This is a genomic window from Pseudomonas sp. FBCC-B545 (assembly GCF_059134095.1).
In genome coordinates this window covers 512,268-569,938 of sequence record NZ_CP101441.1, presented here as the reverse complement: position 1 = coordinate 569,938, position 57,671 = coordinate 512,268, and the positions used below count along the sequence as shown (strand labels likewise).

At 60.6% G+C, this 57,671-nt stretch carries 53 protein-coding genes and 1 tRNA gene (2 of these 54 cut by a window edge); 30 read left to right on the top strand and 24 right to left on the bottom strand.

All coding sequences use genetic code 11. From position 1 onward, the window contains the following. From rpoD to pqqE, 12 genes are all read left to right on the top strand, one after another. Positions 1–466, top strand: partial view of an RNA polymerase sigma factor RpoD gene (gene rpoD, locus NMB39_RS02615; protein WP_367236743.1) — the 3' end only. It extends 1,385 nt beyond the left edge of the window; 466 of the gene's 1,851 nt are visible here — the last part of the coding sequence; its start codon lies off the left edge, out of view; the stop codon is at positions 464–466. A gap of 121 nt (positions 467–587) precedes the next feature. Beyond that, the gene (locus tag NMB39_RS02610; protein WP_367236742.1) at positions 588–4,331 is read left to right on the top strand and encodes an EAL domain-containing protein; all 3,744 of its coding nucleotides are present in this window, start codon (positions 588–590) and stop codon (positions 4,329–4,331) included. A gap of 15 nt (positions 4,332–4,346) precedes the next feature. After that, positions 4,347–4,423: transfer RNA gene (locus NMB39_RS02605), tRNA-Ile, on the top strand. Positions 4,424–4,535: 112 nt separating this feature from the next. Beyond that, positions 4,536–4,982, top strand: a complete 447-nt coding sequence (locus NMB39_RS02600) for an Lrp/AsnC family transcriptional regulator (protein ID WP_046069804.1) — start codon at positions 4,536–4,538, stop codon at positions 4,980–4,982. A gap of 167 nt (positions 4,983–5,149) precedes the next feature. Beyond that, positions 5,150–6,832: a flavin monoamine oxidase family protein gene (locus tag NMB39_RS02595; protein ID WP_367236756.1), complete on the top strand. Its 1,683-nt coding sequence runs from the start codon at positions 5,150–5,152 to the stop codon at positions 6,830–6,832. 10 nt (positions 6,833–6,842) lie between these two features. Further along, positions 6,843–7,637 carry a carbon-nitrogen hydrolase family protein gene (locus tag NMB39_RS02590; protein ID WP_367236741.1) on the top strand — a complete coding sequence of 265 codons (795 nt, stop codon included), beginning with the start codon at positions 6,843–6,845 and terminating at the stop codon, positions 7,635–7,637. Between the two features lie 48 nt (positions 7,638–7,685). Next, a complete protein-coding gene (pqqF, locus tag NMB39_RS02585) occupies positions 7,686–10,061 on the top strand; it encodes a pyrroloquinoline quinone biosynthesis protein PqqF (protein ID WP_494339641.1) in 2,376 nt (791 codons plus the stop codon). A 158-nt stretch (positions 10,062–10,219) separates the two neighbouring features. After that, on the top strand, positions 10,220–10,294 hold the full coding sequence (gene pqqA, locus NMB39_RS02580) for a pyrroloquinoline quinone precursor peptide PqqA (RefSeq protein WP_003194766.1): 75 nt from the start codon (positions 10,220–10,222) through the stop codon (positions 10,292–10,294). A 71-nt stretch (positions 10,295–10,365) separates the two neighbouring features. Continuing rightward, positions 10,366–11,277, top strand: a complete 912-nt coding sequence (gene pqqB, locus NMB39_RS02575) for a pyrroloquinoline quinone biosynthesis protein PqqB (protein WP_059396598.1) — start codon at positions 10,366–10,368, stop codon at positions 11,275–11,277. A gap of 11 nt (positions 11,278–11,288) precedes the next feature. Then, positions 11,289–12,041, top strand: a complete 753-nt coding sequence (gene pqqC / locus NMB39_RS02570; protein ID WP_046069807.1) for a pyrroloquinoline-quinone synthase PqqC — start codon at positions 11,289–11,291, stop codon at positions 12,039–12,041. Continuing rightward, a complete protein-coding gene (gene pqqD, locus NMB39_RS02565; protein ID WP_046069808.1) occupies positions 12,038–12,313 on the top strand; it encodes a pyrroloquinoline quinone biosynthesis peptide chaperone PqqD in 276 nt (91 codons plus the stop codon). The genes pqqC and pqqD overlap by 4 nt, the downstream gene beginning before the upstream one ends. Further along, complete coding sequence (gene pqqE / locus NMB39_RS02560; RefSeq protein WP_494339642.1) at positions 12,306–13,436, top strand: pyrroloquinoline quinone biosynthesis protein PqqE; 1,131 nt, start codon at positions 12,306–12,308, stop codon at positions 13,434–13,436. The genes pqqD and pqqE overlap by 8 nt, the downstream gene beginning before the upstream one ends. Positions 13,437–13,441: 5 nt before the next feature. Here the strand turns inward: pqqE and NMB39_RS02555 are convergent, their stop codons facing one another. Beyond that, positions 13,442–13,600: a YqaE/Pmp3 family membrane protein gene (locus tag NMB39_RS02555; RefSeq protein WP_003194776.1), complete on the bottom strand. Its 159-nt coding sequence runs from the start codon at positions 13,598–13,600 to the stop codon at positions 13,442–13,444. 183 nt (positions 13,601–13,783) lie between these two features. Continuing rightward, positions 13,784–15,052, bottom strand: a complete 1,269-nt coding sequence (locus NMB39_RS02550; protein ID WP_057022936.1) for an aspartate aminotransferase family protein — start codon at positions 15,050–15,052, stop codon at positions 13,784–13,786. 209 nt (positions 15,053–15,261) lie between these two features. Between NMB39_RS02550 and NMB39_RS02545 the strand changes: the two genes are divergently transcribed. After that, entirely contained in the window at positions 15,262–16,161 is a 900-nt protein-coding gene (locus NMB39_RS02545; protein WP_057022935.1) for a LysR family transcriptional regulator, read from the top strand. 226 nt (positions 16,162–16,387) lie between these two features. Here NMB39_RS02545 and NMB39_RS02540 read toward each other — a convergent pair whose 3' ends face one another. The 4 genes from NMB39_RS02540 to NMB39_RS02525 all read right to left on the bottom strand — a co-directional run bounded on the left by NMB39_RS02540 (position 16,388) and on the right by NMB39_RS02525 (position 23,450). Next, a complete protein-coding gene (locus NMB39_RS02540; protein ID WP_057022934.1) occupies positions 16,388–18,166 on the bottom strand; it encodes an acyl-CoA dehydrogenase C-terminal domain-containing protein in 1,779 nt (592 codons plus the stop codon). A gap of 119 nt (positions 18,167–18,285) precedes the next feature. Continuing rightward, on the bottom strand, positions 18,286–20,058 hold the full coding sequence (locus NMB39_RS02535) for an acyl-CoA dehydrogenase C-terminal domain-containing protein (RefSeq protein WP_057022933.1): 1,773 nt from the start codon (positions 20,056–20,058) through the stop codon (positions 18,286–18,288). A 90-nt stretch (positions 20,059–20,148) separates the two neighbouring features. Then, positions 20,149–21,438 (bottom strand): GGDEF domain-containing protein, encoded by a 1,290-nt coding sequence (locus NMB39_RS02530; RefSeq protein WP_057022932.1) that lies wholly within the window; start codon positions 21,436–21,438, stop codon positions 20,149–20,151. 206 nt (positions 21,439–21,644) lie between these two features. Next, positions 21,645–23,450, bottom strand: a complete 1,806-nt coding sequence (locus NMB39_RS02525; RefSeq protein WP_464006650.1) for a phenylacyl-CoA dehydrogenase — start codon at positions 23,448–23,450, stop codon at positions 21,645–21,647. A gap of 52 nt (positions 23,451–23,502) precedes the next feature. On the opposite strand from NMB39_RS02525, the gene NMB39_RS02520 reads away from it, so the two are divergent. Next, positions 23,503–23,631: a hypothetical protein gene (locus NMB39_RS02520; protein ID WP_269819877.1), complete on the top strand. Its 129-nt coding sequence runs from the start codon at positions 23,503–23,505 to the stop codon at positions 23,629–23,631. A 155-nt stretch (positions 23,632–23,786) separates the two neighbouring features. Here the strand turns inward: NMB39_RS02520 and NMB39_RS02515 are convergent, their stop codons facing one another. From NMB39_RS02515 to bioB, 6 genes are all read right to left on the bottom strand, one after another. Further along, positions 23,787–24,068, bottom strand: coding sequence for a hypothetical protein (locus tag NMB39_RS02515; protein ID WP_046069815.1), 282 nt, complete (start codon positions 24,066–24,068; stop codon positions 23,787–23,789). Between the two features lie 106 nt (positions 24,069–24,174). Beyond that, positions 24,175–24,855: a dethiobiotin synthase gene (gene bioD, locus NMB39_RS02510; protein ID WP_057022930.1), complete on the bottom strand. Its 681-nt coding sequence runs from the start codon at positions 24,853–24,855 to the stop codon at positions 24,175–24,177. After that, the gene (gene bioC / locus NMB39_RS02505) at positions 24,852–25,664 is read right to left on the bottom strand and encodes a malonyl-ACP O-methyltransferase BioC (protein WP_367235725.1); all 813 of its coding nucleotides are present in this window, start codon (positions 25,662–25,664) and stop codon (positions 24,852–24,854) included. The genes bioD and bioC overlap by 4 nt, the downstream gene beginning before the upstream one ends. Continuing rightward, positions 25,657–26,388 (bottom strand): alpha/beta fold hydrolase, encoded by a 732-nt coding sequence (locus NMB39_RS02500; protein WP_494339643.1) that lies wholly within the window; start codon positions 26,386–26,388, stop codon positions 25,657–25,659. Before NMB39_RS02500 ends, bioC begins: the two co-directional genes overlap by 8 nt. Continuing rightward, positions 26,381–27,562: an 8-amino-7-oxononanoate synthase gene (gene bioF, locus NMB39_RS02495; protein ID WP_494339644.1), complete on the bottom strand. Its 1,182-nt coding sequence runs from the start codon at positions 27,560–27,562 to the stop codon at positions 26,381–26,383. The genes NMB39_RS02500 and bioF overlap by 8 nt, the downstream gene beginning before the upstream one ends. A gap of 82 nt (positions 27,563–27,644) precedes the next feature. Then, the gene (gene bioB, locus NMB39_RS02490; protein WP_043049742.1) at positions 27,645–28,700 is read right to left on the bottom strand and encodes a biotin synthase BioB; all 1,056 of its coding nucleotides are present in this window, start codon (positions 28,698–28,700) and stop codon (positions 27,645–27,647) included. Positions 28,701–28,791: 91 nt separating this feature from the next. On the opposite strand from bioB, the gene NMB39_RS02485 reads away from it, so the two are divergent. The 5 genes from NMB39_RS02485 (at position 28,792) to rarD (ending at position 34,541) form a co-directional block, all read left to right on the top strand. Continuing rightward, positions 28,792–29,529, top strand: coding sequence for a ComFC family protein (locus tag NMB39_RS02485; RefSeq protein WP_494339645.1), 738 nt, complete (start codon positions 28,792–28,794; stop codon positions 29,527–29,529). Positions 29,530–29,586: 57 nt separating this feature from the next. Then, positions 29,587–30,351, top strand: a complete 765-nt coding sequence (locus NMB39_RS02480) for a TOBE domain-containing protein (protein WP_057022970.1) — start codon at positions 29,587–29,589, stop codon at positions 30,349–30,351. Positions 30,352–30,430: 79 nt separating this feature from the next. After that, positions 30,431–32,329 (top strand): PhoX family protein, encoded by a 1,899-nt coding sequence (locus NMB39_RS02475; RefSeq protein WP_057022925.1) that lies wholly within the window; start codon positions 30,431–30,433, stop codon positions 32,327–32,329. A 169-nt stretch (positions 32,330–32,498) separates the two neighbouring features. Next, the gene (locus NMB39_RS02470) at positions 32,499–33,473 is read left to right on the top strand and encodes a serine/threonine protein kinase (protein WP_034116112.1); all 975 of its coding nucleotides are present in this window, start codon (positions 32,499–32,501) and stop codon (positions 33,471–33,473) included. A 183-nt stretch (positions 33,474–33,656) separates the two neighbouring features. Then, positions 33,657–34,541: an EamA family transporter RarD gene (gene rarD / locus NMB39_RS02465; RefSeq protein WP_046069823.1), complete on the top strand. Its 885-nt coding sequence runs from the start codon at positions 33,657–33,659 to the stop codon at positions 34,539–34,541. A gap of 222 nt (positions 34,542–34,763) precedes the next feature. Here the strand turns inward: rarD and NMB39_RS02460 are convergent, their stop codons facing one another. Beyond that, entirely contained in the window at positions 34,764–35,276 is a 513-nt protein-coding gene (locus tag NMB39_RS02460; RefSeq protein WP_306956565.1) for a glycine cleavage system transcriptional repressor, read from the bottom strand. Positions 35,277–35,543: 267 nt separating this feature from the next. On the opposite strand from NMB39_RS02460, the gene NMB39_RS02455 reads away from it, so the two are divergent. After that, complete coding sequence (locus tag NMB39_RS02455) at positions 35,544–37,721, top strand: malate synthase G (RefSeq protein WP_274356601.1); 2,178 nt, start codon at positions 35,544–35,546, stop codon at positions 37,719–37,721. A 65-nt stretch (positions 37,722–37,786) separates the two neighbouring features. Here the strand turns inward: NMB39_RS02455 and NMB39_RS02450 are convergent, their stop codons facing one another. Then, entirely contained in the window at positions 37,787–38,215 is a 429-nt protein-coding gene (locus tag NMB39_RS02450; RefSeq protein ID WP_494339646.1) for a hypothetical protein, read from the bottom strand. 128 nt (positions 38,216–38,343) lie between these two features. Then, on the bottom strand, positions 38,344–38,790 hold the full coding sequence (locus NMB39_RS02445) for a response regulator (protein WP_057013953.1): 447 nt from the start codon (positions 38,788–38,790) through the stop codon (positions 38,344–38,346). Positions 38,791–39,034: 244 nt separating this feature from the next. Here NMB39_RS02445 and NMB39_RS02440 point away from each other — a divergent pair, with 244 nt between their 5' ends. From NMB39_RS02440 to NMB39_RS02405, 8 genes are all read left to right on the top strand, one after another. After that, positions 39,035–40,957, top strand: coding sequence for a putative nucleotidyltransferase substrate binding domain-containing protein (locus NMB39_RS02440; RefSeq protein ID WP_057022921.1), 1,923 nt, complete (start codon positions 39,035–39,037; stop codon positions 40,955–40,957). Next, a complete protein-coding gene (locus tag NMB39_RS02435; protein WP_057022920.1) occupies positions 40,954–41,661 on the top strand; it encodes a 3'-5' exonuclease in 708 nt (235 codons plus the stop codon). Before NMB39_RS02440 ends, NMB39_RS02435 begins: the two co-directional genes overlap by 4 nt. A gap of 98 nt (positions 41,662–41,759) precedes the next feature. After that, positions 41,760–42,278, top strand: coding sequence for an RNA polymerase sigma factor (locus NMB39_RS02430; protein WP_043049751.1), 519 nt, complete (start codon positions 41,760–41,762; stop codon positions 42,276–42,278). Continuing rightward, complete coding sequence (locus tag NMB39_RS02425; RefSeq protein ID WP_494339647.1) at positions 42,275–43,243, top strand: FecR domain-containing protein; 969 nt, start codon at positions 42,275–42,277, stop codon at positions 43,241–43,243. The genes NMB39_RS02430 and NMB39_RS02425 overlap by 4 nt, the downstream gene beginning before the upstream one ends. 217 nt (positions 43,244–43,460) lie before the next feature. Beyond that, positions 43,461–45,890: a TonB-dependent siderophore receptor gene (locus NMB39_RS02420; protein ID WP_494339648.1), complete on the top strand. Its 2,430-nt coding sequence runs from the start codon at positions 43,461–43,463 to the stop codon at positions 45,888–45,890. A 61-nt stretch (positions 45,891–45,951) separates the two neighbouring features. Next, the gene (locus tag NMB39_RS02415) at positions 45,952–47,055 is read left to right on the top strand and encodes a PepSY-associated TM helix domain-containing protein (RefSeq protein WP_198721148.1); all 1,104 of its coding nucleotides are present in this window, start codon (positions 45,952–45,954) and stop codon (positions 47,053–47,055) included. After that, a complete protein-coding gene (locus NMB39_RS02410; protein WP_057022916.1) occupies positions 47,052–47,234 on the top strand; it encodes a hypothetical protein in 183 nt (60 codons plus the stop codon). Before NMB39_RS02415 ends, NMB39_RS02410 begins: the two co-directional genes overlap by 4 nt. A 162-nt stretch (positions 47,235–47,396) precedes the next feature. After that, on the top strand, positions 47,397–48,026 hold the full coding sequence (locus NMB39_RS02405; RefSeq protein ID WP_494339649.1) for a glutathione S-transferase: 630 nt from the start codon (positions 47,397–47,399) through the stop codon (positions 48,024–48,026). 174 nt (positions 48,027–48,200) lie between these two features. On the opposite strand, the gene creD is transcribed toward NMB39_RS02405, so the two are convergent. Genes creD through rloA2 form a run of 4 tightly spaced genes read right to left on the bottom strand, consistent with a single transcriptional unit; the run spans position 48,201 to position 52,219 of the window. Further along, positions 48,201–49,550, bottom strand: coding sequence for a cell envelope integrity protein CreD (gene creD, locus NMB39_RS02400; RefSeq protein WP_367235717.1), 1,350 nt, complete (start codon positions 49,548–49,550; stop codon positions 48,201–48,203). A gap of 52 nt (positions 49,551–49,602) precedes the next feature. Further along, positions 49,603–51,042, bottom strand: coding sequence for a two-component system sensor histidine kinase CreC (gene creC / locus NMB39_RS02395; RefSeq protein WP_367235716.1), 1,440 nt, complete (start codon positions 51,040–51,042; stop codon positions 49,603–49,605). Further along, positions 51,042–51,710, bottom strand: a complete 669-nt coding sequence (gene creB, locus NMB39_RS02390) for a two-component system response regulator CreB (RefSeq protein WP_046069836.1) — start codon at positions 51,708–51,710, stop codon at positions 51,042–51,044. Before creB ends, creC begins: the two co-directional genes overlap by 1 nt. Positions 51,711–51,718: 8 nt before the next feature. After that, complete coding sequence (gene rloA2, locus NMB39_RS02385; RefSeq protein WP_494339650.1) at positions 51,719–52,219, bottom strand: retropepsin-like aspartic peptidase RloA2; 501 nt, start codon at positions 52,217–52,219, stop codon at positions 51,719–51,721. A gap of 173 nt (positions 52,220–52,392) precedes the next feature. Here rloA2 and yihG point away from each other — a divergent pair, with 173 nt between their 5' ends. Continuing rightward, entirely contained in the window at positions 52,393–53,280 is an 888-nt protein-coding gene (gene yihG, locus NMB39_RS02380) for a 1-acylglycerol-3-phosphate O-acyltransferase, YihG family (RefSeq protein WP_494339651.1), read from the top strand. Here the strand turns inward: yihG and NMB39_RS02375 are convergent. Beyond that, positions 53,277–53,849 carry a DUF2780 domain-containing protein gene (locus tag NMB39_RS02375; protein WP_046069839.1) on the bottom strand — a complete coding sequence of 191 codons (573 nt, stop codon included), beginning with the start codon at positions 53,847–53,849 and terminating at the stop codon, positions 53,277–53,279. The two genes, yihG and NMB39_RS02375, sit on opposite strands and share 4 nt — an antisense overlap. A 136-nt stretch (positions 53,850–53,985) precedes the next feature. Between NMB39_RS02375 and NMB39_RS02370 the strand changes: the two genes are divergently transcribed. Continuing rightward, on the top strand, positions 53,986–54,444 hold the full coding sequence (locus NMB39_RS02370) for an anti-sigma factor domain-containing protein (protein ID WP_057022908.1): 459 nt from the start codon (positions 53,986–53,988) through the stop codon (positions 54,442–54,444). 110 nt (positions 54,445–54,554) lie between these two features. Here the strand turns inward: NMB39_RS02370 and fdhA are convergent, their stop codons facing one another. The 4 genes from fdhA to NMB39_RS02350 all read right to left on the bottom strand — a co-directional run. Then, positions 54,555–55,754: a formaldehyde dehydrogenase, glutathione-independent gene (fdhA, locus tag NMB39_RS02365; RefSeq protein WP_005792122.1), complete on the bottom strand. Its 1,200-nt coding sequence runs from the start codon at positions 55,752–55,754 to the stop codon at positions 54,555–54,557. Between the two features lie 184 nt (positions 55,755–55,938). Beyond that, positions 55,939–56,796 carry a formyltetrahydrofolate deformylase gene (gene purU, locus NMB39_RS02360; RefSeq protein ID WP_005792124.1) on the bottom strand — a complete coding sequence of 286 codons (858 nt, stop codon included), beginning with the start codon at positions 56,794–56,796 and terminating at the stop codon, positions 55,939–55,941. 10 nt (positions 56,797–56,806) lie between these two features. Beyond that, complete coding sequence (locus tag NMB39_RS02355; RefSeq protein WP_057022907.1) at positions 56,807–57,439, bottom strand: sarcosine oxidase subunit gamma; 633 nt, start codon at positions 57,437–57,439, stop codon at positions 56,807–56,809. Between the two features lie 124 nt (positions 57,440–57,563). Next, a protein-coding gene (locus NMB39_RS02350) for a sarcosine oxidase subunit alpha (protein ID WP_057022906.1) crosses the window boundary here: on the bottom strand, positions 57,564–57,671 show its final stretch. It continues 2,910 nt past the right edge of the window; the window shows 108 of its 3,018 coding nt (coding positions 2,911–3,018); its start codon lies beyond the right edge, outside the window — the gene reads right to left on this strand; it ends in the stop codon at positions 57,564–57,566.

Genomic DNA, 57,671 nt, shown 5'->3' with positions numbered 1-57,671 from the left:
CATCAACAAGCTCAACCGTATTTCCCGGCAGATGTTGCAGGAAATGGGCCGTGAACCGACCCCGGAAGAGCTGGGCGAACGCATGGAAATGCCTGAGGATAAAATCCGCAAGGTATTGAAGATCGCTAAAGAGCCGATCTCCATGGAAACGCCGATTGGTGATGACGAAGACTCCCATCTGGGTGACTTCATCGAGGACTCGACCATGCAGTCGCCAATCGATGTTGCCACCGTTGAGAGCCTGAAAGAAGCGACCCGCGACGTGCTGTCCGGCCTCACTGCCCGTGAAGCCAAGGTACTGCGCATGCGTTTCGGCATCGACATGAATACCGACCACACCCTTGAGGAAGTCGGTAAGCAGTTTGACGTGACCCGCGAGCGGATTCGTCAGATCGAAGCCAAGGCGCTGCGCAAGTTGCGCCACCCGACGCGAAGCGAGCATCTGCGCTCCTTCCTCGACGAGTGATACCAGAACCCCCGGCCCAGGCCGGGGGTTTTGTTTTGAATAGATAAAATTCGTCGCAACCTCCCTCCCCTGAAATGCCCGTCTACACTCGATTCATTCCCCGTGCCATAACGAGACCGTTATGCCCAGATTGCCGACCGTGTTACTACTGTCGCTGCTGACCTGGACCGCAACGGCTGGCGCGTTGACTCTTACGGATGATGAGCGTAGCTGGTTGACGGACCATCAGGAGCTGCGCCTTGGCGTGGATGCGTCGTGGCCACCTTTCGAATACCGTGATGAAAACAGCCGTTACCAGGGCCTGGCCGCTGACTATGTACGCCTGATCCAGGACCGCCTGGGTGTGCGGATCAAGCTGATCGAGCCAGCCAACTGGACCGCTGCGCTTGAACAAGCCCGGAGCAACCAGCTCGACCTGCTACCCGGCATCATGTCCACCCCGGAGCGCCAAAGCTTTCTGGCCTTCACACGTCCCTACCTGGACTTTCCCATTGTCATCCTTGCCCATGAAGGTGGCGCGAAACCACGCAACCTCAAGGACTTGTACGGCCTGAAAATTGCTGTGGTGGAAAACTACGCGCCCCATGAGTTGCTGCGTACCCACCATCCGGACCTGAATCTCGTCGCAATGCCCAACGTCAGTTCGACGCTGCAAGCGCTGGCCACCGATGAGGTGGATGCGGTAGTCGGCGACCTGGCCTCCAGTGTCTGGAGCCTGCGCCAACTCAAACTCGATGGCTTGTACGTCAGCGGTGAAACGCCCTACCGCTACCAATTGGCGATGGGCGTCCCGCGGGATGAAAAAATACTGGTGGGCATCCTGGACAAAGTCCTCGCAGACCTCAGCCCAGCCGAAACCGAAGCGATCCAGCAACACTGGGTCGGCAGCTTCACGGATCACCGCACCCTCTGGGCGGACCTGCTGATGTACGGCCTGCCAGCGGTGTTGCTACTGAGCACCGTGTTGGCGGTGGTCATTCGGATCAATCGCCGGCTCAGCTCGGAAATCTCCCGTCGGGTCGCCCTTGAGCAAGAACTGCGTAGCAGTGAGTACCACTATCGTGGCCTGGTGGAGAGCTTGTCTGCCATTGCCTGGGAAGCGAGCATCAGCGACTTCACCTACAGCTATGTGTCACCCCATGCCGAAGACCTGCTCGGCTATCCCCGCGCCCATTGGCTGATTCCAGGCTTCTGGCGCAATATTATCCACCCCGCTGACCTGACCCAAACCGAGGCGTATTGCTACCGGGAAACCCGTGCCAATCGCGATCATAGCGTCGACTATCGCGTCATCACCGCTGATGGCCGCTGCCTGTGGGTCCGCGATATCGTGAGCCTGATCGAACATGGCCATGAACCAGTGCTACGCGGCTTGATGATCGACATCAGCGAAGCCAAGCGCACCGAAGAAGCCCTGCAACTGTCCGAGCAGAAGTTTGCCTCAGTGTTTCAGCAATGCCCGGACATCCTAGTGATTGCGCGGCTGTCCGATGGCTGCCTGCTGGAGGTCAATAAGGCATTCGAGGACCAGATTGGCCTGAGCGCCAACGAGGTCATAGGCAAAACTGCCACTGAGCTGAATATATGGGACGTTCAAGGTATTGGCCCGGATTTGCTGCACCGGGTGCAGACCACCAGTATCCGCAACCTGGAAATGCAATTTCTGCGCAGCAACGGCCAGGCATTTACCGGGCTGATCTCAGCTGAGCCCTTCCAACTCGACACCACCGAAGCGCTGGTGGTGGTGGTGCGCGACATCACTCAACTCAAGGAAACCCAACAGCGGCTGCAAACCTCCGAAGAGAAATTCGCCAAGGCGTTCCACGCCTCCCCTGATGGCTTGCTGCTGAGCCGCCAGAGCGATGGACTGCTGATCGAGGTAAACGAAGGTTTCAGTCACCTGACCGGCTTCACCAGCGCCACCTCACTGGATCAATCAACTTCGGACCTGGGCATCTGGGTCGACCTCAATGAACGTAAGCACATGCTGGAGTTGATGCATCGCGACGGCTTTGTCCGCGATTTCGTCTGCCATATCCGCCGCGCTGACGGCCAGATTCGTCTCTGCGAGGTGTCCAGTCGCCCGCTGCCCATTGGGGACGACGATTGCATGCTGACCATCGCCCGGGACATCACCGAACGCCAGTTAATGCAGGAAAAACTGCAACAGGCCGCCACGGTGTTCGAAAGCACCGCCGAAGGCGTCTTGATCACCGACACCCGACAGAACATCAGCGCCGTCAATCGCGCCTTTAGTGAGATTACCGGCTACAGCGAGACCGAAGCCCTCGGCCATACCCCACGCCTGCTTGCCTCCGGCCTGCATGACAGCGCGTTCTACGCGGCCATGTGGCACCAACTGACGGCCCACGGTCACTGGCAAGGCGAAATTTCCAACCGCCGCAAAAACGGCGAGGTGTATCCAAGTTGGCTGACCATCAGCGCCGTGCGTAACCGCGACCAGTTGATCACACACTTCGTGGCCGTGTTTGCTGACATCTCCAGCCTCAAGCTGGCCCAGGCACGCCTGGACTACCAGGCCCACCATGACCCGTTGACCGGCCTGCCCAACCGCACCCTGTTTGAAAATCGACTGCAGGCCGCCCTCAACGGCCAGCAGGAAAGCGGCAAACAGGGTGCCGTGTTGTTTCTCGACCTCGACCGCTTTAAACACATTAATGACAGCCTCGGCCACCCGATCGGCGACCTGCTGCTCAAAGACATCGCCGTACGCCTCAAGGAGCAATTGCGGGACGTGGACACCGTGGCCCGCCTGGGCGGCGATGAATTCATCATCCTGCTTCCCGGCTTGCAGCAGGCCAGCGATGCCCAGCACCTGGCGAATAAACTGCTCGATTGCTTTACACCGCCGTTCCAGGCCGCAGAGCACGAGTTCTTTATCAGCGCCAGTATCGGCACCAGCCTGTATCCACAGGACGGCACCGACGTTGCTACCCTGGTCAAAAACGCCGATGCCGCGATGTACCGCTCCAAAGCCAAGGGCCGCAACCGGGTCGAACACTACACCCGCGACCTGACAGCCCAGGCCAATGAACGCGTGGCGCTGGAACACGAACTGCGTCGCGCCATCGAACGTGACGAATTGAGCCTGTGTTACCAACCCAAGCGCAGCCTGGTGACCCAGGAACTGATCGGCGCCGAAGCCTTGATCCGCTGGCACCACCCGACCTTGGGCGAAGTCCCGCCCGAACACTTTATTGCCCTGGCCGAAGAGAACGGCATGATCCTGCAGATTGGCGACTGGGTACTGGAACAGGCCTGCCGCCAGCTGTACCTATGGCAACAGGCTTTCGACGATTTTGGTCCACTGTCGGTCAATCTTGCTGGCGCTCAACTGCGTCACCCCAAGCTGCTGTCACGCATCGAACAGTTACTGCGCGATTACCGCCTGGAACCCGGCTGCCTGCAGCTGGAGATCACTGAAAACTTCATCATGAGCCAGGCAGAGGAAGCCCTGGGGGTGCTGCATCAACTCAAGCGCCTGGGCGTCCAATTGGCAATCGACGATTTCGGCACCGGTTATTCGTCCCTCAGCTACCTCAAGCGCCTGCCCCTGGACTTCCTCAAGATCGACCAATCCTTCGTCCGAGGCCTGCCCGATGACCCCCACGACGTCGCCATCGTGCGCGCCATCATCGCCCTCGGCCACAGCATGCAATTCACCATCATCGCCGAAGGTGTGGAGAACACTGCACAGCAAGCCTTTCTCGCCGCAGAAGGGTGCGAACAGATGCAAGGCTACATCGTCAGCCTGCCCCTGCCACCGGCGCTTTTTGCCGCAAACTTCCTTCGTACAAGGCAGGAGGATTTTTCGGATGGCACAGTGAAGAAACCATCGTTATAATCCGCGACCTACTGAGGGCCTATAGCTCAGTTGGTTAGAGCAGAGGACTCATAATCCTTTGGTCGTAGGTTCGAGTCCTACTGGGCCCACCAAACAAGAAAGCCGCGCATTGCGCGGCTTTTGCGTGTCTGGCGTAGCGGTTCTTTCATCCGGACCAAGCCTGTACCATGCTTGCTCATTGCCGTCCGCACTGGAGCCTCCCCCTTGCCCCCCCTAGACGAAATCGACCGCCAGCTTATCGCCGCCCTGCAGCTCAACGCTCGCGAAAGCGTGGCCATGCTCGCCCGACAGTTGGGCATTGCGCGCACCACGGTGACGTCGCGCCTGGCACGCCTGGAGAAAACCCAGGTGATCACCGGGTATGGCGTGCGCCTGGGCCAACGCGTTGCAGATGGGGGATTGCAGGCTTATGTGGGGATCACCGTACAACCGCGTTCCGGTAAAGAAGTGCTGCGCAGGCTGAGTGCCATGGCGCAAGTACAGCAGTTGTGCGCGGTGAGTGGCGAGTTCGATTATGTGGCTTGGCTGCGCACCGATTCGCCGGAGCAGTTGGACCAGCTGCTCGACCAGATCGGTACTGTCGACGGTGTAGAAAAAACCACCACCTCGATCATCCTCAGCAACAAACTGGACCGCGGCCAACCAATTTGACCACCAAATTCGTCATATTGACAAAAATCAGTGCAATTCGACGACACATTGCGTCTTATTAACGAGCGCAACGTTCCCTAAACTGGCTGCCATCTTTTCCTATACTCAACGGGCCATCTCCCGCCGAGCCGTCAGTAAGGTCAGCCATGAGCATTCCGTCCAGCACCATCAGCAAGACCAATCGCCACCCCGCAGACGGCAAGAAACCCATCACCATTTTTGGTCCGGATTTCCCCTTTGCCTTTGATGACTGGATCGAACACCCCGCCGGGCTGGGCAGTATTCCCGCCGCCCACCATGGCGCCGAGGTGGCGATCGTGGGGGCCGGTATAGCGGGCCTGGTTGCGGCCTACGAGCTGATGAAGCTGGGACTCAAGCCGGTGGTGTATGAAGCTTCGAAAATGGGTGGGCGTTTGCGCTCCCAGGCGTTTGAAGGCGCCGAGGGCATCATCGCCGAGCTGGGCGGCATGCGTTTTCCCGTGTCGTCCACCGCGTTCTACCATTACGTGGACAAGCTGGGCCTGGAGACCAAACCCTTCCCCAACCCGCTGACCCCGGCGTCCGGCAGTACCGTGATCGATCTGGAAGGCCAGACCCACTACGCACAAAAACTCTCGGATTTGCCGGCACTGTTCCAGGAAGTGGCCGATGCCTGGGCCGATGCCCTGGAAGCCGGCTCGCAGTTCGGTGATATCCAGCAGGCGATCCGCGATCGCGACGTGCCGCGCCTCAAGGAACTGTGGAACAAGCTGGTGCCACTGTGGGATGACCGTACCTTCTACGATTTCGTCGCCACCTCCAAAGCCTTTGCCAAGTTGTCGTTCCATCATCGCGAGGTGTTTGGCCAGGTCGGCTTCGGCACGGGTGGCTGGGACTCGGACTTCCCCAACTCCATGCTGGAAATCTTCCGTGTGGTGATGACCAATTGCGATGACCATCAACACCTGGTCGTCGGTGGCGTGGCGCAAGTACCCATGGGCATCTGGCGACACGTGCCTGAGCGTTGCGCCCACTGGCCAGCCGGCACCAGCCTCAGCTCGCTGCATAGAGGCGCACCACGGGCAGGCGTGAAACGCATTGCCCACGCCGCCGACGGCCGTTTCGCCGTCACCGACAACTACGGCGACACCCGTGAATATGCCGCGGTATTAACCACCTGCCAGAGCTGGCTGCTGACCACCCAGATCGAATGCGACGAAACCCTGTTCTCGCAAAAAATGTGGATGGCCCTGGACCGCACGCGATACATGCAGTCATCGAAAACCTTTGTGATGGTCGACCGCCCATTCTGGAAAGACAAAGATCCGCAGACCGGCCGCGACCTGATGAGCATGACCCTCACCGATCGCCTGACCCGCGGTACCTATCTGTTCGATAACGGTGACGACAAGCCGGGCGTGATCTGCCTGTCCTACTCGTGGATGAGCGATGCGCTGAAAATGCTGCCACAGCCTATCGATAAGCGCGTCAAGCTGGCCCTCGACGCGCTGAATAAGATCTACCCGAAAGTCGATATCAAGGCGCGCATCATCGGCGACCCGATTACCGTCTCCTGGGAAGCCGACCCGCATTTCCTCGGCGCGTTCAAAGGCGCCCTGCCCGGTCACTATCGCTACAACCAGCGCATGTATGCGCACTTCATGCAGAAGGACATGCCCGCCGAACAACGTGGGATCTTCATCGCCGGCGATGATGTTTCCTGGACCCCAGCCTGGGTGGAAGGCGCGGTGCAGACCTCGCTCAATGCGGTCTGGGGCATCATGACCCACTTCGGTGGCAGCACCCACCCAGAGAACCCGGGGCCAGGTGATGTGTTCGATGAAATCGGGCCAATCGCCCTCGCCGAGTAAGGAGTTGACCATGCGTGTCGCCCTGTACCAATGCCCGCCACTGCCGCTGGATGTGGCCGCCAACCTCCAGCGTCTGCACCAGGTGGCCCATGAAGCGTGCGACGCCGATGTGCTGGTGCTGCCGGAGATGTTTCTCAGCGGCTATAACATTGGCGCCGAAGCCGTTGGCGCGCTGGCCGAGGCTCAGGATGGGCCGTCGGCACAGGCGATTGCCGAATTGGCGCAGAGTGCCGGGCTGGCGATTCTGTACGGCTACCCGGAGCGGGCCGAAGATGGCCAGGTCTACAACGCCGTGCAGTTGATCGACGCCCAGGGCAAGCGCTTGTGCAACTACCGCAAGACCCACCTGTTTGGCGACCTGGATCACTCGATGTTCAGTGCCGGTCCGGATGATTTCCCCGTGGTGGAATTGAACGGGTGGAAGGTAGGCATGCTGATCTGCTATGACCTTGAGTTTCCGGAAAACACCCGACGCCTGGCCATGGCCGGTGCCGAACTGATCCTGGTGCCCACCGCCAACATGGTGCCCTTCGACTTTGTCGCCGACGTCACTGTGCGTGCACGAGCCTTCGAGAACCAATGTTTCGTGGCCTACGCCAATTACTGCGGGCATGAAGGCGATATTCAGTACTGCGGGCAAAGCAGCATCGCCGCGCCGGATGGCCAGCGACTCGCCCAGGCCGGCCTGGATGAAGCATTGATTGTCGGCACGCTGGATCGTCAATCGATCCTCGACGCCCGCGCCGCCAATCACTACCTGCACGACCGTCGCCCCGAACTCTACGGCGCACTGCACAAGCCCTGACCCGGTGGGTTTGCTAGCATAGGCACTTCCCATGCCTCGGAAGTGCCCATGCCTGCGCCGGTTCACCCTCACCCCATCCACCTGACCCTGGCCAATGGCCTGCGGGTTGCCCTGCGCCATGCACCGCGCCTGAAACGTTGCGCCGCGGTTTTACGGGTGGCTGCCGGCAGCCATGACGTGCCATTGGCCTGGCCGGGGCTGGCGCATTTTCTTGAGCACCTGCTGTTTCTGGGTACTGAGCGTTTTCCGGCGGGCGAGGGGTTGATGGCTTATGTGCAGCGTCACGGTGGGCAGGTCAACGCCAGCACCCGTGAGCGCACCACCGATTTCTTCTTTGAACTGCCGGTGTCAAACTTTGCAGATGGGCTGGCACGCTTGGCGGACATGCTGGCCCATCCACGTTTGACGCTCGACGATCAACGGCGTGAACGCGAAGTGCTGGACGCGGAGTTTGTGGCCTGGTCCCAGGATGCCAAGGCTCAACTGCAAGTGGCGTTGATGAAGGGATTGGCGGCGGATCATCCGCTGCGAGGTTTTCATGCCGGCAACCGCGACAGCCTGCCGGTGGAAAGTGCCGCCTTCCAGCAAGCCTTGCGCGACTTCCACAGGCATTTCTATCAAAGTGGGCAGATGACCTTGAGCCTTGCCGGCCCACAATCGCTGGCAGACCTGCAAGCCTTGGCCCAGCAGTTCAGTGACGAACTGACCCCGGGGCCACTGCATCCGCAAGCCGCTCCCCCCGCCTTGATGCAGGGCCCAGCACACAGCTATCAACACGTTGCCCATCAACACCTGCATCAGGTCATCACCTGTAACGCCCCACGCCAAACGCTGGAGTTCCTCTGCACTTGGCTCAACGCTTCGGCACCAGGCGGGTTGATCGCGCTGCTGAAAGCACGACAATTGGCCACCGCGCTGCACGCGTCCGTGCTGTACCACTTCGCGGGCCAAGCGGTGCTGGATATCGACTTCACCCTCGATACCAGGAATGAATCGGCCACGCAGATTGAAGCGTTGCTATACGACTGGCTGGGTTTTTTCGCACGCAGCGATTGGACAGCCTTACGCGAAGAGTTCGCCTTGCGCAACGCTCGTCAACAACAGGTCCAAGGCGCCCTGGCATTGGCTCGCAACGACAGCGAAGACCTTTCTGAGCAAGGCGTCACAGCCCTCAAGGCCATGCTCGACGGGCTGCACCTGCCTGACTTCGAGCACAACTGGCAGCTGCCACCGAACAACCCCCTGCTGCGCCCGCCGGCCAAGGAAGGACGCGCCGGCCTGATCCGTGGCCAAACCAGCGCCCACCGTGGCTTGCGTAGCTTTGCCCAGGATCGCTCACGGGGTCGAAGGGAGTTAACGGCGCTGATATTCAGCCAGGCGTTGGCGGATGACACCGACGAAGGCGCGTTGTACCTGCACTGGCGGTTTGACGCTGGCGTCCCCGCCGGGCTCGAACCCGCGCTGCAGCCGTTGCGCGAACATGCTCGCCAGGCAGGCATCGAGTTGTCTTGTGAAACCATTGCCAATGATTGGCTGGTGAAAATGCACGGTCTTCACGAAACGATGCCGGCGGTGCTCGAAGAACTGGCACGTTGCCTGAACAGGTGCGATGAACCGCTATCCTCGCCCGAACCGGCGCCGCCGATCGCCATCCGGGAGCTGCTCAAGGCGCTGCCTGCTTGCTGCGCCGGGGTGCAACCCGAGTCCTTGGAAGCCCAAGCGTCGTGGTCTGGCGCACGCTGGCAGGGGCTGGGCTTTGGCCTATCCACCGCCAGTCAAGCGGCGATCAAAATCGCAGCCGCCCACTTGCCAGGGCAACCGGCGAACATCCCGTATACACCTCAGCCAATCGACGGCCAACACCTCTGGCACGAGATCAACACCGACTCCAGCGAAGCCGCCTTGTTGCTGTTTTGCCCAACACCGAGTCTATCGCTGGTCGATGAAGCCACATGGCGGTTACTCGGGCATGTGCTCCAGGTGCCGTTCTATCAGCGTTTGCGAGTCGAGCTGCAAATCGGTTACGCCGTGTTCAGTGGTATCCGGCAAATCAACGGGCAAACCGGTCTGTTGTTTGGCGTGCAATCGCCCAGCATGTCCCTGGACGGGATTGTCGAGCAGTTGCAAACCTTCGTGGGGCAACTGCCGTCCTTGATAGAACGCAGTCCAGACTTGGGCATCCAGGCCCTGGCGCAGCAGTTCACAGACCAGGCGCTGCCCATCAGCCAAGTTGCGGACTTGCTCTGGCACGCGCAACGGGCGGGTCATTCGTCGGGGTACCTGGATCAACTTCAACAGCTGATTCAAAGCCGCACACGCGAGGACTTGCAACACGCAGCCCAACAACTCAATAACGCGGCAGGCGGCTGGCGCTGCGTGGCAAACGGGCCGTGCATCAACCATGGCTGGCAAGCAGTGCATTGATCATTGCCAACCCTGCAACAGGCTTTTTCCACCGAGACAGCGCTAACTTGAAAAGAATTGCGTAATATTCCCTGGCACTATCTGAACATCTCCAATGGGAGGTGGACTATATGTATTACTTGGTAGTGAACGTCCCATCCCTTGATAGGAGTAAGAATATGACTTGGTCCAAACCTGCTTACACTGATCTGCGTATCGGTTTCGAAGTCACCATGTACTTCGCCAGCCGTTGATTGGCTGAGTAAGACAACGCCTCGGTTTGCCCGGGGCGTTTTTGTTTTGAGCTTTGCCTGATGGAGCGAACATGTTTGTCCAGATTCTAGGTTCCGCCGCCGGCGGTGGCTTCCCGCAGTGGAACTGCAACTGCGTGAACTGCGCAGGTTTTCGCGATGGCAGCCTGCGGGCCCATGCGCGCACCCAGTCGTCCATCGCGATCTCCGACGATGGCGTGAATTGGGTGCTGTGCAATGCGTCGCCGGACATCCGTGCGCAACTCCAGGGTTTTGCGCCCATGCAACCCGGCCGCGCCCTGCGCGACACCGGCATCAGCGCGATCATCCTGATGGACAGCCAGATCGACCACACCACCGGCCTGTTGAGCCTGCGCGAAGGCTGCCCACACCAAGTGTGGTGCACCGACATGGTTCATGAAGACCTGAGCACCGGTTTCCCGTTGTTCACCATGCTGACCCACTGGAACGGCGGCCTGGCCTGGAACCGCATCGAGCTGGACGCCAGCTTCACCATCCCGGCCTGCCCCAACCTGCGCTTTACCCCGCTGCCGTTGCGCAGCGCTGCACCGCCCTACTCGCCGCACCGCTTCGACCCACACCCAGGCGACAATATCGGCCTGATCGTCGAAGACCTGCGCACCGGTGGCAAGCTCTTCTACGCCCCGGGTTTGGGCAAGGTCGACGCGCCGCTGTTGGAAATCATGGCCGGCAGCGATTGCCTGCTGGTGGACGGCACAATGTGGGATGACGACGAAATGCAGCGCCGCGGCGTCGGCACCCGCACCGGCCGCGAGATGGGCCACCTGGCCCAGAACGGCCCCGGCGGCATGCTGGAAGTGCTGGAGCAGTTGCCCAAGCAGCGCAAGGTGCTTATTCACATCAACAATACCAACCCGATCCTCGATGAAGACTCCCCCGAGCGAGCCGAACTGGTGCGGCGCAATGTCGAAGTGGCTTACGACGGCATGAGCATTGAATTGTAGGAGCGACCGAAATGACTGATACAGCGTTGACCACGGCTGAATTCGAAGCAGCCCTGCGGGCCAAGGGCGCCTTCTACCATATCCATCACCCCTATCATGTGGCGATGTACGAAGGCCGCGCCACCCGCGAGCAAATCCAGGGCTGGGTCGCCAACCGCTTCTACTATCAGGTCAATATCCCGCTGAAGGACGCCGCGATCCTGGCCAATTGCCCGGACCGGGAGATCCGCCGCGAGTGGATCCAACGCCTGCTTGACCACGACGGCGCGCCGGGTGAGGACGGCGGTATCGAAGCCTGGCTGCGCCTGGGCCAGGCCGTGGGCCTCGACCCGGACCAACTGCGCTCCCAGGAACTGGTGCTGCCCGGCGTACGTTTCGCAGTGGACGCCTACGTCAACTTCGCCCGCCGCGCCAGCTGGCAGGAAGCCGCCAGCAGTTCACTGACTGAGCTGTTTGCACCGCAGATCCACCAGTCGCGCCTCGACAGCTGGCCGCAGCATTACCCATGGATCGACCCGGCCGGCTACGAATACTTCCGCACCCGCCTGGGCCAGGCACGTCGCGACGTGGAACACGGCCTGGCGATTACCCTGCAGCACTACACTACCCGTGAAGGCCAGGAGCGCATGCTGGAAATCCTGCAGTTCAAACTGGACATCCTGTGGAGCATGCTCGATGCCATGAGCATGGCCTACGAACTCAAACGCCCGCCCTATCACAGCGTGACCGAGCAGCGGGTCTGGCATAAAGGGATCACCCTATGAGCTTTGATCGCAGCAAGAAACCGACCTGGCGCCAGGGCTATCGCTACCAGTACGAACCCGCGCAGAAAGGCCATGTATTGCTCTACCCTGAAGGCATGATCAAGCTCAACGACAGCGCCGCATTGATCGGTGGCCTAATCGATGGCGAACGCGACGTGGCAGCGATCATCGCCGAACTGGACAAGCAATTCCCCGGTGTGCCTGAGCTCGGTGAAGATATCGAGCAATTCATGGAGGTCGCCCGTGCAGAGCACTGGATTACCCTTGCCTGAAAAACCAGAGGTCGGCTTACCGCTGTGGTTGCTGGCCGAGCTGACTTACCGCTGCCCATTGCAGTGCCCGTATTGCTCCAACCCGCTGGATTTTGCCGAGCAGGGCAAGGAGCTGAGCACCGAGCAATGGATCAAGGTGTTTCGCGAAGCCCGCGAGATGGGCGCCGCGCAGTTGGGTTTCTCCGGCGGTGAGCCGCTGGTGCGACAGGACTTGGCCGAGCTGATCGCTGAAGCTCGCAAGCTGGGCTTCTACACCAACTTGATCACCTCCGGCATCGGCTTGACCGAGCAAAAGATCAGCGACTTCAAGAAAGCTGGCCTGGACCACATCCAGATCAGCTTCCAGGCCAGCGACGAACAGGTGAACAACCTGCTGGCCGGTTCGAAAAAAGCCTTCGCGCAAAAGCTGGAAATGGCCCGCGCAGTGAAAGCACATGGCTACCCCATGGTGCTGAACTTCGTTACCCACCGGCACAATATCGACAAGATCGACCGCATCATCGAGCTGTGTATTGCGCTGGAGGCAGATTTTGTCGAGCTCGCCACTTGCCAGTTCTATGGCTGGGCGCAGCTCAATCGCGTGGGCTTGTTGCCGACCCGGGAACAACTGGTGCGCGCCGAACGCATCACCAACGAATATCGCGCCAAGCTGGAAGCCGAAGGGCACCCGTGCAAACTGATCTTCGTGACGCCGGACTATTACGAGGAACGCCCGAAAGCCTGCATGAACGGCTGGGGAAGCATCTTTCTGACCGTCACACCGGACGGCACTGCCCTACCCTGTCACGGGGCCCGACAGATGCCGGTGCAATTTCCCAATGTGCGCGACCACAGCATGCAGCACATCTGGTACGAATCGTTTGGCTTCAATCGCTTTCGTGGCTACGACTGGATGCCCGAGCCGTGCCGTTCATGCGATGAAAAGGAAAAGGACTTCGGCGGCTGCCGTTGCCAGGCGTTCATGCTTACCGGTGATGCCAGCAATGCCGACCCGGTGTGCAGCAAGTCCGAGCAGCACGGCATCATCCTTCAGGCGCGGGAAGAAGCCGAACACGCCACCCAGACCATCGAGCAACTGGCCTTTCGCAATGAGCGCAACTCACGGCTCATTGCAAAAGGCTGAGGGCCTCAACGCTTGGCGATGATGTACACCGCGTGAATGATGCCAGGGAAGTAACCGCACAGGGTCAGCAGGATATTCAGCCAGAAGGCGCCGCCGAAACCTACTTGCAGGAACACACCCAGTGGCGGCAGCAGAATGGCGATGATGATACGAATGATGTCCATGGGTCAGCTCCATAAAAATCGGCTCCTGTGAGCCGTGTAGCTAATCGACCTTGGGGGTTCGTGAGGGTTCAGTGGGATCTGGCACTGCGCCATCCTTTATTGAGCAGACAAAAAAACGCCCCCAGCCAAAAGAATCAGGCTGGAGGCGCCGCGTAGGCCGCGAGACGGTTCTGAAATACAGGGTTAAACGGCAATGCCCTTGCGACATTGCACTTGGGCAGTACGCACCCGTGAAAAGGCGCGGGCCAGGCGCTGGAGCATTTCGTCGATGTTGCCTTTGCTTATCGTCAGTGCCGGGGTGAAGCGCAAACAGTCGGGTTGCGGCGCGTTGAGGATCAGTCCCTCCTGCAAGGCGGCCTTTACCACCGCATCCGCAGAATCATCCGATAACGTCAGCCCCCACATCAGGCCATTTCCGCGCAACGGCCCGTGGTCGTAACGATAGGCCAGGCGGGCGAGACCTTCGCCCAGGTAACAGCCCGACTCACGTACATGCTCTAAAAAGCCGTGTCCCAGCACCGTATCGGTCACAGCCAACCCAGCCGCGGCCATCAGCGCATTACCATGGTGGGTGCCTCCCAGCTCACCCACATCAAAGCAACAAGCTTTGCCCCGCGCCAGCAGCGCCGCCAGCGGCACACCGCCGCCCAAGCCTTTGCCCAGGGTAATGATGTCGGCGCGTACGCCGTACTGTTGCTCGGCGAGCAAGTTGCCGCAACGGCCGATACCGGTTTGCACTTCGTCGAGGATCAGCAGGATCCCCAGTTCGCGACACAGCCTCTCGACGCCCTTGAGGTAGTGCTCGGTCGCAGGGATCACACCGGCTTCGCTCTGGATCGGCTCCAGCATGATGGCTACCGTCTGGGCATCTACCGCGGCATGCAAAGCGGGAAGATCGTTGAAAGGGACGTGGCTGAAGCCTGGCAGTTGTGGTTCGAAGCGGTTATCCGATAGACCTGCCGAAGCAGCCAGGGCAGCGAAGCTACGACCATGGCAACCGTTGCTCGTGCTGATAATGCGATAGGCCCCCCCGCGATGCAGCTGCCCCCATTTGCGCGCCAGCTTGATCGCCGCCTCGCAGGCTTCCGCGCCGCTGTTGAGCAGATAAGCCTGGTCGCTGCCGGTATGCCGGCAAAGACGCTCGACGAGATTGAGTTGGACGCTATTGTGCAAGCCGTTGCCGGAGTTGATCAGCGCCTGAGTTTGCTCGGCCAGGGCCTTGATCAACACCTGCGGACTATGACCGAGACTGTTGGCGGCATTGCCTTGGCTGAAATCCAGGTAGGCACACTCATTGCTGTCCCACAGCCAGGAGCCCTGGCCACGCACAAACACCTGAGGTGGGCGGGCCACGGTGGGCATCAGGGCTTCAGTGGAACGGTCGTCGTGCGGCGGATCCAGGATCAGATCGTCAAGGCTCGGCGCTGGGCGGCGCATGTTGAACAGGTTCACAAGTCAGCTCCGGTGGCAACCTGACCTTGGTCGGAATAACCTGGCCAATCCACATGGAGGTTTTTTGCCTTGCCTATGCAAACGCTATCAACACAAACGCTGTTCATTGTCCGATTCGGCCCTGTAAGCCCTGCGAATAGGCGCTAGACTAGGCGTCTGCGGGGCCAGCGGCCATTTCGATTTTCCAGCTTTTTCGATAAGTAAATCTTATGGATTTCAAGCAACTGCGTTATTTCGTCGCGGTGTATGAGGAGGGCCACGTAGGCCGCGCCGCGGAGCGCCTGTCGATCTCCCAGCCAGCCTTGTCGCAACAGATTCGCCAACTGGAGCAGAACCTTGACGTGAATCTGTTCGAACGCAGCAGTAAGCGCCTGTTACCGACGCTGGCGGCGCACACCCTTTACAACCATGCACTGCCGCTCATTGATGGCATGCAGCAAGCCGTCGAGGCGCTGCGCAACTTCAAGGGCCAGGCCATGCGCACCCTGGCCATCGGCGTGCTGCAAACCGTGCACACCAGCCTGGTGCCGCAGATGCTCGAGCGCGTGCGCAAGGCCCAGCCCCATCTGGTGGTGCAGATCTACGAATTGACCGGGCTTGAGATCGAGCGCCGGTTGCTCAACGGTGCCCTCGACATTGGCATCAGCTACCTGCCGCCACGTCAGCCGGGCCTGCACGGCGTGTTGCTGTACGAAGATGAGTTGAAGGTGGTGATTCCCGAGGACCATCCGCTGCGCGAATTCAAGAAAGTCTCGTTGAAACAGGCGGCCGAACTGCCGATGTTGCTGCTGGGGGAGGAGTTTCAAGTCAGGCAGATCTGGCAAGGCCAGTTGGCTAACCTGGGGCGGCGTCCGCAGGTGCAGGCCGAGCTCAATACCATGGTGGGCATCCTCGACAGCCTGCCCCACACCCGGCTGGCTACGGTACTGCCGGGCCGCTCCCAGGACGAACACAACAGCAAGGCGCTGCTATGGAAACCCTTGAGTGAACCCAGGGTGGCGCTGAAAGTAGGCTTGGTGTGCCGCGATGTGCAGCGCCAGCAGGCGACGATGGCGTTGCTGCGCACCTTGCTCGAAGATGTGATGAATGCCCCGCAGGCAGGCGCCTGACTTTTTCGCGGGCAAAAGAAAACCCCGCCGAAGCGGGGCTTTGCAGACTGTTTCCCTGACATCCATTTCACTCCGCCGTCCTGGCAGAATCCTACGTGTCCGTGTTGTTGCTTTGCGCTTCCTGCGCGACGTCCATGTGAAGTAGATTAGCCGTGGATCCAATTTGGCGATAGAGGACGAATAGCAGCACGTCATGTAAGAGAATGCTTACACGCCCTCCTCGCCCTTAGAACAAGGCCTCATCCATCAGGAACAACGATTCGCTACCGGCTTTTACCGATGCACTCAACGAGTGGATACGCGGCAACAAGCGGGCAAAGTAGAAACGTGCGGTACCCAGTTTGCTGGCGTAGAACGCTTCCTCGGTCTCCTTGCCCAACGCGGCCTTGGCCATGCGCGCCCACATGTAGGCGTAGGCCATGTATCCGAACGCATGCAGGTACTCCACCGACGCTGCGCCGATTTCATTCGGGTTGTTCCTGGCGCGATCCAGCACCCAGGCCGTCAATTCATCCAGGTTATCCACCGCTGCGCTGAGCGGCTCAGTGAACTCGGCCAACTCGGCACTTGATCCGGCGATGAACTGGCGGATCTCATCGGCGAACAGGGTGTAGAACGCACCGCCGCTGCCGACGATCTTACGGCCCATCAAGTCCAGGGCCTGAATACCATTGGTGCCTTCGTAGATCTGGGTGATGCGCACGTCACGCACCAACTGCTCCTGGCCCCACTCGCGGATGTAGCCATGGCCGCCGAATACTTGCTGGCCGAGCACGGTGGTTTCCAGGCCCAGGTCGGTGAGGAAGGCCTTGGCAACGGGGGTCAGCAACGCCACCAGGTTATCCGCGCGCTCCCGAGCAGCTGCATCGTCACTGAACTTGGCGATGTCCAGCTGCGTCGCCACGTAGGTGGAGAACGCCCGACCGCCTTCGTTCGCTGCCTTCATGGTCAGCAGCATGCGGCGCACATCCGGATGCACGATGATCGGGTCTGCCACTTTGTCCTTGGCCTGTGCCCCCAGCGGGGAGCGGCTCTGCAGGCGATCACGGGCGTATTCAATCGCGTTCTGATAAGAGCGCTCGCCGGATGCCAAGCCCTGGATCCCCACCCCCAGGCGCTCATAGTTCATCATGGTGAACATCGCCGCCAGGCCACGGTTGGGCTCACCCACCAGGTAACCCAAGGCCTCGTCGAAATTCATCACGCAGGTCGCGGACGCCTGGATGCCCATCTTGTGTTCAATCGAACCGCAGGTCACCGGGTTACGCGCACCCAGGCTGCCGTCGGCATTGACCAGGAACTTCGGCACCAGGAACAGCGAGATGCCCTTGGGCCCGGCCGGTGCATCCGGCAGCTTGGCCAGCACCAGGTGGATGATGTTTTCGGTCAGATCGTGTTCGCCACCAGTGATGAAAATCTTGGTGCCGCTGACTTTGTAGGAACCGTCTGCCTGAGGCTCGGCCTTGGTGCGGATCATCCCCAGGTCGGTGCCGGCATGGGCTTCGGTCAAGCACATGGAACCGGCCCACTCACCGGAATACATCTTCGGCAGGTAGGCCGCCTTGAGCGTTTCACTGGCGTGGGTGTTGATCGATACACAGGCGCCGGAAGTCAGCATGGGGTACAGGCCGAATGCCAGGCTCGACGAGTTGATCATTTCTTCGACCTGCGCCGACACCGCCTTGGGCATGCCCATGCCGCCATAGGTCGGGTCGCCGCCCACTCCCACCCAACCGCCTTCGGCATAGGTGCTGTAGGCCTGGGGGAAGCCGTCCGGGGTACTGACTGCGCTGTCCTTCCACTGGCAGCCCTGCTCATCGCCGCCGCGGCTGAGGGGGGCGATGGATTTGGCGGTGACTTTGCCGGCCTCTTCGAGGATCGCCTCAACGGTTTCGGCATCAACGCTGTCTGCCAATGCCGGCAACTGGGCCCAAGTCTTGGCGACCTCAAAAACTTCGTTGAGGACGAAGCGCATATCACGCAACGGCGCTTTGTAATCAGCCATGGCAAACCTCGTGAGAACGTGAAAAGTGATTCGATAGGATCGGTTTTACAAGCTCCGAGTGTACCCGAACAACTTTTCAGACACATAGGGTCCACTTGTGACCGACAGGTATTTTTAAGTCACTCCAGCTGAAATGCCGCCCCGGACAGACTCATCAGGCATTCGCTGCCCGCTTCCACGGCGGCGCGGTGGGTGGTGGTACGCGGCAGCAGGCGCTTGAAGTAGAAATCACAGGTGGCCAGCTTGGCCTGGGTGAACGCGGCATCGTCCTGGGACTGGGCGGCAATCGCCATGCGCAACCAAAGGTACGCCAGGATGATATAGCCGCTGTACATCAGGTAATCCATCGCTGCCGCGCCCACTTCGTCAGGATTCTTCATCGCCGCCATCCCGACTTTGGTGGTCAACTCACCCCACTCCTGATTGAGCTGATTGAGTTGCGTCACATGAGCCTTGAATTGCGGATGCTCGGCCTGCGCCCCACAGAATTTATGCACGATCTTGGTAAACCCGCGCAGCAGTTTGCCTTGGCTACCCAGCACTTTGCGCCCCAGCAAATCGAGGGCCTGGATACCGTTGGTGCCTTCATAGATCGGCGCAATCCGCGCATCGCGTGCCAGTTGCTCCATGCCCCACTCACGAATATAGCCATGGCCGCCAAATACCTGCATGCCATGGTTGGTCACCTCCAGACCGGTTTCGGTCATGAAGGCCTTGCAGATCGGCGTAAGGAAGGCCAACAAGTCTTCGGCCTCCTGGCGTTGGCCCGCGTCGCTGCCCAGATGAGCAGTATCGAGCAGTTGCGCGGTGAAGTAGGTCAGTGCGCGGTTGCCCTCGTTAAAGGCTTTCATGGTCAGCAGCATGCGGCGTACATCGGCATGCACGATGATCGGGTCAGCAGCCTTCTCCGGGGCCTTGGCGCCGGTCAGCGAGCGCATTTGCAGGCGTTCGCTGGCGTATTTGATCGCGCCCTGGAAGCTTGCTTCGCCATTGCACAGGCCCTGCATGCCGGTGCCCAGGCGGGCGTGGTTCATCATGGTGAACATGCAGTTGAGGCCCTTGTTCGCCTCGCCGATCAAAAAACCCTTGGCGCCATCGAAATTCAGCACGCACGTGGCCGAAGCCTTGATGCCCATCTTGTGTTCGATGGAGCCACAGTGCACCGCGTTGCGCTCACCCGAGTCGGCATGGAACTTGGGCACGATAAACAGCGAAATCCCCTTGGTACCCGCAGGCGCGTCCGGCAACTTGGCCAGCACGAGGTGGATGATATTGGCGCTCATGTCGTGCTCACCGGCCGAGATGAAGATCTTGCTGCCGGTGATTGCATAGCTGCCATCGGCCTGGGGCACGGCGCGGGTCTTGATCAGGCCCAGGTCGGTGCCGCAGTGGGCTTCGGTCAGGCACATGGTGCCGGTCCATTCGCCAGCGGTGAGCTTGGTCAGGTAGGTAGCTTTCTGTTCGTCGGTACCGTGGGCGTGGATGGCCGACATGGCGCCGTGGGTCAGGCCCGGGTACATGCCCCAAGAGGTATTGCTGGAACCGATCATCTCGCTCAGCACCAGGCCCAGGGAATGGGGCAAGCCCTGGCCGCCGTAGGCCGGGTCCGCCGCCACGCCGTGCCAGCCGCCTGCCACGTATTGGGCGAAGGCTTCCTTGAAGCCCTTGGGTGTGGTCACCACGCCATTGTCAAAATGGCAGCCCTCTTCATCGCCACTGCGGTTGAGTGGCGCGAGCACGTTTTCGCAGAACTTCGCGCCCTCCTCAAGGATCGCACTGACCATGTCCGGGCTGGCGTCCGTTGCGCCCAGGGCCGCGTAATGGCCGTGGAAATCGAACACGTTGTCGATCAGAAAGCGCATGTCGCGCAAGGGAGCTTTGTACTCAGGCATGGCAATGTCTCCGGCAGCAGATGCTTTCAAGCTACTGCCGGCACCGCCTGTGGACAATCACTGTAGCGCTGCTGAATACAGCGCCATTACTCAACCGGCAGCGCTTTCCATGCGTACCGCGCCACGTCGGGTCTGGCCGGCCGCGACCACACAGTTACGCCCCGCGCCCTTGGCGGCGTACAACGCCTGGTCGGCGCACTTGAGCACTTCCTCGGGGCTGCGCTGCTCGGCCTGGCGCTCGGCCACACCGATGCTGACCGTTACCGACACACTGGATGCACCGCTGCCAGCACGCCGCTGGCGGCCTTGATGGTCGTCATGGGGGCGGTCCGGGTTGCGCAACTTGATAGCGTAGCCGGCAATGATCTCGCGGATCTCCTCCAGATGCGGCATGCATTCATCCAGGGTCTTGCCGGCAAACACCACGGCAAACTCTTCACCGCCATACCGGTAGGCTCGCCCGCCGCCGCTGACCTTGGACAACTTGCTCGCCACCAGGCGCAACACCTGGTCTCCCACGTCATGGCCATGGGTGTCGTTGAAACGCTTGAAGTGATCCACGTCGCTCATCGCCAGCACATAGCTGCGCCCCAGCCGCTGCATGCGCTCGTTGAGGGCCCGTCGCCCGGGCAAGCCGGTCAGTTCATCGCGAAATGCCATTTGATAGGCCTCATGGGCCACACCGGCAGCGATCATCAGCATCACCTGGCTGCACATGATGTTAAGGGTGAACGGCAGGATGAAGGTTTGCGGCAACATCCAGAACATCCCCAGCAATCCCACCAGTTGCGCGGCGTGCAGCGGGCGCGGCTGATACCAGTACTGTGCGGCCAGGGTGAGAAAGCCGATCAGGAACATGGGGTATGAGAGTTGGATCAGGCTCATCCAGGTGCCATGCAGCGCCGGCCAGCGAATCTCCGCCAGCCAGTTAAGTAGCGCCTGGGGGAAACTTTGCTCCAAGGCCAATGCCACGCTGCCTACCGCCAGTAACACCGCGGCGCGTGCGATGAAGTCACGGAACAAATGGGTCTTCTCCTGCCACAGCGCGTAAATGCTGAACAGCAACGGCAACAAGAGGCAACACAGGTGAAACACCACCGCAGCGTCTTCGCGCACGCGACCGTTGTCGCGGTAAAAATCAGTCTGGGTATCCAGCAGGAAATAGGCAACGTACACCGTGATCATCAGGAACAGTTCACGCTGACGCCGATACACCGCACAGTAGGCACCGCCCAGCAGCAAGACCAGGGTGGGCAGCACGTTGAACAACGAGGTGAAGAAGACACTGAGGTCCTTGACGTACGCAGCCGAAAGCCCAGCCAGCAATAACAGCAGCGAGGGTAGGAAGTGGCTTAAACGTAGCGCAGACACGCGTGACAAGGGTAAAACTCCGACCCGCAAAAAATAATAGCACTGTGCCTCTATGCGATCAGTTAAGCACAACCGACCGACCATGTATCACATTGCCATCACTTTAACGGCAGGCGCTCCCAATCCCTGAGTGCTGTACGCGGGTTTTTTAACCGGCCATAAAAAACCGCCGGCTCCCGAGGGAGGCGGCGGTTTTCAGAAGGCTGCCGGAAGGCTTAGTAAGCCAGGCCGAAGTCTTCTTCTTTCATGTCCATCAGGTTGCCGGCGCCCGACAGCATGGTTGCTACGTGGGTGCGGGTACGCGGCAGGATGCGCTGGAAGTAGAAGCGCGCGGTCTGCAACTTGGCAGTGTAGAACGCTTCTTCGGTGGTGCCGGCAGCCAACTTCTCGGCAGCCAGGCGTGCCATGTCGGCCCAGAAGTAAGCCAGGCACGCATAACCGGAATACATCAGGTAGTCCACCGAGGCGGCACCGACTTCTTCACGGTCTTTCATCGCGGCCATGCCGACCTTCATGGTCAACTCGCCCCATTCTTTGTTCAACGCCGCCAGCGGAGCAACGAACTCTTTGACAGCCTCGTTACCTTCGTTGGCCTGGCAGAACTTGTGCACGATCTTGGTGAAGCCCTTGAGCGCTTCGCCCTGAGTCATGAGCACTTTACGGCCGAGCAAGTCCAGTGCCTGGATGCCGGTAGTGCCTTCGTACAGCATCGAAATGCGGCTGTCGCGAACGTTCTGCTCCATGCCCCACTCGGCGATGAAGCCGTGGCCGCCGTAGATCTGCACGCCGTGGTTGGCCGATTCAAAACCGACTTCGGTCATGAACGCCTTGGCGATCGGAGTCATGAAAGCCAGCAAGCCGTCGGCCTGTTTCTTGGCTTCGTCGTCGGTGCCGTACTTGACGATGTCCACTTGCTTGGCGGTGAAGTACACCATCGCACGGTTGCCTTCGGCGAAGGCTTTCATGGTCAGCAGCATGCGGCGCACGTCAGGGTGCACGATGATCGGGTCGGCGGCTTTGTCCGGCGCTTTCGGGCCAGTCAGGGAGCGCATCTGCAAGCGATCACGGGCATATTTCAAGCCGCCCTGGAAGCCGATCTCGGCGTGGGACAGGCCCTGCAGCGCAGTCCCCAGGCGAGCGGTATTCATGAAGGTGAACATGCAGTTCAGGCCCTTGTTCGCCGGGCCGATCAGGAAACCGGTGGCCGCGTCGAAATTCATCACGCAGGTGGCGTTGCCGTGGATACCCATCTTGTGTTCCAGGGAGCCACAGGTCACCGCATTGCGCTCGCCCACTGAACCATCGGCGTTGGGCAGGAACTTGGGCACGATAAACAGCGAGATGCCTTTGGTGCCGGCAGGTGCGTCGGGCAGGCGGGCCAGCACGATGTGGATGATGTTGTCGGCCATGTCGTGTTCACCGGCCGAGATGAAGATCTTGGTGCCGGAGACTTTGTAGGAACCGTCGGCCTGAGGCTCGGCCTTGGTGCGCAACATGCCAAGGTCGGTGCCGCAGTGCGGCTCGGTCAGGCACATGGTGCCGGTCCACTCGCCCGACACCAGCTTGGTCAGGTAAGCCTCTTGCTGCTCAGGGGTGCCGTGCTCGGAAATGGTGTTCATCGCACCGTGGGACAGGCCCGGGTACATGCCCCACGACCAGTTGGCGGCACCCACCATTTCGCTGACCGCCAGGCCCAGGGATTCCGGCAGGCCTTGGCCGCCGTGCTCCACATCGTGGGCCAGGCTTGGCCAGCCGCCTTCGACGAATTGCTTGTAGGCTTCTTTGAAGCCGGTAGGGGTCTTAACGCCTGACTCACTCCAGGTACACCCTTCGATGTCGCCCACGCGGTTCAACGGTGCCAGTACTTGCTCACAGAACTTGGCGCCTTCTTCGAGGATGGCGTCAACCATGTCCGGGGTAGCGTCCTGGCACGCCGGCAGGCTCTGATAGTGCGCTTCATAACCGAGCAGTTCGTCACGAACGAAGCGAATATCACGCAAGGGGGCCTTGTAGTCAGGCATAGCGATAAACCTCTGCTGATGTATCTGGGATGAACAACCGCGTGGATTTGTTATGGCGGTCAAACAGGTGTTTGAAACATACGTTTACGACCCAGGGTTGTCAAGCATCGGCCAGATGCCGTTTGTCTTGATGCAGGTCATCGTCAGGCACGGCAAGGCCCGCGGCAAGACGCCACGCTAAATTGAGTGCAGAGAGTGATCAGGGCTAGGCAAGAGAAAAAGGTGGCAGGGGGCTTGCTCCCGATAGCGGAATGTCAGTCAGTACTTTTGTAACTGACCCAGCGCTATCGGGAGCAAGCCCCCTCCCACATTTTGAACTACGTACATGAAAGAGGATCAGGCGTAGGTGTCGATCAAGGTGCCAAGCATTTCATTCGAAGCCTTTGCGACTTTCGCCCCCAGCTCCACTTGAAACTTGCCCTGGGCCATTTCCACCATATTGCTCGCCGAATTGGATGGCTGGGCGCGGTCGCTGGCTTGCAGGCGATCACTTTGTGCACCCGATGGCTGGGTCGTCGCGGCGCTGGCAATCTTGCCGGCCGCCTGGTCGACACGGTTCTGCCCGGCCTGAATGCTGTTCAGTCCCGAATAAAACGCGCTGCTGCCAGAGATTTCCATGGCGTAAACCTGCCTTTAGAGAATCGTGAAGTTGGATTGAAGCAGACATCTTGGCAAAAGGCCCGTCAAAAACACTAATGGCACATTGCCTTAGTGATAGCCAAAATCAGTCAAGCAGGTCCAATTCAAGGTATTCGGCCACTGCAGCCGCCCCGGCGTGCTTGAGTTTCGGCACCCTTCCCAGGCAAGGCGCCGGCAAGCGCTCAGCCAGGGTGGCGAGGTTTTCTTCCAGACGAGAGGTCTTGGGGTCGATGATGTTCGCCACCCAACCCGCCAGCGGCAAGCCGTCCCGTGCGATGGCTTCGGCGGTGAGCAATGCATGGCTGATACAACCCAGGCGCACCCCAACCACCAGGATCACTGGCAGCTTGAGCGCCATGGCCAGGTCCGACAAGTTGGCCTGGTCAGCCAAGGGTACGCGCCACCCGCCCGCGCCCTCGATCAAGGTGAAATCCGCGCCACGGGCCAGGACTTGCTGCATCGGCTTGAGCAACGATTGCACCGTCAACGCGACACCTGCCTCGCGTGCGGCCAGATGAGGCGCGATAGCCGGCTCGAATGCTACCGGGTTGACCTCGGCATAGCTCAGCGGCACTGAACATTCGGCCAACAGCGCCAAGGCATCGGTGTTGCGCAACCCTTGGGCAGTCAGTTGGCAGCCCGACGCCACCGGTTTTCCGGCTGCGGTACTTTTACCTGCCAGCCTGGCGGCATGCAGCAGGCCAGCCGCGATAGTGGTCTTGCCCACATCGGTGTCGGTGCCGGTGATGAAATAAGCGGCGCTCATGCAGGTTTCTCCAATACGGCATACACCACTTGGTAGGTGGCAGGCAGGCCATGGGTCTGACGCAACTGCTCGTAAGCATCGACCAGTGCCACCATCCGTGCGCGGCCCGTCAACCCTCCCGGGCGGCCCGGGTTGAGGTTATGGGCGCCCAACGCCTTGAGTTCGTGGGTCAGGCTGCGCACATCCGGGTAATGCAGCACATGGGGCTGTCGCTCCAGGCTCATCACCCGCAAGCCACTGGTCGCACACAGTTGTTGATAAGCCTCGAAGGTGCGGAAGCGGTTAACGTGGACCAGGCCATCCGCCGCCCGCCAGCTTTCGCGCAGTTCATCCAGCGTGCCTGTGCACAGGCTCGCGAAGGCCAGCACACCGCCCGGTCGCAGTACGCGATGAGCTTCACTGAGTACTGCATCGAAATTTGCGCACCATTGCACCGCAAGGCTGGAAAAGAGCAATTCGATGCTGTCAGCCTTAAGCGGCAAGCGTTCCGCATCACCGGCAATGAAGTGCTGCGCACCGCCCAAAGGCCGCGCATGGTTGAGCATGCCTTCGGCGATATCCAGCGCGATGCCTTCGCTTGCAGGCAAACGCTCACCCAGTACCCGGCTGAAGTAGCCCGTGCCGCAGCCCATATCCAGCCAGCATTGTGGCGAAAGGTTGGGCGGCAAACGGCTGAGCAATTCATGCCCCACCGCCCGCTGCAACTCGGCCACGCTGTCGTAGCTGGCCGCTGCACGGGAAAACGAGGCCGCGACCTGGCGCTTGTCCGGCAAGGCGCCCGGCAGGCAAGGATGGGATAAATCAGTCATCAACACACTCATGCAAAAAAGCCTGGATGGCCCCCGCTACACCGTGGGGGTCTTCCAGGAGAAACGCGTGACCGGCCTGTTCAATCAGGCCGACTTCTACATCGGGGAGCAAGGCCAGCAGATCACTGGCGGCTTCGGCAGGCACCAGCCCATCCAAGCCGGCAAACAAATGCAACTGCGGCCCGCGAAATGCCTGCAAGGCGGCTCGGGTATCCAGTTGGGCCAGCAGTTCCAGGCCAGGCATCAAGACACTGGGGGGTGTATTCGGCGCACCGCTGACCAGCAGCCGCGACAGTCCGCGGGGGTCTGCGGCGCCCTTGGCGCACAGCAGGCCGAAGCGCTTGAGGGTGACCTGGGAGTCGGCATGGCAGCCCGCCAGGAATGCATCAAAGGACTCGGCCGGCATCCCGTGGGGCCAGCTGTCATGGGCGACGAAACACGGATTGCTCGCCAGGGTCAGCAAACCGCAGCAACGCTCGCCGCGCCGCGCCGCCAGCTCTGAAGCGAGCACGCCGCCGAGGGACCAACCACCGAGCCAGACGTTGTCCGGCAGCGTCGCATCGAGCTCGTCGAGCCATTCACCCACATCACTGGAATCCAGCACCGGCAAAGGCTCGATCTGTACCCGCAGATGCTCGTTCAGGCCGTGCAGTGCAGCGGCCAGCGGCTCCAGCGGTGACACACCGAGCCCCCAGCCGGGCAGCAATATCAGTCGATTACGCATGGTCGGGCTCCGAGGCGCCTAACAAGCGGAAACACTCTTCCAACCCGTTCAACAATAGCTGCACCTGCGCCTCGCTGTGGGCCGCCGTTAATGTCACCCGTAAACGGGCGGTGCCGGCGGGCACCGTAGGCGGGCGGATCGCAGTGACCATCAGGCCACGCTCGCGCAGCATTTGCGACAGGCGCAACGCCCGGGCGCTGTCGCCAATCAGGATCGGCTGGATCGGCGTAAAGCTGTCCATCAACGCCAGGCCCATCTGCTCGGCGCCCTGGCGGAACTGGCGGATCAACCCGTTGAGGTGCTCGCGGCGCCAATGTTCATGGCGCAACAGTTCCAGGCTTTTCAGGGTGGCGCAAGCCAGTGCCGGGGGTTGGCTGGTGGTGTAGATATACGGGCGGGCAAACTGGATCAGGCTTTCGATCAACTCATCGCTGCCAGCCACAAATGCCCCGGCGGTGCCGAAGGCTTTGCCCAAGGTGCCCACCAGCACCGGCACGTCCTCCTGGCTCAAGCCGAAATGCTCGACGATGCCACCGCCCTGGGCGCCCAACGGACCGAAGCCATGGGCGTCATCCACCATCAGCCAGGCACCTCTGGCCTTGGCTTCACGGGCCAGTGCGGGGAGGTTGGCCAGGTCGCCGTCCATGCTGAACACGCCATCAGTGACCACCAGCGTATTGCCGCTGGCCTTCTCCAGGCGCTTGGCCAGGCTGTCGGCGTCGTTATGCAGGTAGCGATTGAAACGCGCCCCTGACAGCAAGCCGGCATCCAGCAATGACGCGTGGTTGAGGCGATCTTGCAGCACCGTATCGCCCTGCCCCACCAATGCCGTGACCGCGCCGAGGTTGGCCATGTAGCCGGTAGTGAACAGCAGTGCACGCGGGCGCCCGGTCAAATCAGCCAGGGCTTCTTCCAACTCATGGTGCGGCGTGGCGTGGCCCGCCACCAGATGCGAAGCGCCACCGCCCACGCCCCAACGGGCCGCTCCGGCGCGCCAGGCCTGGATCACCTGCGGGTGATTGGCCAGGCCCAGGTAATCGTTATTGCAGAACGCCAACAATGGCTGGCCATCCACCACCACTTCGGGCCCTTGAGGGCTCTGCAGCAGCGGGCGTTGACGGTACAGATGTTCGGCACGGCGGGCAGCGAGGCGCGCGGCGAGATCAAAAGACATGCTGGCCTCGATTTGGCGGGTTCAACTGGATCAAATAATGTGGGAGAGGGCTTTCTCCCTCCCACATTGGGATCCCATTCAATCAGACGACAGCGTTGTAGAACTGCTCGCTGCTCTTTTGCTCCACCAGCGCCTGCTCGATCGCCGCCTGGTGCACTTCATCGGCGTGCTCTTCGCGAGCTTCAGGCAGGATGCCCAGGCGTGCAAACAGTTGCATGTCCTTGTCGGCCTGCGGGTTGGCGGTGGTCAGCAGTTTGTCGCCGTAGAAGATCGAGTTGGCGCCGGCAAAGAACGCCAGGGCCTGCATCTGCTCGTTCATGGCCTCGCGGCCGGCGGACAGGCGCACGTGGGATTTCGGCATGAGGATGCGTGCCACCGCCAGCATGCGGATGAAATCAAAGGGGTCGATGTCGTCGGCGTTCTCCAACGGCGTGCCGGCAACCTTCACCAGCATGTTGATCGGCACCGATTCCGGGTGCTCGGGCAGGTTGGCCAACTGGATCAGCAGGTTGGCGCGGTCGTCAAGGGACTCGCCCATGCCGAGGATGCCGCCCGAGCAGATCTTCATCCCCGAATCACGCACATAAGCCAGGGTTTGCAGGCGCTCGCCGTAGGTGCGGGTGGTGATGATCGAGCCGTAGAACTCCGGCGAGGTATCGAGGTTGTGGTTGTAGTAATCCAGGCCGGCCTGGGCCAGGGCTTCAGTCTGGTCCTGGTCGAGGCGCCCGAGGGTCATGCAGGTTTCCAGGCCCATGGCCTTCACGCCTTTGACCATCTCCAACACGTAGGGCATGTCCTTGGCCGACGGGTGTTTCCACGCCGCGCCCATGCAGAAACGCGTCGAGCCGATGGCCTTGGCGCGGGCAGCCTCTTCGAGGACCTTTTGCACTTCCATCAGCTTTTCTTTTTCCAGGCCGGTGTTGTAGTGGCCCGACTGCGGACAATATTTGCAATCTTCCGGGCAGGCGCCGGTCTTGATCGACAGCAAGGTCGATACCTGCACGCGGTTGGCGTCGAAATGCGCGCGGTGCACGGTCTGCGCCTGGAACAACAGGTCATTGAATGGCTGCACGAACAGGGCTTTGACTTCGGCTAAGGACCAATCGTGACGCAGGGTGGCAGAGGTGCTGGCGCTCATGGGCGATTCCTTGATTATGCTTTGGCAAGCGCTGCGGGAAGGGTAATACCCACAGGCACGACACGGATGCCGGCATATTTAAGGAAGAATCATGCACTGTCAACCTGACCACAAACTCCAAGTTTACATGTGGTCAAAAAACATACAATCCTGCCTGATTTGCGATGAAAGCACTCAGTCAGCCGAACATATATGCAACGTCTGCGAAACAGACCTGCCTTGGCTAATGGAGCAGTGTGAACGCTGCGCCCTGCCCTTGCCGATGGATGGCTTGATTTGCGGGCAGTGCCAAAGGCATTCACCCGCTTTCAAGCAGGTCGTCGCGCCTTGGACCTATAGCTTTCCCATCGACGCCCTCATCAGCCGCTTCAAGCACCAGGGCCGTTGGCCACTGGGGCACATGCTGGCACGCCTGCTGGGGCAACACCTGCAACACCGCTTCGACAACGCTGAACTCGACCGACCCGACGGCCTGCTGCCGGTGCCCATGGCCCGCAGACGCCTGCGCGAGCGCGGCTTTAACCAAGCGTTGATGGTGGCCCGCTGGCTCAGTAAAGCCCTCGAGATTCCCTATCATGAACATGCGTTATTACGCCCTTATGAAACCGTCGCGCAGCAAGACCTGGATGCCAAGGCCCGCAAATGCAACCTGCTCAACGCTTTTGCCCTGGCACCCGACGCCCACGTAGCAGGGCAACATCTGGCGTTGGTAGACGACGTACTCACCACCGGCGCCACGGCCCACAGCCTGGCGCGGCTGTTGATAGGTGCCGGCGCACGCCAAGTCGACGTCTATTGCCTGGCACGTACACCAAGGTCCAGCGTCTGACTTGACTCCCCTGCGCCAGGACGGCAACGTCCGCTCATCTCATCCAGACGTATGCCCATGTCCCTGCCCAACCCCCTCAACCAGCACATCATCCGTCGGCCCCAGCGCATTGCCTTGCTGGGGCATATCGCCGAGCAGGGTTCCATCACCCGTGCGGCCAAAAGCGCCGGGTTGAGTTACAAGGCTGCTTGGGACGCCATCGACGAACTGAACAACCTGGCGCAAAAACCGCTGGTTGAACGCAGCGTCGGCGGCAAGGGTGGTGGCGGCGCCAAGCTGACGCAAGAAGGTGAACGGGTGTTGCGCCTCTATCAGCGCCTGCAAGTGTTGCAGGCCGAAGTACTCGGCTCGGACGAAGCGGCCAGCGACTTCAACCTGCTGGGCCGCTTGATGCTGCGCACCAGTGCGCGCAACCAATTGCACGGCCAGGTCAGCGCCATCGACAGCCATGGCCGCAATGACATGATTGGCCTGCAGTTGGCCGGCGGTCTGCATCTGGACGCACAGATCACCCACGACAGCACCCAACGACTGGAACTGCAGGTCGGCGTGGAGGTGGTCGCCCTGATCAAGGCCGGGTGGCTCGAATTGCTTGCGATCGGGCAGCCTGAAACACCTGGACACAATTGCATGGGCGGTGTGATCGAGATGATTCTCGACGCCGAAGATGGCCCCAGTGAGGTGCGTGTCGCCCTGCCCAACGGCCAGGTGCTATGCGCGCTGGCACCGCCCGCTGCACTCCAGGCCCTTGACGCTGCCGAGGGCCAACCGATCCGCGTGCAATTCGCCCCCAGCAATGTGTTGCTTGGCACGCCGGTATAGCGGGCCAAAGTCTTCGAACTGCAACAATTTGGTCACAAGCGCTGCTTAAGGTGTCTGCAAAAACCGCAGGGAGCCTGAGATGAGCCTATTAGAAGAAAACCAAGCCACCGACCTTGAACAGATGGTCGGCCTCACACGTCGCCGCTTTATTGGCGCAGGCGCCCTGTGCGGCGCGGCGATGTTCCTGGGTGGCAACCTGCTGAGCCGCAGCGCCCTGGCCGTGAACGCCGCCTCCGCCAGCCCATTGCTGGGCTTCACCAGCATTGCCGCTGCCACCAGCGACACCATCACCCTGCCTCCGGGCTACAGCGCTTCGGTGCTGATCAGTTGGGGCCAGCCATTGCACAAGAACGCGCCGGCTTTCGACCCGTCCGGCAATGGTACGGCCAAGGCGCAGGAACAACAGTTCGGCGACCACAACGACGGCATGAGCCTGTTTCCCTTCCCGGGCGACAACGGCCGCGCGCTGATGGCGATCAACAACGAGTACACCAACTATCGATACCTCTTCGCCCACGGCGGTGCACCGCAGTCAGCTGAAGAGGTACGCAAGGCCCTGGCCAGCGAAGGCGTGTCGGTCATCGAAGTGCGGCGCAAGGGCGACACCTGGCAGTTCGTCCAGGACTCGCGCTACAACCGGCGCATCCACGGCAACACACCGATCCGTTTGAGCGGCCCCGCCGCCGGCCATGACTGGCTGAAAACCCGCGCCGACAAAAGCGGCAAGCAAGTCCTCGGCACATTCCAGAACTGCGCCAACGGCAAGACCCCCTGGGGCACCTACCTGACCTGCGAAGAAAACTTCACCGACTGTTTCGGCAGCAGCAACCCGCAGCAAGCTTTCGACGCCGGGCAGAAGCGCTACGGCGTGGTAGCCGCCAGCAAAGACATCAACTGGCACCCGCACGACCCACGTTTCGACATGGCCAAGAACCCCAATGAACTCAATCGCCATGGCTGGGTGGTGGAAATCGACCCATTCGATCCGCAATCCACTCCGGTCAAGCGCACGGCACTGGGTCGCTTCAAGCACGAAAACGCCGCCCTCGCCGAGACCCGCGACGGCCGCGCCGTGGTGTACATGGGCGACGATGAGCGCGGTGAGTTCATCTACAAATTCGTCAGCCGCGATCAGATCAACCACGACAATCCGAAAGCCAATAAAGACCTGCTCGATCACGGCACCTTGTACGTGGCCATCTTCGACGCAGGCGACGGCGATGCCGATCATCCCAAGGGCAAAGGCCAATGGGTTGAACTCACCCATGGCAAAAACGGCATCGACGCCGGCAGCGGTTTCGCCAACCAGGCCGAGGTGCTGATCCATGCGCGCCTGGCCGCCAGCGTAGTGAAAGCCACGCGCATGGACCGCCCGGAATGGATCGTGGTCAGCCCCACCGACGGCCAGGTCTATTGCACCCTGACCAACAACGCCAAGCGTGGCGAAGACGGCCAGCCGGTGGGCGGGCCCAACCCACGGGAGAAAAACGTCTACGGCCAGATCCTGCGTTGGAGGGCCGACGCCGATAACCACGGCGCCACGGACTTCACCTGGGACCTGTTCGTGGTGGCCGGCAACCCTGGCGTGCACGCCGGTACGCCGAGGGGCGGTTCATCCAATATCAACCCCCAGAACATGTTCAATAGCCCCGACGGTCTGGGTTTCGACAAAGCTGGGCGCCTGTGGATCCTGACCGATGGCGACTACAGCAATGCCGGCGACTTCGCGGGCATGGGCAATAACCAGATGCTGTGTGCCGACCCGAGCACCGGGGAAATCCGCCGTTTCATGGTTGGGCCGGTGGCGTGTGAGGTGACAGGAATCAGCTTTGCGCCGGATCAGAAAACCTTGTTTGTGGGGATTCAGCATCCGGGTGAAACCGGTGGTTCGACCTGGCCGGAGCATTTGCCAAATGGCAAGCCGCGTTCGTCGGTGGTGGCGATTCGGCGCGATGATGGTGGGGTTGTCGGCGCCTGACAGGGCCTCATCGGGGGCAAGCCCCCTCCCACAATTCTGAATTGCGAATACATTCAAGTGTGTGAGGGGGCTTGCCCCCGATTGCAATAGCACAGCCACCACCTATCCCAGCCCCGGTGCGTTACCATACCCGGCCCGACGCGGCGCCCTGCTGCGCGCAGGAGTTCGCATGGCCCACCCGTTTGAAACCCTCACCCCTGACTTGGTCCTCGACGCCGTTGAAAGCATCGGTTTCCTCAGCGACGCACGCGTATTGGCGCTCAACAGCTACGAAAACCGCGTGTACCAAGTGGGTATCGAAGACGCCGAGCCGCTGATCGCCAAGTTCTACCGGCCCCAGCGCTGGACCAACGAGGCAATCCTTGAAGAACACCGCTTTACCTTCGAACTGGCCGAATGCGAAGTACCGGTAGTAGCGCCGCTGATTCACAACGGCGAAAGCCTGTTCGAACACGCAGGTTTCCGCTTCACCCTGTTCCCGCGCCGTGGCGGCCGGGCGCCTGAGCCAGGCAATCTTGATCAGCTCTATCGCCTCGGGCAATTGCTGGGCCGTTTGCACGCAGTGGGTTCCACCCGCCCGTTCGAACACCGTGAAGCTCTGGGTGTGAAGAACTTTGGTCACGATTCCCTCAACACCTTGCTCGAAGGCAACTTCATTCCCAAAAGCCTGTTGCCGGCCTATGAATCCGTGGCCCGCGACCTGCTCAAGCGTGTGGAAGAGGTTTATAAAGCCACGCCGCACAAGAACATCCGCATGCACGGCGATTGCCACCCCGGCAACATGATGTGCCGCGACGAGATGTTCCATATCGTCGACCTGGACGATTGCCGCATGGGCCCGGCGGTGCAAGACCTGTGGATGATGCTCGCCGGCGACCGCCAGGAATGCCTGGGCCAGCTGTCGGAACTGATGGATGGCTACCAGGAATTCCACGATTTCGACCCGCGCGAACTGGCCCTGATCGAACCCCTGCGCGCTCTGCGCCTGATGCACTACAGCGCCTGGCTGGCACGCCGCTGGGATGACCCGGCGTTCCCCCACAGCTTCCCGTGGTTCGGCAGCGAGCGGTATTGGGGCGACCAGGTGCTGGCGTTGCGTGAGCAGCTATCGGCCCTCAATGAAGAACCCCTCAAACTCTTCTAACCGCTTTTGCTTTTAATGTGGGAGGGGGCTTGCTCCCGATAGCGGATTATCAGGTGGCATATTTCTCAACTGACAGTCCGTATCGGGAGCAAGCCCCCTCCCACATAAAGCAAAGCGGGCCCCACTGCTGCACAAATATCCTTACAATCGCGCTTTGTTAGCTGCCTAAGCAAGGATTCTGCAATGCAAGCCGCCAACCCTCGCAAGGGGTACATCCTGGGCCTGAGTGCCTACGTCATCTGGGGTCTGTTCCCGCTTTACTTCAAAGCCATTGCCAGCGTACCCGCCGCCGAGATCATCGTGCACCGTGTGCTGTGGTCAGCGCTGTTCGGCGGTTTGCTGCTGATGGTGTGGAAACATCCCGGCTGGTTCCGCGAGTTGCGCGACAACCCCAAGCGCCTGGCGATCCTGGCCCTCAGCGGTTCGTTGATTGCGGCTAACTGGCTGACCTACGTATGGTCGGTGAACAGCGGGCGTATGCTCGAGGCCAGCCTGGGTTACTACATCAACCCGCTGGTGAATGTACTGCTGGGCATGCTGATCCTCGGTGAACGCTTGCGTCGCCTGCAATGGATAGCAGTGGGCCTGGCGGCGGTGGGCGTGGCGCAACAGGTCTGGCAGGTTGGCAGCTTGCCGTGGGTGTCGCTGGTGCTGGCGTTGACCTTCGGTTTCTATGGCTTGATACGCAAGCAGGCGCCGGTCAAGGCACTACCAGGGCTGGTGGTGGAGACCTGGATGCTGGTGCCTATTGCCGTGGCGTGGTTGCTGTTCAATCCGTCGGCCCACAGTGCGCAACTGGAATTCTGGAGTACCTCCGAAGCCTGGTGGCTGGTGGCCGCAGGCCCGGTCACGCTGATCCCGCTGGTGTGCTTCAACGCCGCCGCTCGGCATTTGCCCTATACCGCACTGGGCTTTTTACAATACGTCGCGCCGACCCTGGTGCTGCTGGAAGCCGTATTGCTGTTCGGCGAACACTTGGCGCCGGCCACACTGATGGCATTCGCCTTTATCTGGGCCGGCCTGGTGGTGTACAGCCTGGATGCCTGGCTGAGCGTGCGCAAACGCTGATCAAATAACGTACAAACCTCCGCAAGCCACGGACTTCGTGGCTTGCAGCGTTTCACCCCAAGGTTATCCACAACCTGATCCCCGCCATGTGTGCACAAGTCCTTGAAACTGCTCGTTTTTTGCTCAACTGACGGAGATGCACGGCCGGCGTGGGCTGGCGTCGGATCTCTACAGGTTATCCACAGCCCCATGCAAGTTTTCCATGCATAACCCTGTGTATCGTTATTCCTCCTGACGCAACTCCACCATCAAGTCATCGGCCAAGGTTTCCAGCGATGCTTGCAAAGTCTCCAGCGACAGGCTCGCTGGCACCTGCAACAACGCCTCGGCGTTAAACAGCGGATCGCCGCTCATGGGCGCCGGGCGCACATCGGTACTCAGGCGTTCCAGATTGACACTCTGCTGACTCAACAGCGCGGTGATCTCGCGCACGATGCCCGAGCGGTCATTGCCCACCAAGGTCATCAGGATTGGCTTGGACGCCGCCGCCTGCCCGCTGCTGCCCTCACCCACCAGCACGCGAATACCGTGTGTGGATAAGTCCTCCAACGCCGCGGCCAACGCTTGGCGTTGCTCGGCCGGCACGCTGACTCGCAGGATCCCGGCAAACTGCCCCGCCATATGAGCCATGCGGCTTTCCAGCCAGTTACCGCCGTGGGCGGCAATGGTCTGGGCGATGCGTTCCACCAGTCCGGGTTTGTCGGCAGCGATAATTGTGAGTACAAGATGGTCCATGGCAACGCCCTCTGGAATTCAATCTACAAGGTGGACCCGGGAGCCCTCGAAAACAAATCGTGTACCATTTTTAGATTTATCTGGAACAATCTAATAGTTTTTTGAGAACATCTGGTTCTCCGCTGTGACCGTACGACCAAAGTGGGTCGCTAAACGACGTATTTAGTCTAATTTTCACAACCGCAAATCATCATGTAGTATGCCCAACCGTGCACTACATAATGAAAATCTGAAAAAGCGCATAAGCTCCGCAGAGTGAGGCAAGCAATGACTGAACACGTTCAAGTCGGTGGCCTGCAGGTCGCCAAAGTCCTGTTCGACTTCGTGAACAACGAAGCCATTCCCGGTACCGGCATCACTGCCGACCAGTTCTGGGCCGGTGCCGACAAGGTTATCCACGACCTGGCACCGAAGAACAAAGCCCTACTCGCCAAACGCGACGATTTCCAGGCGCGGATCGATACCTGGCACCAGACCCACGCGGGCCAGGCGCATGACCCGGTGGCCTACAAAGCCTTCCTGCAAGACATCGGATACCTGCTGCCAGAAGCCGCAGACTTCCAGGCCTCGACCCAAAACGTCGACGACGAAATCGCGCACATGGCCGGCCCCCAGCTGGTAGTGCCGGTGATGAATGCCCGCTTCGCCCTTAACGCTTCGAATGCGCGCTGGGGTTCGCTGTACGACGCCTTGTATGGCACCGACGCCATCAGCGAAGCCGATGGCGCCGAGAAGGGCAAGAGCTACAACAAAGTGCGTGGCGACAAGGTCATCGCCTTCGCCCGTGCGTTCCTCGACGAAGCCGCGCCGCTCAGCGCCGGCAGCCACGTTGACTCCACCGGCTACAAGATCGTCGATGGCAAGCTGATCGTCAGCCTCAAGGGCGGCAGTAACAGCGGCCTGCGCGACGATGCGCAATTGATCGGCTTCCAGGGCCCGGCGGCCGAGCCGATTGCGATCCTGCTCAAGCACAACGGCCTGCACTTCGAGATCCAGATCGACGCCAGCACCCCAGTCGGCCAGACCGACGCGGCCGGCGTCAAAGACGTGCTGATGGAAGCCGCGCTGACCACCATCATGGACTGCGAAGACTCCGTCGCCGCCGTGGATGCCGATGACAAGGTGGTGATCTACCGCAACTGGCTCGGCCTGATGAAGGGCGACCTGGCCGAAGAAGTCGCCAAGGGCGGCAAGACCTTCACCCGCACCATGAACCCTGATCGCGTGTACACCGGGGTGGATGGCCAGGACGTGACCCTGCACGGCCGTTCGCTGCTGTTCGTGCGCAACGTTGGCCACTTGATGACCATCGACGCGATCCTCGACAAAGACGGCCACGAAGTGCCGGAAGGCATTCTCGACGGCCTGCTCACCAGCCTGGCGGCGATCCACAGCCTCAATGGCAACAACACGCGCAAGAACAGCCGTACCGGCTCGGTGTACATCGTCAAGCCGAAGATGCACGGCCCGGAAGAAGCCGCGTTCACCAACGAGCTGTTCGGTCGCATCGAAGACGTGCTGAACCTGCCACGCAACACCCTCAAAGTCGGGATCATGGACGAGGAGCGCCGCACCACGGTCAACCTCAAGGCCTGTATCAAGGCGGCCAGCGAGCGCGTGGTGTTTATCAACACCGGCTTCCTCGACCGCACCGGCGATGAAATCCACACCTCCATGGAAGCCGGCGCGATGGTGCGCAAGGCAGCCATGAAGGCAGAGAAGTGGATCGGCGCCTATGAGAACTGGAACGTCGATATCGGCTTGAGCACGGGCCTGCAAGGTCGTGCACAGATTGGTAAAGGCATGTGGGCGATGCCCGACCTCATGGCAGCGATGCTCGAACAGAAAATCGCCCACCCACTGGCCGGCGCCAACACCGCCTGGGTGCCGTCACCAACCGCCGCGGCGCTGCATGCGCTGCACTATCACAAGGTCGATGTGTTCGCCCGTCAGGCCGAACTGGCCAAGCGCGAACGTGCGTCGGTGGACGACATCCTCACCATTCCGCTGGCCAGCAACACGGATTGGTCTGAAGAGGAGATCCGCAACGAACTGGACAACAATGCCCAAGGCATCCTTGGCTATGTGGTCCGTTGGATCGACCAGGGCGTTGGCTGTTCGAAAGTGCCGGATATCAACGACATCGGGCTGATGGAAGACCGTGCCACCCTGCGTATCTCCAGCCAGCACATCGCCAACTGGTTGCGTCACGGCATTGTCAATGAAGCCCAGGTGATGGAAAGCCTCAAGCGCATGGCGCCGGTGGTGGACCGCCAGAATGCCGGTGATGCGTTGTACCGCCCACTGGCTCCGGATTTCGACAGCAACATCGCGTTCCAGGCGGCGGTGGAGTTGGTGATTGAGGGGACCAAGCAGCCTAATGGGTATACCGAGCCGGTGTTGCACCGCAGGCGTCGGGAGTTCAAGGCCAAGAATGGGCGTTGAGTAAACGCTGAAAGGAAGAAAGCCCTGTTCGTGAGATCAGGGCTTTGTTCTTATTAGGAGGGCTATCAATTAAAAACAAAAGTGGCTTCACCTGTGCCGTTAATCGTGAGTTCTTGTCCTTCATATTCAAATTTCAAATTCACGTAGTTAATATAATTTATATACGTATCTGGCGAACCTGCGTTTTTGGAAACAACAAAAAACTTTCCAGACGTCGGCTTTATAAAGTAAACGCCATTTTCGTCTCTATAATCAATGTTTCCTCGATGCTTATCTTCATCCCGTGGAAAGTCGAACTCGTAGGGCTCGTCCCGCGGAAACAGTGTGTTCCCATACTGAGCTGTCAACGACCCGGCGCCTTCCATGATGACCACAAAATGTCTCAAGCTTGCTTCTACATTAGAAGATTTTAAAAAGCGCGCCTTTCCATCCCTGAGAATTAGAATATTTGCGTTGTCGCTGGCGGCTTGAACAGTAGGTGTTTGAATAGGCATAACGAGCTCCTTTGGAGGGTATAAGGTCCCGGCTGACGACCAGAACTCTCCAGTGCAGTAGACTCGCTGACCAGCTGCTTGCCTACTGTGAGAATTGACAGTTCAAACAAGGAAAAGATAAGCGGTAGTTATTGCACCATTCCCAACTCCCGCTTCACCAACTTCGCCAACTTCACGCTATCAATCGGCTTGAGCAAGAAATCCACCACGCTCAAATGCATCGCATCAATCACATCCGGCGCTTCCGCGTCCCCTGACATGATGATGATCGGCAACGCCGCCCGCGTCGACTCACGCACCTGGCGAATCAACTCCAGGCCATTGCTGGGCTGCATGCGCAGGTCAGTGATCAGCAAACCGATGGAGCTGCTGGACTTCAACAAATCCCACGCCTTCTCACCACTGTCGGCGGTCATGCAGCGAATACCGTCCAGGCCCAGGATCTCCGCCAGCAGTTCACGCGCATCCTTGTCGTCGTCCACGATCAACACGCGTTGTGGCGGTAAATCAGGCTCCAGCATCACGGCGCTCAGCGCCTCGCGCTCGGCATCACTCAAAATATCGTGGTCGGACATACGTTTCTCAGCAATTCTCATCAATCTCCCAGCACAGATGTCAGACATCGTCGGAAGGGCGAACAATGTGCACTTCGTCGGAAAGTTTGCCTAGTGGGCGTTCTACGGGGTTCGGACGATAGTCATGTAAGGTTTTTCCCTAGTTTTGTGCGGTTTTCATCAACCTAGACTTACGTCCAATGGGCACCCGCCGTGCAGGCGTCGACCATGCAGCACGATAACGACAAAAACTGCGGTCACTGTTATGAGTAAAGCTGATGCATTCGCACAGGCAGGAAAAACTGCGGTGTTGCAGAACATCCACGGCACCCTGCAATTCCTGCAACGCTTCCCGCCATTCAACCAGATGGAGCAGGCGCACCTGGCGTTTCTGGTGGAACAGTGCCAACTGCGCTTCTACGGACCCGGCGACAGTATCCTCAAGCCATCGGGCGGCCCGGTCGAACACTTCTATATCGTCAAGCAGGGCCGCGTAGTCGGCGAACGGCCTGACTCGCAAGAAACTACCTTTGAAATCACCACCGGCGAGTGTTTCCCCCTTGCTGCGTTGCTGGGTGAACGCGCCACCCGTACCGAACACAAGGCCGCCGAAGATACCTTCTGCCTGCAACTGAACAAGCCGGCCTTTATCAAGCTGTTCGCGCTTTCCAGCCCCTTTCGTGATTTCGCCCTGCGCGGTGTCAGCAGCCTGCTCGACCAGGTCAACCAGCAGGTACAGCAAAAAGCCGTGGAAACCCTCGGCACCCAATACTCGCTGAACACTCGATTGGGCGAATTGGCAATGCGCCACCCGGTCACCTGCAGCCCGCACACGCCGCTGTGTGAAGCGGTGACCTTGATGCACGAACAGCAGGTCGGCAGCATTGTGATCGTCGACCCGCACAAGGCGCCCCTGGGCATTTTTACCCTGCGTGATCTGCGCCAGGTGGTGGCCGATGGCACCAGCGATTTCAGCCAGGGCATTGAAGCTCATATGACCCAGGGGCCGTTTTCCTTGAGCCCGGACCACAGCGCTTTCGACGCGGCCATCGCCATGACCGAACGGCATATCGCCCACGTGTGCCTGGTCAAAGACCAGCGCCTATGTGGCGTGGTGTCCGAGCGTGACCTGTTCTCCTTGCAACGTGTGGACCTTGTGCACCTGGCCCGCACCATCCGCAACGCGCCCAGGGTGGAAAACCTGGTGGCGATTCGCGGTGAAATCGGCCAGTTGGTGGAGCGCATGCTCGCCCATGGCGCGTCGTCCACCCAGATCACCCACATCATTACGCTGCTCAACGACCACACCGTGTGCCGCGTGATCGAATTGACCCTCGCGGAAAAAGGCGACCCGGGTGTGCCGTTCAGTTGGTTGTGTTTCGGCAGCGAAGGTCGCCGCGAGCAAACGCTGTATACCGACCAGGACAACGGCATCCTGTTCGAGGCCAAGGACGCTGTCGAAGCTGCCGAAATCCGTGGCCGCTTGCTGCCCCTGGCGCAGCACATCAACCAGAGCCTGGCGCTGTGCGGCTTCAGCCTGTGCAAGGGCAATATCATGGCCGGCAACCCCGAGCTGTGTTTGTCGCGAGTGGAGTGGGCGCGGCGCTTCGGCGCGTTTATCCGTGAAGCGACACCGGAAAACCTGCTGGGATCGAGCATCTATTTTGATTTGCGCGCGGTGTGGGGCGATGAGCGCGGCTGCGAGCAACTGCGCCAGGGCATTCTCGATCAGGTGGCGGATAACCGCTTGTTCCAGCGCATGTTGGCCGAAAACGCTCTGCGCCAGCGCCCGCCGGTAGGGCGTTTGCGCGAGTTCGTGCTGACCCGCAAAGGGGGCGAGAAGGCTACCCTGGATCTCAAGGTGCAGGGCCTTACACCATTCGTGGACGGTGCACGCCTGCTGGCACTGGCCAATGGCATCCATGCCAACAACACCCTGGAACGCTTGCGCCAGTTGGTGGCCAAGCAAGTGATCGAGCCGCTGGATGGGGCGGCCTATGAAGAGGCCTATCACTTTATCCAGCAGACCCGTATGCAGCAGCACCAATTGCAGACCCGTGAAAACCTGCCCTATTCCAACCGCGTCGACCCCGACAGCCTCAACCATCTGGACCGGCGCATCCTGCGTGAAGCCCTGCGCCAGGCCCAGCGCCTGCAAAGCAGCCTGACCTTGCGGTATCAACTGTGAGTCTGTTCAGTTGGTGGCATAAGAAAAAACCTGGCCTGGATGCGGCGCAACAGCAGCGCCTGGCGCAATTACCCAAGCCTCGCGCCTTGGGCGACGGTTCGTTGCGCAGCCAGCGCTGGGTGGTGGTGGACCTGGAGACCAGCGGCCTGAACCTTAACCGTGACCAGGTGCTGTCCATCGGTGCCGTGGTCATCGAGGATGGTGCAGTGGATTTTTCCCAACTGTTTGAACGCACCCTGCAACGCACCGACACCAAACTCAGCCCCAGCGTGCTGATCCACGGGCTCGGCCCCAGCGCGATCGCTGCCGGCAGCGACCCGGCCGAGGCGCTGCTGGATTTCATGACGTTTGTCGGCGACAGCCCATTGCTGGCCTTCCATGCGCCCTTCGATCAACACATGCTGGGCCGGGCGCTCAAGGACAGCCTGAATTATCGACTGGCCCATCCCGTTCTGGATGTAGCCGACCTGGCCCCTCTGTTGTGCCCCGACGTCACGCTGCGCGAAGCCGGCCTGGACGACTGGCTCAACCACTTCAAGCTTCAGGCAGGCGAACGCCATCACGCCAGCGCCGACGCACTGGCCACGGCGGAGCTGATGCTGATCCTGTTCAGCCGTGCCAGGCAGCAGCAGATCGACACGCCCCATGCCCTGCAAGAGCGTTTGGCCCAATGGAAACGCCGCCAACAAGCGCCATCCTTTTAATGGCATCCCGACAGACGCCAATTGCACCCACCTCACGCCTCTGACACAATCGCGAATAATTCTCGTTAGTTAAAGCCCCTTATTTATTCGGTGATGCCGTGTCGTCGGTCCAGACCCCACACAGTGAGCTTGTTGGCGCGTTGTATCGCGACCATCGCGGCTGGCTGTTGGCCTGGCTGCGGCGCAATGTGGCATGTCCAAGCCGCGCCGAAGACCTGAGCCAGGACACCTTCATGCGCCTGCTGGGCCGGGATGAGCTGCGCGAACCCCGCGAACCCCGCGCGTTCCTGGTGGCCATTGCCAAGGGCTTGCTGTTCGACTATTTCCGCCGCGCCGCCCTGGAACAGGCCTACCTCACCGAGTTGATGCTGATCCCGGAAAGCGAACACCCTTCGCCGCAAGAGCAGCACCTGATCCTCGAAGACCTCAAGGCCATCGACCGCCTGCTCGGCAGGCTGTCGAGCAAGGCTCGCGCCGCTTTCCTCTATAACCGTCTCGACGGCCTGGGCCATGCAGAAATCGCCCGGCGCCTCGGTGTGTCGGTGCCCCGCGTGCGCCAGTACCTTGCCCAGGGCATTCGCCAGTGCTACATCGCGCTGTACGGCGAGCCGTCGTGACCGCCGTCAGTGCCAAACCGGTGTCAGCGCGGGTGCTGGATGCCGCGATTGCCTGGCAACTGTCCCTCGACTCGGGCGACGGCAGCGCGGTGGAACGCGAAGAGTTCGCCAAATGGCTGGCCAGCGATGAGGAACATGCCCGCGCCTGGCGCCAATTGGGCATGCTCGACCAGCGTTTCAGCGTGGCCTCGGGCCCGGCGCGGGCGGCATTGCTGCAATCGCGCCAAGGCATTCGCCAACGCGTGCGCAAGCTGGGCCGTGGCCTGGCGAGCATTGTGCTGGTGTGCGGCCTGGCGCTGTTTGCCGGCGAGCGGTACGTGCCGATCCACTATTGGCTGGCAGACCAGCGCACCGCCACCGGCGAGCAACGCACACTGAAACTGGCAGACGGCACGCAGATCAACCTCAACACCCATAGCGCCATTGATGTGCGCTTCGATGAAAAACGCCGGTTGATTGTGTTGCAGGAAGGCGAAGTCCTCGTCGAAACCGGCCATGACGATGCACGCCCGTTCTATGTGCAAACCCGCGACGGCAGCCTGCGAGCGCTGGGCACGCGGTTTATCGTCAAGCGCGAAGACCAGGCCACGCGCCTGAGCGTATTGCAGTCCGCCGTGGCCGCCCAGCCTACGGCACTGCATCAGGAACAGGTGTTCAAGGCCGGCCAGCAGGTGCTGATGCGCAGCGACGGCCTGGGCCCGACATCGGCTGTCACCCCGGCCTCCGATGCCTGGACCCGCGGCATGCTGGTGGTCGACAACGCCCGCCTGGGGGATGTGGTCAATGAACTGAGTCGCTACCGCGCCGGCTACCTGGGTGTGGATAACGACGTGGCCGAGCTGCGTATCACCGGCAGCTTCCCGTTGCACGACACCACCCTGGCGTTGAACGCGCTGCTGCCGACCTTGCCCGTGCAGATCAAGCAGCACACGCCGTGGTGGGTGACCGTAGCTGCCAAGCCTTAGATTCTGTGGTGACTGGGCAATCGCCATCGGGAGCAAGCCCCCTCCCACAGTTGACCGCGTTCAGCCAGGTAAAACGCGGTCAACTGTGGGAGGGGGCTTGCTCCCGATGAGGCCCTGAAACGCACCGCAAAAAAATAGTTTCACCCGGCCCTATCACTTTCCGCTTCTCGTTCGGCACCTAGGCAATTGAGAAATATTTCCATTCAGGAGCCGCCTTATGTCCCGCACGCTAGACACCCTGTTGCGCCCCAGCCTGTTAGCCCTGGCCATCGCCCTCGGCACCCCGCTGACCAGCACCGCACTGGCCGCTGCTGAACAAGCCTCCAGCATGCGTGCCTACAACCTGCCGGCCGCGCCATTGGCCGCCACCCTGAACCAGATCGCCAGCCAGGCCGGCCTGGCGCTGACCCTCAACCCGACACTCGCCGCCGGCAAGACCTCGGCCCCGGTCAAGGGCCAGTTCGATGCGCAGGGCGCGTTGCGTGAAGCGTTGCGCGGTACTGGCTTGCAGTTGGAACAAAGCAGTGCGGGCACTTACACCTTGGTGCCGGTTCCGGAAGGCGTCGTCGCCTTGCCGACTACCAATATCACCGGCCAGGACAGCTATGAGAGCGCTTGGGGCCCGGTGGAGGGCTACCTCGCAAAGCGCACCGCCGCCGGCACCAAGACCGATACAGCGTTGGTCGAGGCACCGCGCTCGATCTCGGTGGCCACCCGCGAGCAGATGCAGGACCGTAACGTCCAGAACCTCGACGACGCAGTCAAATACATGCCCGGCATCGTGTCCGCCAGCTACGGCAGCGACACCCGTTACGACTGGATGCGCGTACGCGGCTTCGAGCCGACGCAATTCCTCGATGGCCTGCCGCTGCCACGCGGGGTGTATGCCAACCCTAAAGCCGAAACGTGGAATCTGGATCGCCTCGCCTTGCTGCGCGGCCCGGCCTCGTCGGTCTACGGCCAGACCCCACCGGGCGGCCTGCTGGACATGGTCAGCCGTCGTCCCGGCGCCGAACAGAGCAGCGCCATCCAGGTGCAATACGGCAGCGACAATTATCGCCAGATCAACTTCGCCAGCACCGGCAAGATTGATGACGAAGGCCAGTTTCTCTATGGCCTCAGCGGCGTGGTACGTGATGCCGGTACGCAGGTCGACCATATCGACAACAAACGCTACAACATCGCGCCCAGCCTGACCTGGAACATCGATACCGATACCAAGCTGACCTTGCTGTCGCAGTTCACCCGTGACGATACCGGTGCCACCAGCCAGTTCCTGCCGATAGTCGGCACCAAGATCAAGTCGCCACTGGGTGACGTTTCGCATCATAAGAACCTGGGCGATCCGGATTACGAGTTCTACGACCGTACCTATTACGCACTCGGCTACGCATTCGAGCACCGTTTTAACGATACCTGGCAGTTCAAACAGAATCTTCGTTACACCAAATCAGAATTGTCGTTCCAGCAATTAACCGTAGGTGCCTATGGCTGGGCGCCGGTGGACGCTGCGGGCAATATCGACCGCTCGTCGACCAACGTGGACGAGAACATCGGACAATTGGCGGTAGATAACAACTTTCAGGCCGATTTCGCCACCGGTGACGTCACCCACACCCTTCTGCTCGGACTGGACCACCAGCGTACCGATACCTCGTACTTGTCGATTTACGGGCAGGCCGGAAGAGTCAACATCTTCAACCCGGTAAACACCACGCCGGTTGAACGCCCCGCACGCTCCGGCGCTTTCTACGACTACAACCAGAAAACCATCCAGACCGGCCTCTACGTCCAGGACCAGATGGCTCTTGATAACTGGCGCCTGACCCTGGGCGGCCGTGAAGACTGGGTGCACCAAGGCACCACGTACTTCAACAAAAACGACGCGACCAATACTGACCGCAGCAAGAATTTCAGCGGTAATGCGGCACTGAGCTACGTGTTCGACTCGGGCTTCGTACCGTATATCTCCTACGCCGAATCTTTCCAGCCGGCGAGCAACGCCAGCGCTTCACCTACAGAGTCCTATAAACCCACCGAGGGCAAGCAGTGGGAATTGGGGATCAAATACCAACCGCCCGGCTCGAACACGCTGCTCAGTGCCGCGGTGTATGACCTGACCCAGAAGAACGTTCTGGTCAGCAGTTTCCAGTCCGGTGGAGTGTCTGTCACCGACCAGACCGGCGAAGTGAAGGTCAAAGGCCTGGAGCTGGAAGCCATCTCTGACGTCACCGAAAACCTCAAGGTGATCGCGGCGTATACCCTGGCCAAATCCGAAGTGCAAAAAGGCGACTTCAAAGGCAACCGCCTGCAACTGATGCCCAACCAGCAAGCATCCCTGTGGACCGACTACACCTGGCACACTGGCGCGCTCGACGGTTTCGGCATTGGTTTTGGCGCCCGCTACACCGGCAATACCTACGGCGACCAGGCCAATACCTGGGCCGGCAAAGCCAACGCCTACACGGTGTTCGACGGCACCGTGCACTACGACCTCGGCCGCCTGGACAATAGCCTCAAGGGGGCGTCGGTAAAAGTGAACGCGACCAACCTGTTCAACAAGGATTACATTTCCACCTGCGACGGTTCCTACTGCTACTTCGGCGACCAACGCAGCGTAGTCGCCAGCGCCACGTACCAGTGGTAATCGCTTGAGTTAACCACCAGGCCGTCACCGTGGCGGCCTTGGTGTGTCTGAAGGCTAGAAAATGAAAAGCAAAACCATCCGCCGCTGGTCCTTCATCCACACCTGGACCAGCCTGATCTGCACCGTATTCCTGCTGCTGCTCGCCCTCACTGGCCTGCCGCTGGTGTTCCACCATGAGATCGACCATCTGCTGGGCAGCGAGCCTGAGCTGGCGCAGATGCCCGCCAATACACCGCAGCTCAACCTTGAGCAGTTGGTGACTAAAGCCCAGGCCCATCGCCCCGGCGAGGCTATGCAATATCTGGCTTGGGATGAGGACGACAAGAACGGTGTGATCGCAATCATGGCCGCCACAGCGGGCACTGAGCCGAACGCATCCCATACTTTCATGCTCGACGCCCGCACCGGCGAGGCAATGGAAACGCCAGCGGCGAACGGTGGGCTGACCCTGTTCCTGCTGCGCCTGCATGTGGATATGTTCGCCGGCCTGCCGGGCAAGTTGCTGCTGGCATTCATGGGTATTCTGTTTGTGCTGGCGATTATTTCGGGCACGGTGTTGTACCTGCCGTTCATGCGCCGCTTGAAATTCGCCACCGTGCGCCAGGACAAGTCCACCCGCCTGCGCTGGCTCGACCTGCACAACCTGATCGGCGTAGTCACCCTGACCTGGGCGCTGGTCGTGGGCGTGACCGGCGTGATCAGTGCCTGCGCCGACCTGCTCATCGCCGCCTGGCGTCAGGACAGCCTCAGCGCCATGGTCGAACCCTACAAGAACGCCGCGCCGCTGACCCATCGCGCACCGGCCACCGAACTGCTGAGCATTGCTGCCAGAGCCGCGCCCGGTATGGAACCGGACTTTATCGCCTTCCCCGGCACGCGTTTTTCCAGTGAACACCACTACGCCGTGTTCATGAAGGGCAGCACCCACCTGACTTCCCATCTGCTCACGCCAGTGCTGATAGACGCCAGCACCCTGGCCGTTACCGCCATCGCCGAACGACCGTGGTACATGGACGCCATGGGTTTGTCCCAACCGTTGCACTTCGGTGATTACGGCGGCATGCCGATGAAGATCCTGTGGGCGGTGCTGGATGTGCTGACCATCGTAGTACTGGTAAGCGGGATTTACCTGTGGATCGTGCGGCGCAAGGCGGCCAAGGTATGAAGCCGCGGCAGTCGAATTTCTGGAAGGTGTTTGGCCTACCAATGGGGATTGGCCTGCTCAGTGCCGCAGGGTTGTTTGCGGCGCTGCTGGGGGATGGGGTGTGGGATTCGTTGAGTTGGGTGGGGTTAGGCATACCTGCTGCCATTGGTACCTTGGCGTTGTGCAAGCGGCGCGGCTGAGGGCCTCATCGGGGGCAAGCCCCCTCCCACATTTGACTTGTGAACGCCGTCCACTGTGGGAGGGGGCTTGCCCCCGATGAGGCCCTCAGGATCACAAAAATCCCCCTCGCCAGCCACTGCGCAAGCATCTACGCTAGCCCCAGTCCATTTCGAGGAATGCCCATGTCCGCCCCCAGCATGACCTTGTTCCACAACCCCGCTTCGCCTTTCGTACGCAAAGTCCGCGTGCTGCTGATCGAGACCGGCCAGCAGGACCGCGTGGCCCTGCACGCTTGCCTGCCGACACCGGTCAACCCGGATGCCCAAGTGCTGCAAGGCAACCCCGTGGGCAAGATCCCGGCCCTGCGCCTGGCCGACGGTTCGGTGCTGCACGACAGCCGAGTGATCCTCGATTACTTCGATCACCAGCACGTCGGCAACCCGCTGATCCCCCGAGATGGCTCGGCCCGCTGGCGGCGCCTGACCCTGGCCTCGATGGCCGACGGCATCATGGATGCCGCCGTGCTGGTGCGTTACGAGACCGCCATGCGCCCGGTAGAAAAGCATTGGGACCAATGGCTGGATGAACAGCGCAACAAGATCCGTCGTGCCCTTGCCGAGCTGGAACAGGACGCCATTGCCGAACTGGCCAGCCACTTCGATATCGCCGCCATCAGCGTAGCCTGTGCCCTGGGTTACCTCGACTTCCGCCACCCGGACCTGCAATGGCGCACGGATAACCCCAAGCTCGCCGCCTGGTACGCCGAGGTCAGCCAGCGGCCTTCGATGCTGCAGACCCAGCCGCCCATCTAAACCTTACCGCCGTCCAATGTGGGAGGGGGCTTGCCCCCGACTGCGGCGTGTCATTGGGCACATCTGTTTCTGAACCACCGCTATCGGGGGCAAGCCCCCTCCCACATTGGACGGCGGTGTGATTGAGGAAGTTGACCATCCTCACCTTCATTTGCTGATCTTCGCGTAACCCAATCATTGCTCCTCCTCCACCTTGCGCTTGCCCACCCCATACCAATCCAGCTTGCGCGTCAGCACCATCACCGTGCCCAGCAGGCCAAACAGCAACAGCGAGCCCATCAGCAGCGCGTAATCCTCGGCACTCAGCAGCCCGTAAAGCAAGCCATACAATGCCGCCAGCCCCGCCGAGAACCCCAAGCCATGAGTGACGCTGCGCAGCACATGGCACACGTAGAAACCGATCAGCAATACGCAGGCGCTGGCGGATATCAGGTACGCCAGGGCAAAGCCCACATGCTCGGACAACGACAACAGCAGCAGATAGAAGAACGCCAGTGCGACGCCCACCAACGCATACTGGACCGGGTGCACCGCCAGGCTCTTGAGCACTTCGAACAGGAAAAAGCCGGCAAAGGTCAGGGCGATAAACAGCAGCGCATACTTGATCGCACGGTCGCTCTTGAGGTACTGGTCCACCGGGTCGATGAAGTTCACGCCAAAGCTGCGGTTGGTGAAGTCTTCACAGCCTTGCCCGTCCAGGCAGCTTTGCAGGGCCTGCTCCAGGTTGGTGGAGAAGAATGAGGTCTGCCAACCAGCGGTAAAGCCTTTGTCGGTGACGTCACGTTGAGCTGGCAGGAAGTTGCCGATAAAACTCGGGTGCGGCCAATTGGACGCCAGCGAAACTTGGCTGGCCTTGCCCACCGGCACCACTTGCAGTTGTTCGGTGCCTTGCAGGCGCAGGTCGAAGGCGAACTCCAGTACCGCAGGTTGCTTACCGTCCTGCTCCGGCAACGTCACATGCACGCCCTCGCCCAGCCAGTCCACTTGGGAGCCCGGCGAAAATTCCAGGCGTTGGTCACCCAGTTCCAGCTTCAGGGCGTTTTCAATCCCGCGAATATCGCTGATACCCACCGCCAGGAACGCCGGTTCAAAACGGTAATCGGCAAAGTTTTCCGTGATGCCCAACTGCGCAGGCAACTCGAAACGCCCGCTGATACGGTTGTCGGCGTGAAACAGCCGCGCCTGGTAGATGCCTCGTGAACGCAGTTCGGTTTGCACTTTGCCGTCAAGTTCAAAGCGGTCCGGCAGGAAATACAGACGACCGCGCTCTTCACGGGTTTCTTCATAGCGTTTGTTGAGCTTTTCATTGAGCTTCCATTCGCGCACGGTCTTGCGATACGGCACCACCATGACCGGCCCGGCCAGGCGCTGGGCGTAGCTGGAACTGCGGGCAATGTCCATCAAGACGCCGTCGCGCAGTTGCTGACGGTCGCTGATGATGCCGTTGATCATCAGTAGTGGAATCAACAACAGCAGGATCAGTAGCGCAATCGCGCCAAGTTTGAAAAGCAGGCTGCGGTTCATGAATCTCTCCCTGTTTGAATGGGAGAGAGTCTGGGGAATACGTGTGGGGGATTTATGTGGGTAATGTGGAGACTGTGTGGAGATGCAGCACCGCTTGCACACCGCCAGGCACATTGCCTATCTGCAACGAGCCGCCGTGCAGCTTCATGACTTCCTCGACAAAGTTGAGGCCCAGCCCAGTGCTTTTGCGCCCGCTGGCCGGACGTGGCAACGAGTAGAAGCGCTCGCTCAAACGCGGCAAGGCGTAGTCGGGAATTGGTGCAGCCTGGTTGAACAGACTGACCTGCACGTCGTGATGCTGCACCTGCGCACTGAACCGCAGCGCACCACCGGGCAGGGTGAAATCCAGGGCGTTGTCCAGCAGATTGCCCAAGGCCTGGCGCAGCAGGAAGGGTTCGCCAAACACCTTCACGTCGGCGGCAATCGCCTGCTCGACGTGCAAGCCGGCGCCTTCGATCCGCGCACACTGGGCCTTGAGTACGTCCTCGACCAAGGCCGCCAGCGGGATGTTCGACTGTTCTTCCAGCCCCTGGCGTTGCTCCACCTGGGCCAGGTTGAGCAAGCGCTCGATCAACTGCTGCAGGCGTGCACTTTCGCTGTCGATGTTGCCGACAAAACGCTGCTGCTGTTCACGGCTCATATCGCCCTGCAACAGCTCCGCCGCGCCACGAATCGCCGCCAACGGGCTTTTCAGTTCATGGGTCAGGGTGTGCACGTACCGCTCGACGTAAGCCTTGCCCTCCAGCTGCGTGCGCATGTGCTCCACGGCGGTGGACAACTGCTTCAACTCGCCGCCTCGGTAATGGGGCAACTCGGCGCGCCGTCCTTCGCTGACCGCCTCGGCATAAGCCGTCAACCGCCGCAGCGCCACGCTCAACCACCATGACAACAAAGCCCCCAGCAGCAAGCCGAGCACCACCAGCCCGGCGCCGTACCACAGCAGGCGGCGTTCGGTGCGGTCGACATAGGGTTGCAATGAACTGTTGGGCTTGGCCACGGTGACCACGCCGATAATCTGGCCGTTATCGCGAATCGGCGCGCCCACGTGCATCACCGATGAGGCAGCGTCCTCCGCCGCACTGCGGGTGGAACGCGCACCGTATTCGCCGCGCAGAGTCAGGTACACGTCGTTCCATTTCGAATAGTCCTGGCCCACCGCTTCACCCGAGGAGTCGAGCAGCACCGTGCCCTTGGCATCGGTGACGTAGATGCGATGGTTGACCTGGTTTTTCGGCAGGCCCCAAATGGTCGCACCCGGCTGGCGACTGCCATAGGCCTTGAGCAGCGCCGGCCAATGACTCTGGCCGAGAGTACCGTTCTTCACATCCTCGCGCAGGATTTCAGCCAGCAGGTTGGCGGTATCCACCAGGGTTTCTTCGGTGGACTGGCGCACGCCGGGGCGGATTTCCTTCATCACCGTATTGAGCACAAAGTAACCAGTCAGCCCGATAAACAGCGCATACACCAGGAAGATCCGCAGCCCCAGGCGCATCAGCCGTTGCTCGGGCTGTAGCTGTAGCCGAGGCCGCGGTGAGTCTGGATCGGCTCGGCGTCCGCCGCCACGCTACGCAGTTTGCTGCGCAGGCTTTTGATATGGCTGTCGATATTGCGCTCGTAACCCGCATCGGCCGGCACACCCACAGCGTCCAGCAATTGTTCGCGACTGAACACGCGCTCGGGTTGTTCCAGCAGGCTTTGCAGCAGGCGGAATTCATGGCGTGTGAGGCTCAAGGGGTGCCCGCGATAGTTGATCTGCATGCGCTCCAGGTCGACCTGGAACAGCGTCGGCGCCACGCCCGGGCCGACCCGCTTGAGGATCGCCCGGACCCGCGCCGCCACTTCCCGTGGGCTGAAGGGCTTGACCACATAATCGTCAGCACCGATTTCCAGCCCTACCACTCGATCGATCTCGGCATCGCGCGCGCTGAGGAACATCACCGGCACTTCGCTGAAGCGGCGCAATTGCTTGCAGGTTTCAAAGCCGGTGATGTCCGGCAGGCCGATGTCGAGGATGATCAGGTCGGCAGGGCTCTGGCGCTGATGCTCCAGCGCCGCCTGGCCGAGAGTCAGCCAGGTGGTGGTGAAGCCTTCGCCTTGCAGGGCAAAGATCAGCGTGTCGGCAATCGCCGCTTCGTCTTCGACAATCAGGATGTGCGGCATGGGTTCAATCAGCAGTCCGGTTTGTCGGCAGTGTAGCGACGTGCCGGGTTCACCGCCGCGCCAAATTCACGCAGGGCCTTGGCGCCGATCAGCAGCGGGTAATTGAAGCTGCTGCGGTCGGTGAGGTTGACCTCGACGGTGCGCTTGACGTTGCCCAGGCACATTTCCAGATCGACCACCGGGCGCTTGGCCACCGAGGGCTCGTCCTTGTCGTCGTCTTCGTCGGCACGGCTCTTGATCTTGCTGATACGCGACACCTTGTGCTCGTAGACCTTGTTGCCGGCGTCCTTGCCGCCGAGGCGGAAGCGTACCCAATCATCGCCATCGCGGGTGAAGGTCTCGATGTCCCGGGCCGACAATGAGGCGGTCAGCGCACCGGTGTCCATCTTGGCCTTGAAGGTTTCGCCGATCTCCGGCAACTGAATGTATTCGTAGCGACCATAGAGGGTCGGTTCAGCGGCCATGACAGGCAGGGCCACTAGAGCTAGGGAGGCAAATAACAGTTTCACGAAGTGAGTTCCTCGGAAAGAAGTAGGCGGATTCTAGACCGCAAACGCGGCACTTAGTTAGTGACTGCCACCCTACACGGCACATTGTGAAACATTCGTCCGCTGATTTGCGATTTGGCCTCTAGACTGACCTTGCTTATCATGACCCACCCACAAGATTCCAAGAGTTATTTATGCGCCGCCTGCTCACCGGCTGTTTTGTCACACTGCTGCTATTGCTCAACACCCTGGTGCTGTTCGGGCCGCTGATGGTGTTTGCCCTGCTCAAGCTGGTGGCCCCGGGTCGCTTTCGCGACTACATGTCCTGGGCGGTGATGTGGATCGCCGAGACCTGGGCCGAGATCGACAAGCTGATCTTTTCGCTGTGCATCCCGACCCAATGGGACATCCGTGGTGGCGACGAACTGCGCAGTGATACCTCCTACCTCGTCATCAGCAACCACCAGTCCTGGGTCGATATTCCGGCGTTGATCCAGGCACTGAACCGGCGCACGCCGTTCTTCAAGTTCTTCCTGAAAAAAGAGCTGATCTGGGTGCCCTTCCTCGGCCTGGCCTGGTGGGCGCTGGACTACCCGTTCATGAAGCGCTACACCAAGGCGTTCCTGGCCAAGCACCCGGAACTGGCGGGGCAGGACTTGAAGATCACCAAAGAGGCCTGCGAGCTGTTCAAGCGCCAGCCGGTGACGGTGGTCAATTACCTGGAAGGTACGCGCTTCAACGCGACCAAGCACAAACAGCAGAATTCACCTTTTACACGCCTGCTCAAACCCAAGGCGGGCGGCGTGGCGTTTGTACTGGCGGCGATGGGTGAACAGCTGGACGCGGTACTTGATGTGACCGTGGTCTATCCACAGCAAAAGATTCCGGGGTTCTGGGACTTGATCAGCGGAGCGGTGCCGAAGGTGATCATTGACATCCGCACTCACGATCTGGAGCCGGCGTTATGGCAGGGGGACTATGAGAATGATCCGGCGTTCCGCCAGACCGTCCAGAACTGGGTGAACCAGCTCTGGAAGGAGAAAGATGCGCGCATCGACCAACTGCGCGCGGGGCGGGCCTAGCTGCCAGTACCCCAGGCTTGGGCGAGTTTGCTAAGCACTGAATTGCTGGCGCCCTGGCCGCCCAGGTATTGCAGGATCACCGGGGCAAACTGGCTGACCATCCCGCTGTCCATGCCCAGCGCACTGAACGCGGTATTCAGGTCATTGGTGTTCTTCACGTCACCCAGCAAACCATCAAGGCCGCTGGTCTTGCTGCCACCCTTCTGGCCGAGCAGGCCGCTCAAGGCGCCAAGGCTGCCCAATGCGTTGTTGCCCGACAACTGATCAAGACCCGGCACGCTGTTGCCCAGTTGCGAATAGTCGTTGCCACTCAGTTTGTTCTTGGCCAGGCCCAGCATCGCGCCGGTACCACCGACAGCCTGTTCGGGGGTGATGTTGAGTTGCGAAGTCAGGGCGCTGAGCAAGCCGGCCGTCTCGGACGACGGTGCAGCGGCTGCGGCCTTGTTGTTACCGCCTTGCATGCCCGAGATGGCGTTGGCCGCGTCGCCAAGGCTGAAGCCTGCGGCGAACACCGGGCCTGCTGCCAGGGTCATCACACAGGAAAGGGCGAAACCGCGTGAAATCTTCATCAAGACAACCTCTGAATGTGGGAGCAAAAGCAGGCGTTGGACTGGGTATCTCGTCGGTTGTTCCAAGGCCACCCTGGAACCCATCGAGGATAAGGGGGTCCATGCACTGACTACAAAATTTGTCAGGAAGAGACTTATGACTGCGATCCAACCCCAAGTGATTGAGCAAAAGCCTCCATTCTGGAGCCGCCCACGCCTGTTCATCGGCGCCTGTGTGGTGGTGGTTGCCGGTATCGGCGGCGCTCTCTACACCCAGGACAGCGTCAAATCTGCGGCGACGTTGGTGACCACTACCCAACAGCCGGCTGCCCAGATCATGGCTCACAAGGATTACCTGGAAGTGCAGCCGATTGCCTCCACGGCGCCAGCACCGGACCAGAGCCTGGAGCTGTGGGCCATTCCTGAAGGCGGCACGCCTATTTCGCTAGGACTGCTGCCGGAAGATGGCAAGGGCATCATTGGCCTTAACCCGCGCCAGCAGGAGTCGATCAGCAAGCCGGTAGAGTTGATGGTGAGTGCGGAGACCAAGGGTGGCTCGGTGAGCAAACAGCCGACAGGCCCGACTGTCTACCAAGGCGCGCTGGCCACACGCTGATCCCCTAAACACCATAAAGCCCCCTCCCACATTTGATCTTCAGTGCAGGCTTAAGCGGCAGACGCAAAAAGGGCGACACACGGGTCGCCCTTTTTCATTTGCCCAACGCTTTACGCCGCACTGAACAACTTATGCGGATCAATCACAAACTTCTTCGGCACACCCGCATCGAACTCGCCATACCCACGTGGCGCATCGTCCAGGCTGATCACCTGTACGCCAACGATCTCGGCAATGTTGATCCGGTCCCACATGATCGCCTGCATCAGCTGGCGGTTGTACTTCATCACCGGCGTCTGCCCCGTGTGGAAGCTGTGGGATTTGGCCCAGCCCAGGCCAAAGCGAATGCTCAGGCTGCCCATTTTCGCAGCGGCATCCACAGCACCCGGGTCCTCGGTCACATACAGGCCGGGAATACCGATTTTGCCTGCCACACGTACCACGCCCATCAGTGAGTTGAGCACGGTGGCCGGAGCTTCGGCCTTGACGCCGTCGTGACCATGGCCGCGGGCCTCAAAGCCCACGCAGTCGACAGCGCAGTCCACTTCCGGCTCGCCCAGCAGTGCGGCGATTTGTTCGTGCAACGGTGTATCGGTGGACAGGTCGACAATCTCGAAGCCCTGGGCCTTGGCGTGTGCCAAGCGGATCGAGTTGACGTCGCCAATGATCACCACCGCCGCGCCGAGCAGGCGAGCAGAGGCGGCAGCCGCCAGGCCGACCGGGCCGGCACCGGCAATGTATACGGTGCTGCCTGGGCCAACGCCGGCAGTGACGGCGCCGTGATAACCGGTGGGCAAAATGTCAGAGAGGCAGGTCAGGTCACGGATTTTCTCCATGGCCTTGTCGCGGTCGGGCAGTTTGAGCAGGTTGAAGTCGGCATACGGCACCAGCACGTATTCGGCCTGGCCGCCCGTCCAGTCGCCCATGTCTACATAGCCGTAGGCGCCACCGGCACGGGCCGGGTTGACGGTCAGGCATACGCCGGTGTGCTGTTCCTTGCAGGAGCGGCAGCGGCCACACGCCACGTTGAACGGTACGGAAACCAGGTCGCCGATCTTCAGGTTCTCGACGTCGCTGCCCTTCTCGATCACTTCGCCAGTGATCTCGTGCCCGAGTACAAGGCCGGTCTGGGCAGTGGTGCGGCCGCGCACCATGTGTTGGTCAGAGCCGCAGATGTTGGTGGAAACCACGCGCAGGATGACGCCGTGCTCAATCTTCCTGCCACGGGGGTCCTGCATTTTGGGATAGTCGATTTTCTGTACTTCGACCTTGCCGTTGCCGAGATACACGACACCACGATTACCAGACATGCTTTCACCTCGCTGTTGTTTTTGTGGAACTGCGTTGCCGCTTGGGTGGGCAGCGCGTTTAAGTGCTCGGGTACAGATGCTGTTTTTGCGTTGTTTGTAAGGGCCTTATCGGGGGCAAGCCCCCTCCCACATTTGAAGGTATTCACAATCAAGGTGGGAGGGGACTTGCCCCCGATGACGTCCGTCAGAGCACCACCGTCCGATTGGCGTTCAAAAACACCCGTCGCTCAATGTGATAGCCAACTGCACGCGCTAACGTCAGCCCTTCGATATCCCGCCCCTTGGCAATCAAGTCCTCGGGGTAGTGGCTATGGTCCACCACTTCCACCCCCTGGGCGATGATCGGGCCTTCATCCAAATCGTTATTGATGTAATGCGCCGTCGCACCCACCAGTTTCACACCCTTGTTGTACGCCTGGTGATAGGGCTTGGCGCCCTTGAAACCCGGCAGCAACGAGTGATGGATATTGATGGCCTTGCCATCCAGCTTGCGGCACAGTTCCGGCGACAGCACCTGCATGTAACGCGCAAGGATGACCAGCTCGGCGCCGGTGTCTTCCACCACCTGCCACACCTGACGCTCCTGGGATGGTTTGTCGTTGGGGTCCAGCGGAAAATGGTAGTAGGGAATCTGGTGCCAGTCGGCCAGCGGCTTGAGATCGGGATGGTTGGACACTACCGCGACCACGTCCATCGACAGTTGCCCGATGCGCTGGCGATAGAGCAGGTCATTGAGGCAGTGATCGGCCTTGGAGACCATGATCACCACTTTCGGCCGGTAGTTCGGCGCGGTCAGCTCGAAGATCATGCCGAAGGCTTCACCGCGTGTCGCCAGGCCGTCGCGAAACGCCTGCTCGTCGAAACCGTCCGGTTGGCGGAATTCGACGCGAATAAAAAACCGGCCCGAGAGGCGATCATCGAACGAATGGTGTTCAGTGACGTAGCAACCCTGCTCGAACAGGTAGCGGGTGACCGCGTCCACCGTGCCGAGCACGCTGGGGCAGTCGGCGGTCAAAATCCATGTATCGGGTGCGCGGCTCATAGGTCTTTCCTCAGGCTTGAACGCTCAGGCCGAACTCGGCCGAGGCATCCTGCAACCACAACCACCAGTAATCCGAGAAGCTGCGACGAATCACCAGCTCCCAAGTGTCTTCAGCGGTATGGCGGATCACCAGTTGCGACTTGGCGAACACCGTGCCCACCGCTTTGCCCACCGGGAAGTTGTTGGGGTGTACGTCGTAGCTGGTGGACTTCATCAGCACGTCGCGCACGTTAGGGCCGCTGAGCTCAAGGAGCTGCTGGCCGCCGCTGACATTGACAACCTGGATATGCAGGTCACCCAGGGCGGCACGCAGGTTTTGTTCGGCGGCGAACTCTTCACCGCCTGGCACGATCAGCAACCACTCATCCGGACCGAGCCATTGCAGACTGGTTTGGCCGTTGACGATCACGCTCAAGGCGCCGGGCAGCTCGATGCCGACGGCCTGGTGCACACCGGCGGCAAACGCTGGGTCATGGGCGTCGCCACGCAGGGTCAGGTGGCCGAGGAGTTTCTTTTCGCGCACGGTCACGCCGGCGTTCTTGCGACCCTTGCCGACCAGGCTGGCGAGGTCGGCATGGTGCAGCGACGACTCGGCCTTGGCACCGGTGGTGGGGCGTTGTTGGTAAACGTTGGCTGCTGTCATAAAGCACCTTTCCTGAATTCTGTTGTGAGGCTGATGGCCTCATCGGGGGCAAGCCCCCTCCCACAGGGGAACGCATTTCAACATGTGGGAGGGGGCTTGCCCCCGATGGCTGCGACGCGGTCTATCAGATGTTCTGGCGATCTCCTTTCGGATCGAAGAACACCGAAGGCACAATTTCCGCCTCGATCACGCTGCCATCGGCCTGCGGTGAGAACACCCGCTCGCCGATGCG

Excerpts from the sequence above, each read along its gene's own strand:
- NMB39_RS02375 (WP_046069839.1), bottom strand. The coding sequence starts at position 53,849 with ATGAAGATTTCACGCGGTTTCGCCCTTTCCTGTGTGATGACCCTGGCA.
- bioC (WP_367235725.1), bottom strand. The coding sequence starts at position 25,664 with ATGACTGATTTATCCCATCCTTGCCTGCCGGGCGCCTTGCCGGACAAG.
- bioB (WP_043049742.1), bottom strand. The coding sequence starts at position 28,700 with ATGAGCGCCAGCACCTCTGCCACCCTGCGTCACGATTGGTCCTTAGCC.
- creD (WP_367235717.1), bottom strand. The coding sequence starts at position 49,550 with ATGAACCGCAGCCTGCTTTTCAAACTTGGCGCGATTGCGCTACTGATC.
- NMB39_RS02460 (WP_306956565.1), bottom strand. The coding sequence starts at position 35,276 with ATGGACCATCTTGTACTCACAATTATCGCTGCCGACAAACCCGGACTG.
- NMB39_RS02440 (WP_057022921.1), top strand. The coding sequence starts at position 39,035 with ATGAGTAAAGCTGATGCATTCGCACAGGCAGGAAAAACTGCGGTGTTG.
- NMB39_RS02520 (WP_269819877.1), top strand. The coding sequence starts at position 23,503 with ATGGCGGTCAAACAGGTGTTTGAAACATACGTTTACGACCCAGGGTTG.
- NMB39_RS02555 (WP_003194776.1), bottom strand. The coding sequence starts at position 13,600 with ATGGACATCATTCGTATCATCATCGCCATTCTGCTGCCGCCACTGGGT.
- NMB39_RS02455 (WP_274356601.1), top strand. The coding sequence starts at position 35,544 with ATGACTGAACACGTTCAAGTCGGTGGCCTGCAGGTCGCCAAAGTCCTG.
- creC (WP_367235716.1), bottom strand. The coding sequence starts at position 51,042 with ATGCGCCTGGGGCTGCGGATCTTCCTGGTGTATGCGCTGTTTATCGGG.
- fdhA (WP_005792122.1), bottom strand. The coding sequence starts at position 55,754 with ATGTCTGGTAATCGTGGTGTCGTGTATCTCGGCAACGGCAAGGTCGAA.
- pqqB (WP_059396598.1), top strand. The coding sequence starts at position 10,366 with ATGTTTGTCCAGATTCTAGGTTCCGCCGCCGGCGGTGGCTTCCCGCAG.
- NMB39_RS02355 (WP_057022907.1), bottom strand. The coding sequence starts at position 57,439 with ATGACAGCAGCCAACGTTTACCAACAACGCCCCACCACCGGTGCCAAG.
- NMB39_RS02420 (WP_494339648.1), top strand. The coding sequence starts at position 43,461 with ATGTCCCGCACGCTAGACACCCTGTTGCGCCCCAGCCTGTTAGCCCTG.
- NMB39_RS02545 (WP_057022935.1), top strand. The coding sequence starts at position 15,262 with ATGGATTTCAAGCAACTGCGTTATTTCGTCGCGGTGTATGAGGAGGGC.
- NMB39_RS02475 (WP_057022925.1), top strand. The coding sequence starts at position 30,431 with ATGAGCCTATTAGAAGAAAACCAAGCCACCGACCTTGAACAGATGGTC.
- NMB39_RS02485 (WP_494339645.1), top strand. The coding sequence starts at position 28,792 with ATGCACTGTCAACCTGACCACAAACTCCAAGTTTACATGTGGTCAAAA.
- NMB39_RS02515 (WP_046069815.1), bottom strand. The coding sequence starts at position 24,068 with ATGGAAATCTCTGGCAGCAGCGCGTTTTATTCGGGACTGAACAGCATT.
- NMB39_RS02470 (WP_034116112.1), top strand. The coding sequence starts at position 32,499 with ATGGCCCACCCGTTTGAAACCCTCACCCCTGACTTGGTCCTCGACGCC.
- NMB39_RS02480 (WP_057022970.1), top strand. The coding sequence starts at position 29,587 with ATGTCCCTGCCCAACCCCCTCAACCAGCACATCATCCGTCGGCCCCAG.
- NMB39_RS02415 (WP_198721148.1), top strand. The coding sequence starts at position 45,952 with ATGAAAAGCAAAACCATCCGCCGCTGGTCCTTCATCCACACCTGGACC.
- NMB39_RS02590 (WP_367236741.1), top strand. The coding sequence starts at position 6,843 with ATGCGTGTCGCCCTGTACCAATGCCCGCCACTGCCGCTGGATGTGGCC.
- NMB39_RS02445 (WP_057013953.1), bottom strand. The coding sequence starts at position 38,790 with ATGTCCGACCACGATATTTTGAGTGATGCCGAGCGCGAGGCGCTGAGC.
- NMB39_RS02405 (WP_494339649.1), top strand. The coding sequence starts at position 47,397 with ATGTCCGCCCCCAGCATGACCTTGTTCCACAACCCCGCTTCGCCTTTC.
- pqqF (WP_494339641.1), top strand. The coding sequence starts at position 7,686 with ATGCCTGCGCCGGTTCACCCTCACCCCATCCACCTGACCCTGGCCAAT.
- pqqD (WP_046069808.1), top strand. The coding sequence starts at position 12,038 with ATGAGCTTTGATCGCAGCAAGAAACCGACCTGGCGCCAGGGCTATCGC.
- NMB39_RS02540 (WP_057022934.1), bottom strand. The coding sequence starts at position 18,166 with ATGGCTGATTACAAAGCGCCGTTGCGTGATATGCGCTTCGTCCTCAAC.
- NMB39_RS02500 (WP_494339643.1), bottom strand. The coding sequence starts at position 26,388 with ATGCGTAATCGACTGATATTGCTGCCCGGCTGGGGGCTCGGTGTGTCA.
- NMB39_RS02410 (WP_057022916.1), top strand. The coding sequence starts at position 47,052 with ATGAAGCCGCGGCAGTCGAATTTCTGGAAGGTGTTTGGCCTACCAATG.
- yihG (WP_494339651.1), top strand. The coding sequence starts at position 52,393 with ATGCGCCGCCTGCTCACCGGCTGTTTTGTCACACTGCTGCTATTGCTC.
- creB (WP_046069836.1), bottom strand. The coding sequence starts at position 51,710 with ATGCCGCACATCCTGATTGTCGAAGACGAAGCGGCGATTGCCGACACG.
- NMB39_RS02525 (WP_464006650.1), bottom strand. The coding sequence starts at position 23,450 with ATGCCTGACTACAAGGCCCCCTTGCGTGATATTCGCTTCGTTCGTGAC.
- bioD (WP_057022930.1), bottom strand. The coding sequence starts at position 24,855 with ATGAGCGCCGCTTATTTCATCACCGGCACCGACACCGATGTGGGCAAG.
- NMB39_RS02370 (WP_057022908.1), top strand. The coding sequence starts at position 53,986 with ATGACTGCGATCCAACCCCAAGTGATTGAGCAAAAGCCTCCATTCTGG.
- bioF (WP_494339644.1), bottom strand. The coding sequence starts at position 27,562 with ATGTCTTTTGATCTCGCCGCGCGCCTCGCTGCCCGCCGTGCCGAACAT.
- NMB39_RS02450 (WP_494339646.1), bottom strand. The coding sequence starts at position 38,215 with ATGCCTATTCAAACACCTACTGTTCAAGCCGCCAGCGACAACGCAAAT.
- NMB39_RS02610 (WP_367236742.1), top strand. The coding sequence starts at position 588 with ATGCCCAGATTGCCGACCGTGTTACTACTGTCGCTGCTGACCTGGACC.
- NMB39_RS02535 (WP_057022933.1), bottom strand. The coding sequence starts at position 20,058 with ATGCCTGAGTACAAAGCTCCCTTGCGCGACATGCGCTTTCTGATCGAC.
- rarD (WP_046069823.1), top strand. The coding sequence starts at position 33,657 with ATGCAAGCCGCCAACCCTCGCAAGGGGTACATCCTGGGCCTGAGTGCC.
- purU (WP_005792124.1), bottom strand. The coding sequence starts at position 56,796 with ATGAGCCGCGCACCCGATACATGGATTTTGACCGCCGACTGCCCCAGC.
- pqqC (WP_046069807.1), top strand. The coding sequence starts at position 11,289 with ATGACTGATACAGCGTTGACCACGGCTGAATTCGAAGCAGCCCTGCGG.